Raw genomic sequence first — 55,763 nt, 5'->3', positions numbered from 1 at the left:
CTGGCCGATGTCCTCGCCCATCAGCAGGACCTTGTCGTCCGCCTGCATCGCCGCGGCGAGCCCGGCGTTCAGGGCCTTCGCCATCGGCAGGGTCGGGGTGGGGTCGCTCGGGACCTCGCCGGCGCCCGGGTGGGAGCGCAGCGTGTAGTCGAAGAGCTGCTCGGTGGTGCTCATGCGTGGGCGCCCCCTTCGAAGCCGGCCTCGTACTGTTCGAGCCAGGCCTTCTGCTCGGCGACGAGCGGGTGCGGCTCGCGGTAGACGTTGTCGAACATGACGTCGACGGACGGCGGGGTGAGTGCCACAGTGCGGCGGCGGACGCCGGCGGCGATGTCCTCCCCCTCTTCGTCGAACGCGGCGAACTGTGCGTCGGTCACGCCCTTCGAGCGCAGGTACGCCTCGGAGCGGACGATCGGGTCGCGGCGGACCCAGTCCTCGAGCTCGCCGTCGGCGCGGTACCGGCTCGGGTCGTCCGAGCTGGTGTGCGCGCCGATGCGGTAGGTGTCCGCCTCGATGAACGCGGGGCCCTGACCGCTGCGGGCGTGGTCCGTCGCGACGACGGACGCCGTGTACGAGGCGAGGATGTCGTTGCCGTCGATGAGCACGCTCGGGATCCCGAAGCCGCGCGGGCGGTCGACGAGCGGCGTCGGCGACTGCACCGACACCGGCACCGAGATCGCCCAGTGGTTGTTCTGCAGGAAGAAGACGACGGGCGCCTTGGTCGACGCCGAGAACACGTACGCCTCGTTCACGTCACCCTGGCTCGTCGCGCCGTCGCCGAAGTAGACCACGGAGCAGGCGTCGCGCTCGGGGTCGCCCGTGCCGACGTCGCCGTCGAGCTTCTGACCGAGCGCGTAGCCCGTGGCGTGCAGGGTCTGCGAGCCGATCACCAGGGTGGAGATGTGCGTGTTGCCGCGCTGGTCCGGGTCCCACCCGCCGTGGGTCTGCCCGCGGTACATCGCGATGATCTCCATCGGCTCGACGCCGCGCTGCATCGTGACGGCGTGCTCGCGGTACGAGGGGAAGACGTGGTCCTGGGCGCGCAGGGCGAAGGCGGAGCCGGTCTGCGCGGCTTCCTGCCCGTGGCTCGGCACCCAGAGGCCGAGCTGGCCGGTGCGCTGCAGGTTGTGGCCGGCGTGGTCGAACCGTCGGGTGAGGACCATGCGGCGGTGCATCGCCAGCAGGGTCTCGTCGGGGATCGCCCGCGCGGCGGCGGCGAACTCGGCGTTCTCGTCGGTCTCCACGAACCGACCCTCGGGGTCGAGGAGCCGGACGGTGGTCGTCGCGGGAGCCGCGGCGCGGAATGACATGCGGGCCAGCGTAGCGGCAGCCATCAGTCGGCCACCTGGAGGTCCCCCACAAGCGAGCGGGCCGTTTCGAGGAGCGTTTCCACAGCCTCGTGCTCGCCGATCGAGATGCGGAGGCCCTCCGGCGGGAAGGGCCGCACGATGATGCCGGCGTCCTCGAAGGCGGCAGCCGCGGCGACGGTGCCGTCCCCCGTGGGCAGCCAGACGAAGTTGCCCTGGGCGTCCGGCACCTCCCAGCCCTGCTCGCGCAGCTCGGTGACGATGTGGTCGCGGAGCGAGGCGATCTCGGACACCCGCTCGAGCAGTTCGTCCTCGCGTTCCAGGCTGGCCAGTGCAGCCGCCTGGCCCTGGGCCGTGACGGAGAGGGGGATCGCGCACGCACGGACCGCGTCGAGCACGTACACCGGGCCGAGGGCGTAGCCGACGCGCAGGCCCGCGAGACCGTACGCCTTCGAGAAGGTCCGGAGGACGACCAGGTTCGGGTACTGCGCGAGGAGCGGGTGCCCGTGCACGGCGGTCTCGTCGGTGGCGAACTCGGCGTATGCCTCGTCGAGCACGACCAGGACGGACTGCGGCACCGCGGCCATGAAGGAAGCGAACTCGGACGCGGTCACGATCGGGCCGGTCGGGTTGTTCGGGGTGCAGACGATCACCATGCGGGTGCGCTCGGTGACGGCGGCGGCCATCGCGTCGAGGTCGTGGCCGCCGTCCGGCCGGTTCGGCACCTGCACGCTCGTGGCACCCGCGACGGTGACGACACCCGGGTAGGCCTCGAAGGACCGCCAGGCGTAGACGATCTCGTCACCCGGGCCGGAGGTCGCGCGGGCGAGCTCGTGCAGGATCGCGACGCTGCCGGGGGCGACGTGCACCTCGTCGGCGGTCAGCCCGAAGCGGTTCGCGAGCGCGGCGCGGACGGCGAGGGCGGTGGCGTCGGGGTAGCGGTTGAAGGCGGTCTGCGCCTGCACGGCCTGGACGACACCGGGGAGGGGCGGGAACGGGTTCTCGTTGCTCGACAGCTTGAAGGCGTCGTCGGCGGCCTGGCGCCCCTGCTTGTAGGCGGGGAGGACCGCGATCTCCGGCCGGATGTGCACACGCTCGTCAGTCACCGGTTCAGGTTACCGGCACGTGCGCGGGGTCCGGAGGGCATCATGGGTGCATGCGATTCCTCGTCCGCCTCGTCGTCAACGCCGTGGCCCTCTGGCTCACCACGCTCATCGTCAGCGGCGTCTCCGTCACCGCGTTCGGCGACGGTGGGACCACGGCCACCGTGCTCACCTACCTGCTCGTGGCCTTCGTGTTCGGGCTCGTCAACGCCGTGATCGGCACGCTGATCCGGATCGTGGCGTTCCCGATCTACATCCTGACCCTCGGGCTCATCTCCTTCATCGTGAACGCGATCCTGCTGCTCATCGTCGCGGGCATCTCGGATGCGTTCGGCTTCGGACTCGAGGTCGAGTCCTTCGGCTGGGGCATCGTGGGTGCCTTCGTGCTCGCCGTCTTCGCCTGGCTGATCGGGCTGTTCGTCCGTCCGGTGCTGAACCGCCAGCGGGCGTGACGCGGACGGACCTCGCGGAGGACACCTCCCTGCGTCATGATGTGACCATGGCCCCGGACGTCGACGCCCCGTTCCGCGTCTCGTTCGTCTGCAGTGGCAACATCTGCCGGTCCCCGATGGCCGGCGTCGTCTTCGCGCAGATCGCCGCGGACGCCGGGCTCGCCGACCGCTTCCAGGTCGAGTCCGCCGGCACCGGCGACTGGCACGTCGGCGAACCGGCCGACGAGCGCACGATCGCCGCCCTCGCGGCGCGCGGATACGATGGCAGCAGGCATCGCGCCCGTCAGTTCGACCCGGACCGGTTCCCGGACCTCGATCTGGTGGTCGCACTCGACCGCTCCCACGAACGCGTCCTGCGATCGTGGGCCCCGACCATGGACGACTCCGCCAAGGTGACGCTCCTGCTGCGGTACGACGACGCCTGGCCCCAGCAGACCGACGTGCCGGACCCGTACTACGCGGACCGGCACGAGTTCGACCGAGTGCTCTCGACCGTCGAACGGGCCTGCCGGGCGCTCTTCCACCAGCTCGAGCCGGCCGTCCGTCAGGGAGCCCCATGACCCCCCTTCCCCCGCAGCCGATCAGCCCGCTCGACGGGCGCTACTACCCGATCGTGCACACGGTGGGCGAGCACCTCTCCGAGGCCGGGCTCAACCGCGCACGCATCGTGGTCGAGGTCGAGTGGCTGGTCTTCCTGACCGACCACGCGATGTTCACCACCTCGCCGCTCAGCGTCGACGACAAGGCCGCGCTCCGGCGCATCGCGGAGACCTTCGGGCACGACCAGATCGCCGAACTCGCCGAGATCGAGGCCACCACGCGCCACGACGTCAAGGCCGTCGAGTACTTCGTCCGCCGACGGCTGTCGGAGCTCGGGCTCGACTCGATCGCGGAGCTCACGCACTTCGCCGCCACGAGCGAGGACGTCAACAACCTGTCCTACGCCCTGACCGTGCGGGACACCATCGACCAGGTCTGGCTGCCGGCGTTCCGCGCCGTGCTCGAGAAGCTGCGGACGCTCGCCGTCGAGCTGCGTGCCGTCCCGATGCTCTCCCACACGCACGGGCAGCCGGCGACCCCCTCGACGCTCGGCAAGGAGCTCGCGGTCGTCGTCTACCGGCTCGAGCGCGTCCTGGCCCAGATCGAGGGCGGCGAGTACCTCGGCAAGTTCTCCGGTGCGACCGGCACCTTCTCGGCCCACCTCGCCGCCGACCCCGAGGCCGACTGGCCGACGCTGTCCCGCGAGTTCGTCGAGGGCCTCGGGCTGACCTGGAACCCGCTCACCACGCAGATCGAGTCGCACGACTGGCAGGCCGAGCTGTACGACCGGGTCCGGCACGCCAACCGCATCCTGCACAACCTGGCGACCGACGTGTGGACGTACATCTCGATGGGGTACTTCACGCAGATCCCGGTCGCCGGCGCCACGGGGTCGTCGACGATGCCGCACAAGATCAACCCGATCAAGTTCGAGAACGCCGAGGCGAACCTCGAGATCTCGTCGGCGCTGTTCTCCACGCTGTCCGAGACCCTGGTGACGAGCCGTCTGCAGCGTGACCTGACCGACTCGACCACGCAGCGCAACATCGGCGTCGCCTTCGGGCACTCGCTGCTCGCGCTCGACAACCTGCGCCGGGGCCTGGGCGAGATCGCGGTGAACGAGGCCAAGCTCGCCGACGACCTCGACCACAACTGGGAGGTCCTCGCCGAGGCCATCCAGACGGTCATCCGCGCCGAGGTCACCGCCGGGCAGTCGAACATCGAGGACCCCTACGCGATGCTCAAGGACCTCACCCGCGGCAAGCGCGTGACACAGCAGGACCTCATCGTCTTCGTGAACGGCCTGGACATCTCGGACGGCGCGAAGGCCCGCCTGACGAACCTGACGCCGGCGACGTACACGGGTCTGGCGGACGAACTGGTCGACCACCTCGACGTCTGAGCGTCGGACGTCGCGAACACGTTCCGCGAACACCAGTGGTCGGGTCCCGGTACGGGCCCGACCACTGTTGTTCACCGGCCAGATGCGATGAGAACGACGTAAATGGGTGCGGAATCCTCATGAAGTCGGTAGGTTCGTGGTGCTGAGCATCGTCTCAGCACCGGGGGCGTCACAGAGGACGATCCCTGCCCTCTGACCGGATGGATCTCCACACCGTGCTTCGTTCCCGCATCACCGCGGCCGCCGTCGGCGCCACCGTGCTCGGCGTCACCGCTGCGCTCGTCCCCACCGTCTCCACCGCCAACGTGTCCGACGATGCCGCTTCGGCCGTCGTCACCTGGACCGACTCGTCCGCCGACTTCACGGCGGCTCCCGAGGGCGAGTTCCCGCTGACCGACCAGTGGTACTGGGCGGCACTGTCCGACCCGACCGCCGGCGGGAAGATCACCGACTTCGCCACGCTGGACGAGGACGGCATCTCCGTCTCCGAGGGCGAGGCCGTCGGCCTGGTCCGCGGGCTCAACGCGCCGGTCGCCCCGAGCAGCCTCGGCGCGCTCGTCGCCGGTGCCGGCGCCGAGACCACCGGCGCGACCACGTTCGGCCTCGCCATCCAGGAGGGCGGCGACACCAGTGCGCAGACCGTCGTCTTCGCGGCGGGCGACGGTGACGCCGGCCTCAGCGGTACCTCGACCAAGTGGATCGACCCGAGCACCGGCACCACCGAGTCGACCGCCGACCTCACTGCGGACCTGAAGGCAGCGGACGCCGAGGTCGTCGGCTACGTCGTCTACGTCGGTATCGACATCACCGCCGAGGTCCCTGCACCGCCCGCGACCGACGAGCCGACCGAGACGCCGGCCCCGACCGAGACACCGGCACCGACCGAGACGCCCGCCCCGACGGACGAGCCCACGGTCGAGCCGACCGCGGAGCCGACGGACGAGCCGACCACGGCCCCGACCACCCCGGTCGAGGAAGCCCCCGGCGCCGAGCTGAAGAGCCTCGCCTCGCCCCTCGAGTCCGACGCCCAGGCCCTCGCCGCCGACGCCAGCGGTTCGATCTCAGCCCTGCGCATCGACGACACCACGACGTACTTCACGCCGCAGCCCACCGCGGCAGCACGTCTGCTCACCACCTCCGCCACCCTGATCGAGGCCACCACCACCGGTGTCCGCGTGCAGGGCTCGGGCTTCGCCCCGAACGAGGTCGTCACCGCTGCGGTCGGCGACGCAGCCGACGCCGTCGCGATCCCCGGCGTCCAGTTCCGTGCCGACGCCGACGGCAACGTCTCCGGGACCATCGTCCTGCCCGCCGATCTCGTCGACTCGGCCGGTACCTACGTGCTCGGTCTCGTCGGCCTGTCGTCGGGGCAGACGGCCACGACGACGCTCACCGTGACGGCCGACGCGGCCACGGCGCCGGTCGCCGTGCCGGTGCCCGGAACGGCGACCTTCACGGGCTGATCTTGCCGATCCTCCCGACCGAGCCACGGCGGCGCGCGACACTGATCGCCGCCGCCGTGGCCGTCGTCTGCGCCGGGGCGGTGGCGTTCATCGCCCTCGGCCCGATGTCGGCGGCGCCCACGCCGACCCCGACGCGGTCCGTCGCCGCGAGCGCGACCCCGACCCCCACGGCGACACCGGGCCCGACGCGCTCCGCGGGCCCCACCGATGCGGTCGACGCGCCCGCGAGCACCACCGTCGCGGCCGTCCGCGGTGACAGCGTGCCGGTCAGCAGTACGCCGGGTGGTACGGCCACGACCACCCTGTCGAACCCGCAGCCGTCCGGCGCACCGCTCGTCTTCCGTGTGGTCGACCAGCGGGACGGCTGGGCGCAGGTGCAGCTCGCACAGCGCCCGAACGGCAGCACCGGGTGGGTCCCGACGAGCGCGGTCACCCTTTCCGAGGACCCGTACGCCATCGTGGTCACCCGCGCGGACAACACGCTCGACCTGTACAAGGACGGCAAGGTCGTCGACAGCTACCCGGTGGCCACCGGCACCGGTGGCACCCCGTCGCCGACCGGCCGGTTCGCCCTGACCGAGCTGCTCGCCCCGACGAACAGCGGCTACGGCCCGTACGCGTACGGCACGACGGCGTTCTCGGACGTCCTCAACTCGTTCGGCGGCGGCCCGGGCCAGATCGGCCTGCACGGCACCGACGACAGCTCGAGCATCGGTACCGCCGCCTCGCACGGGTGCATCCGCATGCACAACGCCGACATCACGGCGCTGGCGGAACTCCTGCCGCTCGGCACCCCGTTCCAGGTGCGCTGAGCGCGTTTCCACGCACGGATCGGGTCTGCCGCGGCCCACGTCCGGACGGGAGGCGCGGCGTGCGCCCGGCAGTGGGCGCGACCGTCTCAGGTGGTGACGTCCAGGGCCTCGGCGACCAGTGCCTCCAGGACGGTGCGCACCACGGGGCGGACCGCACGGTCGGGGCGGACCAGCGCCTCGATCCGACGCCCTGCGCGCACGTCGGCCAGCTCGGCCAGGTGGAACCGGCCGGACGCCCGGGTGCCCGAGGTGTACCGCGGCACGAGTGCGACGCCGTGCCCCGCGGCGACCAGGTTCTCGATGACGGGCAGGTGGATAGTCCGGAAGGCGACGCTCGGCGGGGCGTCCGACGCCGCCGCCATCGCCTGCAGGACCCGGTCGATCGGGTAGCCCTCCGGCACGCCGATCCACGTCTCGCCGACGACCTCGTCGATCCCGACCCGCTCGCGACCGGCGAGCCGGTGCCCCGGCGGCACCGCGACGTCGAGCGGTTCGCGCAGGAGCGGCACGGTCTCGACCGCCCCCTGGTCCGCCGGCCGCACGCCGTCGGACCGGTGCCCGACGGCGATGTCGTGGTCGGCGGCGAGGGGTGCGAACTCCCCCTCGCTGACGTCCACGTCGACCAGCGTCAGCTCGATGCCGGGGTGCGCGCGCATCCGGGTGAGGACCCCGGGCAGCAGCAGTTCGGCCGCGGACGGGAAGATCGCGAGGTCGACGCGTCCCGTCGCCCCACCCAGGTGCTCCTGCCAGGCGGCGTCGACCCGGGCGATCGCCGTGGCGACGCCGGTGGACAGGCCGGCGAGCACCTCGCCGTGGGCGGTGAGCCGGACGCCGCGACCCACCCGCTCGACGAGCGGGACGCCCACCTGCCGCTGCAGCGTCTGCAGCTGCTGCGACACCGCGCTGGGTGTCCGGTGGGTGGCCTCGGCGACCGCCGTGACGCTGCCGCGCTCGGCGAGTTCGCGGAGGACGGCGAGCAGCTGCACGTCGAAGTCGACCATGCAGGGAGGCTACAACGTCGGTTGCGAACAATTCGCTGGTCCTACACGTTGGGAGCCGTCACGATCGGAGCATGACCACTCGTGACCGCCTCCTCGCCCTGGTCGTCGCCGTCGTCTGGGGCCTCAACTTCCCTGCGACCGCGCTCGCCCTCGAGCACTTCCCGCCGTTCCTGCTCGCGGCCCTGCGGTTCACGATCCTGGCGGTCCCGACGCTGCTGTTCGTGCCACGGCCGAAGATCCCGTTCGGGCGGCTGCTGCTCGTCGGGTTCGGGCTCGGGGTGCTGCAGTTCTCGTTCCTGTACCTGAGCATGGCGTCGGGGATGCCCTCCGGGCTCGCGTCGCTCGTGCTGCAGGCCTCGGCGCCGTTCACGGTGGTGCTCGCCGGCGTGTTCCTGCGCGAACGACTCACCGGGCGCCAGGTCATCGGCGTGACGATCGCGGTCGCCGCCCTCGGCCTGATCGCCCTGCACCGCTCGCAGACGGCGGCCCTGCTGCCGGTGGTGCTGGCGCTCTGCGGCGCGCTCGGGTGGGCGATCGGCAACGTCGCGACCCGACGAGCAGGCGCCGCGAACCCGCTGCACCTGACGCTCTGGTGGTCGGTCGTGCCGCCGATCCCGATGGCCGTGCTGTCGTTCGTGGTCGAGGGGCCGGACCGCATCGGCGCCGCCCTCGGCACCGCCTTCACCGCCGAGGCACTGCCAGCCGACCTCGGCCTGCTCTACATCGTGCTGGTCGCGACCCTGGTCGGCTACGGGATCTGGTCACGGCTGATGGCGACCTACCCGTCGAGCACCGTCGCGCCGTTCTCGATGCTCGTGCCGGTCGTCGGCGTGCTCGCGTCGTGGGCGGCCTTCGGCGAGGTGCCCGACCTGGTCGAGGTGCTCGCCGGTGCCGTCGTGGTCGGGGCGGTGCTGTGGTCGTCGCGACCGGCACGCGCGTCGGGTCCGTCGCACCCGTCGCCGTCCGAGGTCCCGGTGCCGACGCCGGTCGACGGGGTCCCGGTGCCGGTGCTCAGCCCCGGTGCTGGCGACGCTCCGCGATGATCCCGGCGAGCGCCCCGCGCAGGTGCGGGTACCGGAACTCGTAGCCGGCCTGGGTCAGCCGCGTCGGCACCACCCACCGGCTCTTGAGCACCAGTTCGGTCTCGGTGCGGATCGCGAAGGACCCGACCTCGAGCATCCACCGTGGCGTCGGCAGTCCGAACCGGCGGCCCACGGCGTCGCGGATCGTCGCCATCACGGTCCGGTTGTCGGACGGGTTCGGGCTCGACACGTTCACCGGCCCCTCGATCTCCGGGTGGTCGCGGACGAACCGGATCGAGCCGAGGACGTCGGCGATGTGCACCCAGCTGAACCGCTGTCGGCCGCGGGTCGGCCGGTGGTGGTGGTACGTCCCCGCCCGCAGCCGGGACCGCGTCGGCACCCAGGCGCCGTCGTACTGCGGCCCGCCGAGGCCCGTCTGCGCCAGACGGATGAGCGGCACGAGGGCGCTGCCGTCACCGAAGACGATCGCCATCCGGAGTGCCACCCGACGGGTCGACGGCAGGTCGGCGCCGTAGAAGGCGTCCTCCCACGCGCGTGCCACCGAGACCGAGAAGCCCTCGCCGAGCTCGCCGGTCAGCTCGTCCTGCGGTCGGTCGTCGGCGTGCCGGTAGATCGTCGCGGTCGAGGCGTTCAGCCACAGCGGTGGCGGCTGCTCGGCGGTGCGGATCGCCTCGGCGAGCTCGAGCGTGGTGTCCACCCGGGAGCGCATGATCTCGGCGCGGTTGCGGCGTCCGTAGCGGCAGTTGACGCTCTTGCCCGCCATGTTCACGACGAGGGCTGCACCGTCGACGAGCTCGCGGATGCGCAGGGTGTTGCCCCACACCGCATCGCCGGTCCGACCGACCGTGACGACCTGGTAGCCCTCCTCGGTGAAGGCCTCCCGCAGGTACTGCCCCACGAACCCGCTCGCTCCCGCGATCACGACGCGGCCCTTCTGGTCGCTCATCTCATCCCCGTCCTGTGTCCGGCGCGATCTCGTACCGGAACGCCCCCTCGTACCGGTACAGCGTGCCGAGCACCGGCGCCGTGAGCACCAGGGACACGCGCTGCAGGTCGGCTTCGTCATCGAATCGTTCTGTGAGCAGCACCCGCGGTGCGATCCGGGCCGGGAGGCGCACCTCGCGTCCCAGCGCACGGAACGTCACGCGCGTGGAGACCAGGCGCAGGGCGCCCGCGTCCGGCCCGTGCGCGTCGACCTCCGCTCGGAGCCGGGCGCTGACGCGCCCGTGGCGACCGAGGTGGTCGACCAGGCCGTCCGGTTCGGCGGTGATGGCGTCCACCATCGTGCGGCTGCCGGAGCGGAACCGGAAGGTGCGGTGCGCGCGGACCGCGGCGCGGGCCTCCAGACCGTTCCCGGGTCCACGACGGACGCGAGCCGGCCGGTTCTCGACCGTGAACGGGACGTCCCGTTCCCAGACCGGGAACATGACGGAGTCGCGGGCGAACCAGGCGAGCAGCGGCCAGAGCCACCGGCGGGGCGTGCCGACGACGTCGAAGACACCCTCGCCCCGGCCGACGTGACCGGGCGGGATCGCACCGAAGTACGTCGACAGCCGCGGGTGCAACCGGGCCAGTACCTCGGACGGTGTGGACAGCTCGTAGGGCGACCGGGTCACGTGCCGATCCTGGCATGTCGTCGGTGCGGATCCCTACGATGTGGCACATGGGTCACGACCACGGAGCAGGGCACTCGCACGGGCACGCGTCCGAGCGCGCACTGCTCATCGCGTTCTGCATCTCGGCGACGATCCTGCTGGCCGAGGTCGTCGGTGCCGTCGTCACGGGCTCCCTCGCGCTGCTGGTCGACGCCGGGCACATGGTCGTCGACACCGGTGGGCTCGGCATCGGACTCGTCGCGACCCGGCTCGCCCGCCGCAGCCCGACGACGCAGCGCACGTGGGGCTTCCAACGTGCCGAGGTGCTCGGTGCCACGGCCCAGGCGGCGATCCTGCTCGCGGTCGGCGTCTTCGTGATCATCTCCGCGATCCAGCGGCTGTTCGTCCCCGCCGAGATCCACTCCGGGCCGCTGCTCGTGTTCGGGATCATCGGACTCGTCGGCAACCTGGTGGCCTACGGCGTGCTGCTGCGGGCCTCGGGCGAGGGCTTCACCTCGCGCGCCGCCCGGCTCGAGGTCCTCAACGACACCCTCGGCTCGGTCGCCGTCATCGCCGCCGCGGTCGTGCTCATGCTGACCGGGTGGGAGCGTGCCGACTCGGTCGCCGCCATCCTCATCGGCCTGCTCATCCTGCCGCGGGCGATCCGGCTGTTGCGCGAGACCGCGAACGTGCTGCTCGAGTCCACGCCGCCGGGGCTCGACCTCGACGACGTGCGGGGCCACATCCTCGAGCTCGACCACGTCATCGCGGTGCACGACCTGCACGCGACCCTGGTGGCGACGGGCGTCCCGAACCTGACCGCCCACGTGGTGGTGGACGACGAGTGCTTCTCGACGGCGCACGCTCCGCGGATCCTCGACGAGCTGCAGCAGTGCGTGGCGGAGCACTTCGACGTCCCCGTGGAGCACTCGACCTTCCAGCTGGAGCCCGCGTCGCACCGGCGGCACGAGCACGAGGTGCACGCGTAGGCGGTGCGGTGCGGGCGTCGTGATCGTCGACGCGGAACGACTTCGTCGACGTCGTACGACATCGAGAGTCTCGTTCGGGGTCGGCGTTCGCCGCGCCCGCGTCAGCAGTCGTCGGTGCGCGTCGGGTACGCCGTGATGACGCGGTCGGTGGTGGCGGAGACGATGACCTTCACGAACGGGTCGTCGTCAGGGCGCGAGCCGTCGTCGAACCGTACCGGCGCCGCGTAGCAGACCTTCCCGTCGCCGGAGTCGACCGGGAACCCGTCGCGCGACGAGACCAGCGCCGTCTGCACCGCCGTGAGCATCGCGTCGTCCCAGTCGCGCGAGCCGTGGCCCGCGACGACCCCCTGCCAGTCGGCGGTGTGCCGCTGCCGGATGTGCTCGTAGCCCTGCGCCGACGTGCCGCACTGCAGGGTGACCCGGCCGAGCGCCGCGGTGTCGTACTGGGCGACGGCCGCCTGGGTCGTGGAGTCGCACCGTGCGAGGGCGGCGTCACCAGGGAGGTCCGGCCCGGTGCGGGTGATCGTGACGGTGCCATCGCCGGAGGCGGTTGCAGCGTCGGTCGGCGTCCCCGTCGTCGTACCGGCGCCGATGGTCGGGTCGTCCGCGCCCTGCCGCGCCGTCAGGAACAGCCCGCCGGCGAGGAGACCGGCAGCCACCACGGCCGCGATCCCGGTGATGACGGGACGGTCGTGGTTCTGGGGCACGCGCCCAGTATGCCGGGAGTGCGTCGCGGACGACGGAAACAGGTTCCGGGGACAGGACGGTCGGACGGGAGGCCCGCCCCGCGTCAGGCGCGCGCGGCCAGTCGGGTGCCGGCGATGACGGCCAGGACTGCGACGAGCACCACGTACCCGATCAGGACGGGCAGGGTCGGGATCACCAGGAGCGCCGCCCCGACGGCCACGACCGGCACCGTCAGCCCGGCGTAGGCGATGAGGAACGTGGCCGCGAGCACCCCGCCCCGACGCTCGGGACCGACCAGGGCTCCGGCACTCGCGATGCTGGCCCGGAAGAGCAGCCCGACCCCGGCGCCCGCCACCACGCCACCGCCGATGAACCCGGCGACCTGCAGCAGGACCGCGGCGACCGCCAGCACCGCCAGGCCGCCGACGAGGAGCACCATGCCGAGCCGGATCTGCGCGCGCTGCGACAGACGGGCGAAGACGATCTGCGACACGGCACTCGCCGCGAACACCCCGAAGGTCGTCGCACCGGCCGCCAGTCGGTCGGTGACGTGGAAGGTGGTGCCGAGGAACGTCGGGGCGACCGAGGTGAAGAGCCCCTGGACCGCGAGGGCTGCGAACGCCGCGGCGCCGGCTGCCCAGAACGCGGCGGCCTTGCCCTCCGGCGCCTGCATGCGCTGCGGGCGGTAGGCCACGCGGGTCTCGGGCCGGGCGACGGTCTCCGGGACGACGAGGACGAGCACGAAGGCCACGGCCAGGGCGACGACGAACACGACGTACGGCACCATGAGCGGCGCTCCGACGAACTCGGCCAGTGCACCACCGACGAGGGCGCCGAGCGACAGCCCGCCGAGGTTGACGGCGCCCGCTGCCACGCTCGCGCCCTTCGCCGAGTCGGACGAACCGGTCGCACGGACCCGGAGCTCCCCGAGGTGGGCGGTCGCCGTGGCGGTGAGCGTGCCGACGCCGAGACCGGTCACGAGACGCGCGACGATCAGGCCGGTGACGTCGTTCCAGACCAGGAACAACACGGCGGCGACGAGTTCGAGCGCGATCGACACCAGGATGAGCGGCTTCCGCCCGTGCACGTCGCTGAGGTGTCCTGCCAGGTAGAGGGACCCGACGACCCCGACGCCGTACGCGGCGAAGATGATCGTGGTGGTGAACGTCGGGAAGCCGTCGCGTGCCTGGTAGATGACGTACAGCGGTGCGGGGACGGTCGCGAAGGCCATCACCGACAGGAACGCGAAGGCGACGGCCCAGAAGCCGAAGCCGTGGCGCCGACGGGTGTGCGCGCGACGGCCGCGCGGGGCCGGGACACGCTCGCTCACGGGAGCGGTGGCGGTGGCGGCGAGAGCGCCCGTCGGGGTGTCGGTCACGGTTGACATGCTCCGATGATCGCGCGGCTCGACCATCGAGTCCAACGGATGCTCTTGATGTCAGCAATCGATCCGATCGATGATGGGAGCATGGAGACCCGCCTGCTCGAACAGTTCGTGACCGTCGCCGCCGAGGGCAGTGTGACCCGCGCGGCCGAGCGGCTCTGGGCGGCGCAATCCACGGTGTCGGCGGGGATCGCGTCGCTCGAGCGGACGTTCGGCGTCCGGCTGTTCGACCGCACCGGGCGGCACCTCGTGCTGACGACCGCCGGCGAGGACCTGCTCCCCCACGCCCGCGCCGTGCTGGAGTCGCTCGACCGGATGCGTGACCTGGCGACCGTGGACGACGCCGACCTGCGCGGACGGGTGCGACTGGGCATCTTCACGAGCATGGACATCGTCGACCTGACCGGCGTCCTGCAGCGGTTCCGGCGGCGGCACCCGCTCGTCACCGTGGAGCTCATGACCTCGCCGTCCGGGACGACCGGGCTCGTGCAGGACCTCGTCGCCGGGCGGCTCGACCTCGCGTACACGGGGCTGCCGACGGTGCCCGCCGGGGTGGTGGTCGAACCGCTGCGCGAGATGCCGTTCCGGGTCTTCACGGCGTCGGACCACCCGCTGGCCGGGCGGCACTCGGTGTCACTCGCCGAACTCGCGGACGAACCCTTCGTCGACACCGCACACGGGTTCGGCAACCGGATCATCCTGGACGGCGCACTCGAACGGCTCGGGATCCGTCGGCGGATCGTCGCCGAGATGAACGACATGCCCGCGGTGATCCGGTTCGCCTCGGCAGGGCTCGGCGTCGGGGTCGTGCCGGACTCCGGGGTGCGGCACGACGGAGCGGTCCTGGAACTCGAGGACACGGTCGAACCGCTCCGCATCGGCCTGGCGATCCGCACGAGTCCGGAGCCGAACCGCGCGGTGCGCACGCTGGCGCGCGACCTCGTCGCTGCGCGCGTCGTGTGACGCTTCGTGAGCAGGAATGGTCGGGTCGCGGCGCGTGAGGTGACCGTTTCTGCTCACGATCTGCGGTGGTCGCCCCACCGGCGGACAGGAGGCCCGTGGCGGGTCCGCCACGGGCCTCCCGGCCGTCAGTCCCCCCAGATCTCCCCGACGACAGCGGGCAGCAGCCCGTTGGTCGGGAAGTTCGACTGGTCGATCTGCACCCACGTGTCGCCGCGGGTGTACATCGTCCTCGCCCAGTCCGTGCCGTACATCGGAACCTGCTTCGTCTGACTGCAGGTCCTGATGCCGTCGACGACCTCGCACGTCGGGTTCCAGCCGTCGAACAGTCCACGCTCGCTCGCCGCGATCTGCTCCGGCGTTCCGGTACCGACGGTGATCGCCAAGCCGCTGATGTCGGTCCGTGGGTCCTTCCAGAGGCAGTACAACTTCGTCGGCGCCGTGTCCGGATCGACGTCCGGCTGGACTCCCGGCGCCGCCGTGTACTCCGGCGGGAGCCCCTCCTCGGGGGGTTCCACCCGCATGACCGGCGTGTCGCCGAAGAGGCGGTCGTAGTCGGACGCGGGCACCAACGCACGGCACTCCGTCGGGATCGTGGCGGTCGTGCTCGGCGCTGTCGGGGTGGCGGTGGCCGTGGGGCGGGGCGTGCCGGTGATCGGCGCGGAACTCGGGGTGGTGGCCGTCGGCGAGGGCTCGGGCGCCTGCGTCTGGGTGGGCGCAGCGGCGGGAGTGTCCTGCTGCGAGAGCGTCAGGGCGACGGCTCCGGTCGCGGTGCCCACGGCCAGGAGCGCGACGACACCGATGACGATGCCGGATCGGCCACGACCCCGCCTCGCCCGCGGGGTGGCGCGCTCGAGGACGTTCTGCTTCATCGAGACGAGCATGCGCTGCAGGTCGTCTCCCTCGGGAGGTTCAGTGTTCATCGTGCGTCACCACCTTCTTGAGTCGGCGCCGGCTGCGGGAGACCCGCTGCGTGACCGCCCCGACGCTCAGGCCGAGCATCTCGGCGGCCTCGGCGTAGGAGTAGCCCTCGAGCAGGCAGAGCTCGCAGATACGGCGGTCGGTCTCGGGGAGCGCGGCGATCTCGTCACGCACCCACCGCAGGAGCTCCCGCGCTTCGTCCTGGTCGGTCGGTGCGGCGAGGTGCTCGGGCAGCTCGTCCGCCCGCCGCCGGGCCTGCTTGCGGCCGGTGTTGAACGCGTGGTTGCGGCAGACGACGAGCAGCCACGGCAGCACGGTGTCCGCGGGGAGTTCGAGCGTCACCGCGCGCTGCCAGAGGGTCAGGAACGAGTCCTGCACGATCTCCTCGACGTCCGATCGGTCGTCGACGAGGGCCCAGGCGTACCGGGTGAGCGTGGCCGCGTAGCGGTCGAACACCCGTGCAAGCGCACCGGTGTCCCCCTGCGCGATCGCACGGACGAGTCCTTCGTCCGTGTCGGTGCCGGTCGTCACGTCCACATCCCACCTCCTTCACCCAGAGGTGTCGGCAGGACCCGCGATCCTGACAGGACCGTGGCGGAAACGTGATCCCGGGCGTGTCCGCACAGCGATGCGCGCGACGGCGCACGCGGTGGATCAGTGGAAGTCGTCGCCCTCGCCGTCGCCGGGCGTCTTGTGCCCGCCGAGCATGTCGTTGTCGTCCTGGTCGCTCGTCGACGCGAGCTGGAGCATCGCGAGCACGACGACCACCACGATGAACGCGATGCCGAGGAAGATCACGGCCAGCTGCAGTTCCCGCGTCGAGAACAGCACGACGAGCCCGGTGAACACCGCGATGATCGCGGAGATCCCGAGGAGCTCGATCGGGCGCAGACGGTCACGACGGCTGGGGGTGGTCATGCGTGTGGTGCTCCGTCCGGGGCGACGGCCGGCGTGGCCGTACCCCACTTGTGCGAGAGGCCGGCGATCACGTGGAAGACCGCCGTGATGGCGAGGTAGGCGCCGAGCAGGCCGACCAGCACGATCGAGGCGTCGAGGGTGCCGGTGACCTGTTCCACGCCACCGAGCTGCTGCGAGTAGTCCGGCGGGGTGACGAGGAACGCGACGGCGAGCAGCAGGGTGAGCGCACCGATCGTGGTCCAGTCGCGCGCGAAGGGGGAACGTCGACGGGCACGCAGCCCCTGTGCCAGCTCGAGCGCCCCGGTCAGCACGGCGAAGGCCACGATGATCGAGATGAACGCCGGCAGCCCGAGGCCGTTGCCGGCGAAGCCCGCCACCGCGGCGAGCAGGGTGATGACCGCCTGCAGCAGCGTCGTGCGGCGTGACCGTCCGTCGAGCGGGAGACGCGCGACGCCGGCCCACAGGAGCACGAGACCATCGACCAGTGCGAAGCCGGCGAACAGCAGGAGGCCGTAGCCGGCGGCGTGGTTCGTCGAGAAGGTGATGACGAGCGCGACGACCGCGGCGGGGACGGCCCGGAGGATCGGGATCGGCCAGTACCGCGCGCGTTGGGTCGCCTCGTTCACGGTGGTGGTGGCGTCCACGGTGTCGGACACGGGACCTCTTTCAGGCATGCGGTTCGTGAGATCGATCCTACCGCCGCCGTGAGAGCCGCCCGACCGCCATGGGTCCGGCAGCACTGAGGATGCTCGAATGCCCGGTCGGGGCGGCGTCGGCCGAGCGACGCCGCCCCACCGCCGGATCAGGCGCGACGCTGGTCGTCCGGCGCCGCCGTCCGCCGTGCGCGCCGACGAGCGAGCCACCAGCAGGTCGACCCGGCCGCGACGACCACCCCGGCGAGCGCGGCGAGCAGCCCGAGGTCCTCGACACCGGTGTAGGCGAGGGCACCCCGCATGGCCTGCGGCCCGGCGTCGGGAGCGGGTCCACGGGTGTTCCGGTCACCGTCGTCACCGCGGGGAGCATCCGGCACCGACGCCTCGACGTCGTCGTCGGGACCGGGTGCCGGAGAGGCGGACGGGCTCGGCACCGGGCCGCCGTCGCCCGCGTCGTCCTGTTCCACGACGATCGCGACCTCCGTCGACGGGTCGCCGCCGTCCGGGTCCGTCGGGGAGGTCGCCGTGGCCACGTTCACCACGTCGGACCCGTCCCCCTGGTAGTCCGGATCGAGCACGGCGCGGAGCCGGAAGTCGTGGGTCTCCCCCATCGCGAGTGCGATCTCGGACCGGCAGGTCACCCGCTGTCCCTCGGCCGTGCAGCCGTCGTCGGACCCGATGAACCGCATCGCCGCGGGCAGGTCGTCCACCGCTCCGACCTGCTGGGCGACCGAGGGCCCACGGTTCCGTGCGGTCACGGTGTACTCGACCTCGTCACCGGGCGCGACGGTGGACGGCGACACCGTCTTGTCCGTCTCGACGTGTGCAACGACCGGCGGCAGGGCGACGGTCGTGCTCGCTCGCGAGGTGTTGTCCGACTCGTCCGTGTCGGACAGCGACGTCGGGGGCGCGATGGTCGCGACGCTCTCGAGCGGCCCCTCGACCCCGTCGGCGATCCGTCCCTCGATCGTCACCACCGCGGACCCGCCGCGGGGCAGGCCCAGGTCGGTCGCCACGTCGCCCTGCCCGGATGCGGTGGCGCAGCCGGAGCCCGACGCCGGTTCGCAGGTCCACGTGGCGTCCTGGATGCCGTCGGGGACGTCCACCTGCAGTGGGCTGGGGTCGGCGGCGTTCGGACCGGGGTTCCGCGCCGTGACGGTGTAGCGGACGGGTGCCCCGGCGACCGCGGTGGCGGGCAGGTCGTGCTCGACGGACAGGTCGGCGGGCTTCCACACCCGGAGGGCGTCGACCTCGTGGTTGTCCACGTGACTGCCCGTCGCGCCGGCGAACCCGAGGCGGAGGGTGGCCGGCAACGGCGTCTGGTCGTCCCCGTGCAGGGGGACCGCGTCGAGCACGGTGCGCATCGTCGAGCCCACCTGCAGCCGGACGGTCATCGAGAGTTCGCCGGCGTCGCCCGGCAGCAGCGTGATGCGGACCTTCCGCGGCGTCGATCCGTTCGTCACCGTGCCGCCGGGAGCGGGAGCCCCGGCGACGTACCGGTAGCCCTCGATCCCGTTGCCGGAACCGCGCACGACGACGTGGTCCGGCTGGGCTCCCGGCCCGGACGCGTTGATGCGCGACGAGAAGTTGCCGTAGTGGTCGATCGCGATCCCGGCGAACCCACCGGGGACACCGGGCAGGTCGCACAGTCGCCCACCGCCCTCGGTGGACTCCTTGCGGCAGGCGTACCCGAGCCCGGCGCCGAACGACCCCACGCCCTGCGCAGCCGCGCCGTCGGCGAGGTACAGGAGCAGGCCGTCGGCCCCGGGGTCGTCCTTCGCGGTGTGCATCGCGTAGGTGAACTCGATCTCGAGTCCGGTGTCGGAGGGGAAGGTGTCGTTCGTCGACCAGGCGCCGGCCTGGTTGCGGACGTCCTCGGTCAGGCGCAGCCGTCCGCCGGCGACGGTGGCGTCACCGTGCAGGGCTCCGCCGGAAGCGCTCGAGAACTGGTTGACGTACGGGAAGTCGAGAGTCGCCGCGCTCGACCCCGCTGGCAGGATCGTCGGGGCCGCGAGGACGGCGAGCGCGGTCAGTGCGGTGCACGCCGCTGCGAGGCGGCGGGCCACCCGCGGCCGGGACGGACGTGGGACGGGTGCTGGAGCAGTGGGTTCTGTCATGCCCCGATCGTCGCGAGCCGGACGTCACCGGACGGCGGGCAGGAGCCGATCTGTGGAACGCCGCCACGGGCCTCCTGGCTGTGGAGGAAGGACCACCGGAGCTGGACTGCTCAGGCCAGCCACACCGTCGTCTCGCCCGGCAGGACACCGGCCGCGTCACCGAGCGGACCGGACGCGACCACGACCTCCCCCGACGGCATCGGCACCGGTGTCGACCCGAGGTTCGTGACCGACCGCCACCCGTCGTGCCGGGCGAAGGCCACGACGCCGTCGCCGGACTCCAGCCAGGTGAGCTCCTCGCCCCGCTGCAACCGTCGCCGGGCCGCGAGCGCTGCGCGGTACAGGGTCAGGGTCGACGATGGGTCGCCGTCCTCCGCCTCGACCGACGACGCGCCGGAGTCGGCGGGCTGCGGCAGCAGCGGCGCGACGTCGCCGAAGCCGAACGACGGCCCGGAGGTCGTCCACGGGATCGGTACACGGCACCCGTCCCGACCCTTCACGGTGTGTCCGGAGCGCAGCCACTTCGGGTCCTGCAGCCGGTCACGCGGGATGGCGGCGGCTTCGTGCAGGCCGAGCTCCTCACCCTGGTAGACGTACGACGACCCGGGGAGGGCGAGCATCAGCAGGGTCGCGGCGCGGGCTCGGCGCAGTCCCCGCTCCCGGTCGAGCTCCGGCGTGGTCCCGTCCGTCAGCAGCCACGCATCGGTGTCGGTGCCGTCCGGCAGGCCGTAGCGGCTGGCGTGCCGCACGACGTCGTGGTTCGACAGCACCCAGGTGCTCGAGGCGCCGGACTGCTCGGACGCTGCCAGGTTCCGCTCGATGATGCTCCGGAAGGCGGGTGCCTCGAACGGCGCTTCGAGCAGGTCGAAGTTGAACGCCTGTCCGAGTTCGGTGGGCCGGGCGTACAGGACGCGTCGCGGTGCGGGCGCCCAGGCCTCGGCGACCGCGGCCCGGGGCGGGTCGTACTCGTCGAGCACGGTGCGCCAGGATGCGAAGATCTCATGCACCTCGTCGCGGTCGTACAGCGGGTCGGAACCGTCGAGCGGCAGTGCGTGCTCGTTCGATGCGCGGTACGGCGTCGACAGGTCCTTCGCCAGGCCGTGTGCGACGTCGACCCGGAACCCGTCGACCCCGCGGTCCGACCAGAAGCGCAGCGTGTCCTCGAAGTCGGCGCGGACCTCGGGGTTCGACCAGTCCAGGTCGGGCTGCTCGGGCGCGAAGAGGTGCAGGTACCACTGGCCGTCGGGGACCCTCGTCCAGGCGCTCCCGCCGAAGTTCGACACCCAGTCGCTCGGCGGCAGCGCTCCGGAGGGACCGCTCCCGTCGCGGAACACGTACCGCGCCCGTTCCGCCGACCCCGGCGCGGAGGCGAGTGCCGCCCGGAACCACTCGTGCTCGTCCGAGGTGTGGTTCGGCACGATGTCCACGATCACCCGGAGGTCGTGCTCGTGCGCTGACCGGAGCAGGGCGTCCAGGTCGTCGAGCGAACCGAGTCGCGGGTCGACCGCCCGGTAGTCGGCCACGTCGTACCCGCCGTCGGCGAGGGGCGACGGGAAGAACGGGGAGAGCCAGAGGGCATCGACACCGAGGGACGCCAGGTACGGCACACGGCTCGTGATGCCCGCGACGTCACCCAGGCCGTCGGCGTTCGAGTCCGCGAAGCTGCGTGGGTAGACCTGGTAGACGACGGCGTCGCGCCACCAGTCCGGGTTCGTCGTGCGGGGCGTGCTGGCCGGCGTCCGAAGCGTGCTCACGTCGCCACCGTACCCAGCCGAGCACACACCGGGCACGGATCGGGAATGCCTGACGACGTGACAGCATTGGTTGTCGCTGACACCTTTCCGCCCCAGTACAACGTCCAGAACGAGAAGGATCACCATGACGAACGTCCTCGCACTCGTCGGCAGCCTGCGCGCCGACTCCATCAACCGCAAGCTCGCCGAGGCCGCGGCCCACCACGCGCCGGAGGGCATCGAGGTCACCACGTTCGACGGCATCGTCGACCTGCCGTTCTACAACGAGGACATCGACGGCGACACCCCGCCCGCCGCGGCCGTCGCCTTCCGTGACGCGATCGCCGCCGCGGACGCCGTCCTGCTCGTCACCCCCGAGTACAACGGCACGATCCCGGCCGTGCTGAAGAACGCCCTCGACTGGGCATCGCGTCCGTTCGGCGCCTCGCCGCTGTCCGGCAAGCCGCTCGCCGCCATCGGTTCGGCGTTCGGCCAGTACGGCGGCGTCTGGGCCCACGACGACGCCCGCAAGGTCGCCGGCATCGCCGGTGCGAAGGTCCTGGAGGACGTCAAGGTCGCGATCCCGCAGTCGGTCGTCCGCTTCGCGGAGACCCACCCGCGCGAGGACGCCGAGGTCACCACGCTCGTCCAGGGCGCACTGACCGCGCTCGCCGACGCGTCGACGGAGCAGGCCGCCGCGTAGTCGACCAGGGTGCGGTCGGCCGTGCGGTCGACCGCACCCACAGGAAGTCGCTAGACAGCCTCCATACGAGACGGACTAGCCTGTGCCAATGGCAACGCAGGAGATCACCGAGGCGTCCGGGTACTGGTTCCCCGACGACGACGCGACCCAGCGCGGGGTCGCCGTGCTCAACGCCCTGCGACGCTACCGTGCCGCAGAGACCGCGATGCGCCGTCGCACCCGCGACTCGATGGGCATGGGCGAGACCGACCTGCTCGCCGTGCGCTTCCTGCTGCAGGCGCAGCGCTCGGGCCGCAGCGTGAGCCCGAAGGACCTCGCCGCCTACCTCAAGATCTCGTCCGCCTCGACCACGATCCTCATCGACCGGCTGGTGAAGTCGAACCACGTGCGCCGCGATCCGCACCCCACCGACCGCCGTGCACTCGTGATCACCCCGACGACCGAGACCGACGACGAGGTCCGCGCGACCCTGGGCATCATGCACCGCCGGATGATGTCCATCGCCGAGGGGCTCCCTGCGTCCGACGCCCGCATCGTCGCGTCGTTCCTCGAGCAGATGCGCGGCGCCGTCGACCAGGTCGACCCGGCCCCCGCGCACTGAGCCGCCACCCCCGGGGGACAGCGCGGTTCCGTGCGCACTGAGAGTGGACTCGGCCGCGGCGCGTAGACCGGAGTGGTCACCGACGCGAAAGGAGCCACCACCATGCACGCTTCGGACAAGATGGCCAAGAACCTCCAGGCGGTCCTCGTGGACCTCATCGACCTGCACCTCCAGGGCAAGCAGGCCCACTGGAACATCCTCGGCACGAACTTCCGCGACCTGCACCTGCAGCTCGACGAGATCGTCGACGCCGCACGCGAGTTCGCCGACGACACCGCTGAGCGCATGCGCGCCCTGTACGCCGTGCCGGACGGACGCTCGAGCACGGTCGCGGCGTCGAGCCACCTCGACCAGTTCCCCGACGGCGAGATCACGACCCACGACGCCATCGACCAGGTGACGCTCCGCCTCTACCAGGCGACCGGCACCATGCGCGATGTGCACGACGAGGTCGACGAGGAAGACCCGACGACCGCGGACCTGCTCCACGGCTTCATCGAGCGCCTCGAGCAGCTCGCGTGGATGGTCTCGGCCGAGAACCGCGCGCCGAGCACGCCGCTGGCCTCCGCCACGACGCCTGCCGTCGCCGACGCCTCGGCGCACGCCTAGGGGACCGAGTGGACCTCGGCATCCAGGGCAAGACCGCTCTCGTCTTCGGTGCCGACTCCGGCATCGGCTGGAACACGGCTCGCATCCTCCTCGCAGAGGGTGCGACCGTGGTCGTGAGCGACCTCGACCAGGCACAGCTCGACAACAGCGCCGACCAGCTCGAGGCGCCGCTCGGCAAGCTGCACGCGTTCGCCGCGGACGTCACGAGCGCCGCGAGCCTGGCTGACCTGCACGGCAAGGTGCGGGACGCCGTCGGTGCGATCGACATCCTGGTGCAGTCCTCGGGCATCACCGGCGCGCAGGGCCTGTTCCACGAGATCGACGAACAGGGCTGGGCCGACACCATCGACGTCGACCTGATGGGTCCTGTCCGCATCACGCGCGAGTTCATCGGCGACCTGCGGCAGGGCGGTTGGGGCCGCATCGTGTACCTCGTGTCCGAGGACGCGTCGCAGCCCTACGACGACGAACTGCCCTACTGCGCCGCGAAGGCCGGGGTCCTGTCGTTCGCGAAGGGCCTGTCGCGCACCTACGCGCGGGAGGGCGTGCTCGTGAACACCGTCAGTCCGGCGTTCATCCACACGCCAATGACGGACGCGATGATGAAGAAGCGCGCCGAGGAGACGAACCAGAGCTTCGACGACGCGATCACGAGCTTCCTCGACGAGGAGCGCCCCTACATGGAGCTGAAGCGCCGTGGTGAGCCGGAAGAGGTCGCGAACGTCGTCGCGTTCCTCTGCTCCGACCTCGCGAGCTTCGTCAACGGCTCCAACTACCGGGTCGACTCCGGCTCGGTCGCCACGATCTGACGCCGGGAGGCACCGTGACCGACTACCGATACCTCATCATCGGCGGCGGGATGGTCGCCGACGCCGCCGCCCGCGGCGTCCGCGAACTCGACGCCGACGGCACGATCGGCATCCTCAGCGAGGACGTCGACCGGCCCTACGCCCGCCCGGCCCTGTCGAAGAAGCTGTGGACCGACCCGGACTTCAGCTGGGACGAGAAGGTCGACCTGCACACCGAGGAGACCGGGGCGTCCTTCGTCCTGGGCACCGCGGTGACGGGGATCGACCGTGCCGCGAAGACCGTGACCACGGCCGACGGTCAGACCCACGGGTACGAGCGTCTGCTCATCGCCACGGGCGGCAAGCCCCGTGGGCTGCCCGGTCTTGCACCGTCGGACCGTGTGCTCGACTACCGCAGCGCCGACGACTACCGGAAGCTCCGCGAGCTCGCCGACGCCGGGGCGCACGTGGTCGTGGTGGGCGGCGGCTACATCGGCCAGGAGATCACCGCCGGGGTCGTGCAGAACGGTGCACGCGTCACCCTGGTCGACCCGGACGAGGTCGTGGGCGGACGGATGTTCCCGGACGACCTCGCGCGCGCCTTCCAGCAGCGCTTCGTCGACGCCGGCGCCGACCTGCGACTCGGCCGCCGGGTCGAGTCCGGCACCCAGACGCCGGACGGGGTCACGCTCACCCTCGACGACGGCTCCGTGCTCGAAGCGGACGCCGTGGTCGCCGGACTCGGCATCGAGCCCGCCACGCAGCTCGCCGCCGACGCCGGCTTGACCGTGCGCGACGGCATCGTGGTCTCGTCGACGCTGCTGACCGACGACGACTCGGTCTTCGCGGCCGGTGACGTCGCCGAGTACCCGGACCGGATCCTCGGGACCCGACGGGTCGAGCACGTCGACAACGCGCAGCAGCAGGGTCGGCAGGCCGGCCGGAACCTCGCGGACGCCGACGAGACCTACGACCACACGCCGATGTTCTACTCCGACGTCTTCGACATGGGGTACGAGGCGGTGGGGCAGGTCTCCACCAAGCTCCGCACCGTCGAGGACTGGCAGGACCCCACGGTCACCGGCGTCGTCTACTACCTGGACGACGACGACCTGGTGCGCGGCGTGCTGCTGTGGAACGTGTGGGACAAGACCGACGAGGCCCGCAAGGTCCTCGCCGAGGCCCACGCGCTGACGCCCGACATGCTGACGGGCCGCATCACGGCCTGACCGGCAGGCTGGTCGCCGTGGACGCGACCGACGGGAGGCCCGGTGCCGGTTCCGCGAACCGGCACCGGGCCTCCCGTGCGCCGCGTGCAGTGCCCGGCGTCAGCGGGTCGGGTCGGCTTCGGGCGCGACCGCGTCGACGACCGCCTTGCGGTCGGCGGGGTCGACCGGCAGGTCGTCACCGTCGGCCATGGCGACTGCGTGGGCGGACTTGGCCGCCTCGAGCGTCTCGTCGTCGTTCTTCGCCATGCCGACCAGCTCGACGAAGCGCGACTTGACGAGCATCCACGCCTCGCTCGGGCTCAACCGTGACAGGTCGGACGCCGTCGAGTCGTCGCGCACGCGCTGCAGCGAACCGACCCCGCGGTCCGGCAGGCGGTGGTCGACGTGCGCGACCGCCAGCCGGGCGACCGCGTCGGCCTGGGCGTGCATGACCGAGTGGGCGCCGTCGACGACCTCGCGCAGCACGGCGTAGGGGAACACCCGCGCGAGCCGACGGATCCAGTCCCGCGGGACCATCGCGTCGTGCTCGCCGCGGACGATGAGGGTGCGCGCCTGCACGTGGGCCGCGCGTTCCTCGATCGGGAAGGCGATCATCCGGGGCAGCACCTTCGAGAACCAGTGCCAGCCGCACAGCGCGTACGCGGTGATGCCGTGCCAGCGGACCGCCGAGGGCTCGTGCAGTGTCGACCGCAGGAACCGGAACGCGGACTGCCGGACCGTGCGCGCGTGCGAGTCCACGACGGGGCTGATGAGCACGAGGTCCGAGATCTCCGGGTGACGCGCCGCGACCTCGGTCACGACCTGGGTGCCCATCGAGTGGCCGACCAGGACCGGGTCGACGAGGCCGAGGTCCTCGATGACCTTCTCGACGGCGTCGGCGTACCGCTCGATCGACCCCTTCCCCCGGAACCGCGGAACGCCCGCGAATCCGGGCAGGTCGAGCGCGTGCACCGGGCCGTTCTCGTTGAGGTGCGGGGCGAGCCGCTCGTAGTACGTGGCCGCGATGCCGAGGCCGGCGACGAGCAGGAACGCCCGCTCCCCCGGCTCCCCGACCGAACTCACGCGGACGTAGGTGCCGTCCACCGCGACCCGGTCCACCTCGACGGTGACGTCGGCGTCCTCCGCCTTCGCGAGTTCACCGCCGGGGTCCGGGGTCGCTGCCGTGCGCTCGTCGTTCACGTGGGTCTCCTCGGGTCGGGCGAGCGCCCACGATACCTGCGGACCCCGCCGCAGCGTGCACTCCCGCCCGGTCAGCCGCTGAAGGTGTTCGCGGGGAACCCGTGCACCCGGGTCGGCACCGCGAGGATCGCCCCCGAGGACGGGTGCTGCTCGAGCTGCTCCTCGGTGAGGTTCTCCCGCGCCGAGGCGACGAACAGGGTCGACATGTCCGGGCCGCCGAAGGCCACCGACGTCACGTTCGGGGTCGGCAGCTCCACGGTCTCGAGGTGCGACCCGTCCGGGCCGTACCGCTCCACCCGGCCGCCGCCGTAGATCGCGCTCCAGGAGCAGCCCTCGTCGTCGCGGACCAGACCGTCGTGCGCGTGGCCGACGACGAACGGTTCGAGCTCGCCGAGTACGCCGTCAGGACCGTAGGAACCGCGGTAGATCGTCGACGCGCTCGTGTCGGTGACGTACATCACGGTGCCGTCGTCCGACCACTCGAAGCCGTTCGTCACGCCGAAGCCGCCACGGAGCAGCCGCGTCGTGCCGTCGGCCTCGACCGAGTAGAGCGCGCCGTCGGGTTCCCCGGTCGTCAGGTTCATGCTGCCGACCAGGAACCGGCCGAACGGGTCGCACTTGCCCTCGTTGAACCGGAGGCCGGCGGTGGCGTGCTCGACGCGGGTGAGTTCACGTTCGATCGCCCCGTGCTCGTCGGTCACGACGACGGTGTCGCCGAGGGCCGCGACGAACCCACCGGACGCCCGCGGCTGGAAGCTCGCGAGCGGCGGCGGGAGCGGGACGGTCGACACGACGGTGCCGTCGGCCCGCGCGGTGACGAGCGTGCCGAGGGTGATGTCGGTCCACCGGAGCAGCTGCGCCGACGGGTCCCACACGATGCTCTCGGCGAGGACCGCCCGGGTGTCGGAGAAGACGGTCGCGGGTCCGGTCGTCACGCTGGTGCTCATCGGACCGGTCTACCGGCGCCGGCTCCGTGCTCCCTCAGCCGGACCGAGCTCGCCCGGCACGTCAGAGGCGGGCGTACCGCGCGCGGAAGAAGCTGTAGACGCCGAAGGCGAGGAACCCGATGCCGATCGCGACCAGGACGAACACGCCGCCGGGCATCGAGCGCACCGCGTCGAACGCTGCGTCGAGGCCCGTCGCCTGATCGGGGTCGCTCTGCAGTCCGGCCACGCCGATGAGCACACCGACGATGACCACGGCGATGCCCTTGCCGACGTACCCGACCACCCCGAGCACGGTGACGACACGGTCGAGCTGGCCCGACGGTCGCGTGATCTGCTTGCGGAACGACCGGCGGCAGCCGATCACGACGAGCCCGATGCCGACCGCGACCGCGATCGCGCCGGCGAGGAGCAGCACGAACACCCCACCGGGCGTCGCGAGGGTCTTCGCCGCGGCGCTCTGCGACGAGCTGCTGGAACTCGACCCGGCGCCGAGGGCGTACGAGGCCGACGAGTACGCGATGATCCCGTAGACCACGGCCTTCGCGACGTCCTTGAGCCGGGCGAGCCAGCCCCGGGTGGAGTCCGAACGGCCGCCGACGATCGCCTCGACGACGAGACGCACGGTGAGTGCGGCCGTACCGATCGCGATCAGCCAGAGCAGGAACACCCCACCGGGCACGGCGGCGATCTGCTGCAGTGCTCCGGACTGGTCGGTCTCACCGCCGGAGGACGCGTTGCCGACGCCGAGCAGGATCGCGAGGTACCCGATCAGCAGGTGGACGATGCCGCTGCCGACGAAGCCAGCGCGAGCGGTCAGCTCGAACCAGCGGCTGTCCGCCGCTCGTCGGACCTGTCGTCCGGTCTGCCGTGCTGCCTGCTCTGCCGTGTCGCTCATCCGGTCAAGCGTGCCCGACGCGGGCCGGTCTGTCCGGGCCGCGCCGGGCTGTGGCGCTGCCCGGCACCGAACGGGAGGCGCGGGGCGGGTCCGGTCCGCGCCTCCCGTCTGCACCGTCGTCAGCGCACCCACCAGGCCGCGCCGACCAGGGTGCGCCGCCCCCGACGGCGCTCGCCGCGTCGCGCTGCGGCGACCGCCGCAGCGACGTCCCCGGGGTTGCCCGTGGCACTCCAGCCGTTCGCCGTCGCGACGATCTGCGAGTGCTTCGAGTCGATGAGGACGAAGCCACCACCGAGGATGCCGACGAACATCTCGTCGACCGCCTCGAGCAGGGTCTCGGAGCCGTCGTCGCACGCATCGCACCCGCAGTTCGGCTGCGATCCGACCACGGCAGCCGGGTCACCGACGGACAGGTCGACGGCGGTGCCCGGGAGCCCGTCCATCGACCGCACGTCGACGTCGAGCACCAGCGCGCCGTCGGCGACCGGGACGAGCTGGAGGACGCCGTCGGGCCGCGTGGTCCGCTCGGCCAGGCCGAGGTCGACGAGGACTTCGACCCACACCTCCACGCGCGCACCGACCACGAGGTACCGCTCGGGGTCGGTGACGCGCGAGTACTCCTCGTCGAGCGGAGCACGGTCCGGATGCGGGGCCGGCCACGAGACGTCGTGCTCGGGCCGCGCCACCCACGCGGACTCGACGGCGCGCAGGACGTCGGGCAGGGTCGCGACCGTCACGTCAGTCCCCCTTCACGTTGACGACCTGGCGCAGCGTGTGCCGGATCGACACGAGCTCCGACGCGTCCGCCATGACCTGGTCGATCGGCTTGTACGCCCCGGGGATCTCGTCGAGGAACGCGTCGGTGTCGCGGTACTCGATGCCGACCATCGCCTCGCGCAGCTGCTCGTGGGTGAAGGTCCGCCGGGCCGCGCTCCGCGAGAACAGTCGGCCGGCACCGTGCGGGGACGACTCGAGCGAGGGCTTGTTGCCGAGCCCCTCGACCACGTACGACGCGGTGCCCATCGACCCGGGGATCAGCCCGGCCTGGCCGGCCGTCGCCTGGATCGCGCCCTTGCGCGAGACCCACACGGACTTGCCCCAGTGCGTCTCACGCTGCGTGAAGTTGTGGTGGCAGTTGATCCGCTCCTGCTCGTCGACGGGGGTGCCGACGACCTCGGACAGCTGCCGCACGACACGGTCCATCATCTCCTCACGGTTGAGCAGCGCGAAGTGCTGGGCCCACCGCAGCTCGGCGATGTACCGGTCGAACTCCGGCGTGCCCTCGACCAGGTAGGCCAGGTCGGGGTCCGCCAGCTGGATCCACCAGCGCTCCATCAGCCGCTTGGCGACCGTGATGTGCCGCTGCGCGATCTTGTTCCCGACGCCCCGCGATCCGGAGTGCAGGAAGAGCCAGACCCGGTCCTCCTCGTCGAGGGAGACCTCGATGAAGTGGTTCCCGGAGCCGAGCGTGCCGAGCTGGTTCCGCCAGCCACCGTGCACCTGCGTGGGGTCGAACCCGGCGGTCTCGGCCATGGCCTCGAGCTCGGCGATCCGCGGCGCGGCGGTCGCGACGATCTTCCGGTTCGACGCACCCGCCGACAGCGGGATCGCGCGCTCGATCTGCTCGCGCAGGCCCTGCAGGTCGGCGGGCAGGTCGGCGGCGGTGAACTGGGTCCGGACCGCGATCATGCCGCAGCCGATGTCCACGCCGACGGCAGCCGGCATGACCGCGCCGAGCGTCGGGATGACGGACCCGACGGTGGCCCCGAGGCCGAGGTGGGCGTCCGGCATCAGGGCCAGGTGCGGGAACACGAACGGCATGCGTGCGGTCGTGCGGGCCTGCTGCTCGGTGTTGTCCTCGAGCATCGAGGCCCAGCTGAGCAACCGGTCGTTGATCTTCTCCATGGTGTCGTCTCGCTTTCGTGACGGTCGAGGTGACGGTCCGAGACGGTCGCACGCTTGGCCTCCTGGTCGTCGCCGGACGTGGCGGACGGACGGGAGGAAGCGGTGATGACGAACGCCCCGGGCCGGGTGGGCACGCAGGCGTCGTGGGACGTCGCGTGCCTACGCGGGATAGCGGAGGGACCGCTGCTGCTCGAGCAGCACGGCGGCCGCGGCGAGCTGGAGCTCGACGCGTTCCTCGTTGTGCTGCACGGCGCGCATGCGCGGTCCTTCCGGTGTGCCCGGGGCGGGCGGTCGTGCCCGTCAGCGATCGCGCTGGCGGGCAGGGGTCGACAGTAGTTCGACACGCCCGGGCTGCACAAGCGCGACACGCCCGGGATGCAGATTCCGTGAGGCAACGGTCACAGGAGACCGCGGGGCGGACCGGTCAGTCGGTGGCGCGCGCGTCGAGTCGGGCACGCAGTCGTCCGAGTGCGGGCATCGCGTCGGCGAGCACCCGCTGGTCACCATCGGAGAGCGCCGTCAACGCATCGACGAGCACCCGCTCGGCGGATGCGTCGTAGTCGGCGAGTCGCCGTGCAGCGAGGTCGGTCAGCCCGACCTCGGTGCTCCGGCCGTCACCGCGTGCGAGCCGACGTTCGACCAGCCCGTCTCCCTCCATCGCGGCGACGAGGTTGCTCACCGTCGACCGGGCCAGGCCGAGCGTGCGGCCGAGCGCGGTGGGACTCGACCACCCGTCCTCGTCGAGCCGCCGGAGCACCTCGATCTGCGCGTCCGGGATGTCGGGCAGGGCGACGGAGTGTCGCGCGGTGGTGAGCAGCGTCCGACGGAACGGGCCGATCTCCGCGCTCAGTCGTCGGGCCACCCGGCGGAGGTCGGGTTCGTCCGGTCGCTCGTCCACGTTCCCAGGGTAGTCATGGAATGTGCGCTTGCAACAAACGTAGTTCGGTAGCAAACTCAACAGCATGCACATCACCACCAACGTCGAGCACCCCGTCCCCGAGCAGGACCTCTCCGGCATCGTCGGCCACCGCTTCGTCTACACGTACGCGAACGGCTGGCAGTACGAGATGTACGTCAAGAACGCGACGACCATCGACTACCGGATCCACTCCGGCATGGTCGGCGGTCGCTGGGTGAAGGACCAGCAGGTGGACCTCGTCGCGCTCACTGCGGGCGTCTACAAGGTGTCCTGGAACGAGCCGACCGGCACCAGCGTCGTCGTCACGGTCGTCCCCGGCGAGCGTGTCCTGCACGGCACGATCTTCTTCCCTCGCTGGGTCGAAGAGGACGGCAGCAAGACGGTGCTGTTCCAGAACGACCACCTCGACCGCATGCGCGAGTACCGGGACCAGGGGCCCACCTACCCGATCTACGTGGTGCCCGAGTTCGCCCACATCACCCTCTTCGAGCACGTCGGCGAGGACGACGAATCCGTCGTCGACACCGCCCCCGGCGACCTCCCCGCCGGCTTCGCAGACCGGACGAACTGATGACCGCGTTCCTCCCGGTCACGCTCGACCACCGCGGACGGACACTCCGCGGTTGGCAGCTCGGGAGCGCCGTGCCGGCTGCTCGTGGCATCGACGCGCCCAGGGCGACGGGCCCCGCCGCGCTGCTCGTCCACGGCTTCGGGAGCACGGACACCGGCGGCCAGCAGCTCTTCGTGCAGACCGCCCGCGCGCTGGCGGAGCGTGGCATCCCCGCCCGGTCCTACAGTCGCCTCGGTCACGGCACCAGCGACGGTGACTTCACCGACATCACCATCGGCGACGAGGTCGACCAGGTCGTCGCGATGATCCGCGCGCTCGCGACGGACGCGGACCGGCCGGTGCACGTCGTGGCGCACAGTCTGGGCGCCGTCGAGTCGGCCCTCGCCGCCGCACGGGTGCCCGAACTCGTCGCGACCCTGACCCTGTGGTCCCCGGCCGGGGTCGTCGTGGACGACATCGCCGAGCACGACGCGATCCAGGGACAGCCGCTGGCACCCGCCCGGCAGCAGGGCTGGTTCGACTTCGGCGGCATGCCGCTGGGTACCGCGTTCATCGACGAGGTGACGGCCGGACTCGACGTGTACGCCTCGATCGAGCGCTACACGGGACCCGCCCAGGTCCTGCACGGGACCGCGGACCAGATCGTGCCGATCGACTACGGCCGGCGGTACGGCGACCAGCTCCCCGGTGCGACCTTCACCGCCGTCGACGGCGCGGACCACGGGTGGTCGTCCGTGCCGCTCCGGCGGATGCTGCTGGACCGCCTCGTCGAGTTCGTCGGGGCGACGACCGGGCGCTGACGGTCGGCCTGCCGACGTGCCCCGCCGGTTCCGTCGCCACGGCGTCCCCGGCGGGGTACGTCCGCCTGATGGTCGCGCCTCGGGCACGGGCAGGCTGGGTGCATGACGGAGCGCACCGAAGACACTCTCGACGCGGTCGACACCCACGCACGCACCGACGGGTACGCCCCGCTGCGCACCTACGGAGCGATCGGGGACGGCCGGACCGTCGCGCTCATCGCCCGCGACGGGCAGATCGACTGGCTGCCCATCCCCTCGATGGACTCACCGCCCGTGTTCGCGAGCATCCTCGACGCCGAGCACGGCGGCCACGTGGCGCTCCGCCCGGTGGACCGGTCGGCCGAGGTCTCCCGCGAGTACCTGCCGGGGACCAACGTCCTCGTCACCACGTGGACGACCTCGTCCGGGCAGGCCACCGTGACGGACGCGATGGTCACCGGCGTCGCCGGCCGCCTGCCGTGGGCCGAGGTCGCGCGCTGTGTCCAGGGAGTCAGCGGCTCCGTGGAGTTCGAGTGGGCGGTGGTGCCGGGCACCCTGCTGGGCACCACCGAGCCGAAGCGCCTCGACACCGCGAACGGCGCCGTCATCGGCATCGACGGCATCACGATCGCCATCGTCGAGCAGGGGTTCCACCCGGCGCACGACGACGGCCCGCGCTTCTCCGGCCGGTTCACCGCTGACGAGGGCTCGAAGCACATCCTGACCATCGTCGGGACGCACGACGAGCCGATCTTCATGCCGCGGCCGGAGAGCGCGCTCGCCGCGATGGACCGGACGATCGCCAACTGGGCGACCTGGTCCGAGGAGTTCTCCTACGACGGCCCCTGGGCCGAAGCGGTGCAGCGGAGCGCCCTCGCCCTGAAGCTGCTCATCTTCTCGCCGACCGGAGCGATCGCGGCGGCACCGACCACGAGCCTGCCCGAAGACCAGACGGGCGGCAAGAACTGGGACTACCGCTTCGCCTGGGTGCGCGACCTGTCGTACACCGTGCACGCCCTGACCCGGTTCGGTCTGCGCGAGGAGACCCACGCGGCGGTGTCGTGGGTGATGCGCACGATCGCCGAGCACGACGAGGACATGCCGATCTTCTACGAGCTCGACGGCACGAAGAGCGACGACGTCGAGGAGCGCGACGTCCCCGGGTGGAACGGCATCGGTCCGGTCACGGTGGGCAACCGGGCCGGCGACCAGCTGCAGCTCGGGGTCTGGGGCGACGTGTTCGAGATCCTGCGCCAGTACGTGGCCGCCGGCAACGTCCTCGACCGGAAGACCGCCGCGGTCCTGCAGCAGCTCGCCGACGACGCCTGTCACCGGTGGGAGGAACCGGACTCCGGCATGTGGGAGCTCGAGGACACCCAGCACTACGTCACGAGCAAGATCGGCTGCTGGCAGGCACTCGACGCCGCCGTGGAACTCCACGACGCCGGCATGATCGACGGCCCCCGCGAGAAGTGGATCGAGAACCGCGAACTCATCGAGCAGTGGGTCGCCGAGAACGGGTGGGACGAGGAACGCGGCCACTACGTGATGTACCCGGGCTCGGACGCGCTCGACACGTCGATCCTGCTGCACGCGATGAGCGCTTTCGACCGCGGCCCGCGCATGGCCTCGACCATCCGGGCGATCGAGGAGCGCCTGCAGCGTGGTCCGCTGGTGTACCGCTACTCCGGCATCGAGGACGAGGAATCGCCGTTCGTCGCGTGCTCGTTCTGGCTCGCGGCCGCGATGGCCTGCACCGGCCGGATCGACGACGCGCGGACGCTGATGGACGACATGGTCGGCCAGGCGAACGACGTCGGGCTGTTCAGCGAGATGATCAGCGAGGACGGGGCGTTCATGGGCAACATCCCGCAGGGGCTGTCCCACCTGGCGCTCATCCAGGCAGCGCTGACGATCGAGGAGCTGACTGGCGAGGACGACCACTCGGCGTGATCATGGAGGGGTCATGAACGACGTCGATGCGCGGATGGACCGGCTCAGGAGGGCCGCTCGGTACCGCTACCAGCAGCTGGTCGACAGCGAGATCGAGCGGGGTTCGCTCGATCCGGACGAGGTGCGCGAGGAACGCCGGCTGCTGAAGGCCGCCGACGTCGCAGCGCACGCGCGGGCACAGATCGAGGAGGCCGAGCGCCGAGGTGTCTTCGAGGGCAATCCGTACCACGGCAAGCCGCTGCCCGGGAACGACGGGCAGCACGACCCGGACTGGTGGATCCGCTCCAAGATCGAACGCGAGGACATCCGCGGCATCGCTCCGCCCGCACTCGCCCTCCGCACCGAGGACGCGGAACTCGACGATGCCCTCGACGCGCTGTCCACGGAGGTCGACGTGCGCGATGTCCTCGTGGACTTCAACGCCCGGGTGAAGGAAGCCCGGCGCCAGCTGCTCGGTGGGCCGCCGGTCGTGACGCCGCTGCGGGACGTCGACGACGAGGTGACCGCGTGGCGGGAGCGACGGGAGGCCCGTCTCGCCGCAGCCGCAGCGGCTGCGGCGGCACTGGCGGCCGGGTCCGACGACCGACCTCGCCGGTGGTGGCGCCGCCGTCGTTGAACGTCACGAAGGGCCGTCTCGGGTGTCCGGGGCGGCCCTTCGCGTGGTGGTGCGGGGTGTTACTTGATCTGTGCGGTGATGGTGGCGGTGCCGACGAGGAGGCCGCGCTTGACGGCGTCGGTGCCGAAGGTCTTGTTCAGCAGGCCGGCTGCGTCTTCGGAGACGTGGACGGTGGTGCCGGTGAGGATGGCGTTGTCGCCCTCGAGCTGGAGGGGCTTGAGGGAACCGCCCCAGAGCTCGAACAGGTACGCGTTGGACGCGGCGACCTTGCCGTTGACCAGGACGTCACCGTAGAGCTTGGAGGAGCCCGGGTTCACGACGAAGTTCTCGAGCGTGACGGTGGTGTCGCCGGCCTTCAGCGTGAGGCCGGAGTCGTCGTGGTTGAGCATGCCCTGCACGTAGGGGCGGTAGTTGCCGTCCGGCGACCAGTACGTGACCGATCCGGCGGTGATCGGGAACGACACCGACCCGTCAGCCAGGGTCGCATCTCCCGAGACGCCGGGGGTGAGCTTCAGGGCAGTGAGGGCGTCGGTGAAGCCGGAGTCGAGCTTCACGGCGGTGGAGCCGCCCAGGACCTCGGGGACCGATGCGACCGGTGCGACCGGTGCGGGGATCTTCGACTCGGACGACGACACGGTGTGGATCGAGGGGGTGGCGGCCTGGGCGGAGGAGATGCCGAACGCGGCACCGCCGAGGACGAGGGCGCCGGTCGTGGCGAGGGTGATGGAGGTCTTCAGGCTCTTGCGCATGGTGATCGATTCCTTTGCTGTGTGGAAGCTGCGTGCCGGCCATGTCTGACCGGAGAGCGCCCTGGGCTTTTGCCCTGTGCAACTCATTCGGCGCACCCTCGCGATCGGTTTGGGACGTCTTTCCTGAGGTTTCCGGGGCCGGGGTTTCGTAGCGTGGGGACATGGCCCCTGCGCACATCTCCACGACCGACCGACTCCGGGCGGTCGACGCCTGGTGGCGAGCCGCCAACTACCTGACGGTCGGGCAGATCTACCTGCTGGACAACCCGCTGCTCGCACGGCCGATCGAGCCCGGCGACATCAAGCCCCGGCTCCTCGGACACTGGGGCACCTCCCCCGCCCTCAACCTCGTGTACGCGCACTGCAACGCCCTGATCGCGGAGACCGGGCGCGAGTTCCTGTACATCTGCGGCCCGGGACACGGCGGGCCGGCGATGAACGCGAACGCCTGGCTCGACGGCACCTGGGGCGAGCTGTACGCCGACGACGACCTGCAGCGCTTCTTCCGGCAGTTCTCGTTCCCCGGCGGGATCCCGTCGCACGCGGCACCGGAGACGCCCGGGTCGATCAACGAGGGCGGCGAGCTCGGCTACTCCCTCGCGCACGCGTACGGGGCCGCCCTCGACAACCCCGACCTGGTGGTCGCGTGCGTCGTCGGTGACGGTGAGGCGGAGACCGGTCCGCTCGCGGGGTCGTGGCAGGCGCACACCTTCCTCGATCCGGTGTCGGACGGTGCCGTGCTGCCGATCCTCAACCTCAACGGGTGGAAGATCGCGAACCCGACCGTCCTGGCTCGCATCCCCGGCGAGGACCTGACCGCCTACTTCCGCGGCCTCGGCTACGACCCGATCGTGGTCGACTCGCGGCGGGTCGACGACGACCCCTACGCCGTGCACGCCCTGTTCGACGGTGCGCTCCACCGCGCACTCGCCGCCATCGACGACATCCAGGCAGCAGCTCGAGCCCAGGCAGCACGCGCGGCGGCGGGGCAGCCCGCGGGTGCCGCCGACCTGCGCGCGCGCTGGCCGATGATCATCCTCCGCACCCCGAAGGGGTGGACCGGGCCGAAGGAAGTCGACGGTCAGCAGGTGGAGGGGACGTTCCGCGCACACCAGGTGCCGTTGTCGAACGTCCGCGAGGACGACGGCCACCGGGCCCAGCTCGAGGAGTGGATGCGGTCCTACCGACCCGAGGAGCTCTTCGACGAGGACGGGAACCCCCTTGGGATCATGACGACGATCCGTCCCACCGGCGACGAGCGGATGAGCGCGACGCCCCATGCCAACGGCGGGCGCATCCGGACGGCCCTCGACCGTCCGGCGCTCGACGGGTACGGGGTACCGGCCGGTTCGACCGCCTCGGCCACCGGCACGCTCGGACCGTGGCTCGCCGCGCTGATCACGCAGAACGCGTCGACGTTCCGGCTCTTCGGCCCCGACGAGACGATCTCGAACAAGCTCGACGCGGTCTTCGACGTCACCTCCCGGGTGTGGCGGGCGCAGCGCGCGGTCGGCGACGAACACCTCGGGGCTCGCGGACGCGTGACCGAGGTCCTGTCCGAGCACCTGTTGGAGGGCATGCTCGAGGGCTACGTCCTCTCCGGCCGGCACGGGCTCCTGAACACCTACGAGGCGTTCGCCCACATCATCGACTCGATGGTCGGGCAGTACGCCAAGTGGCTCGAGTCCGCGACCGACATCGACTGGCGTGCACCCGTGTCGAACCTGTCGATCCTGCTGTCGTCGCACGTCTGGCGGCAGGACCACAACGGGTTCTCCCACCAGGACCCCGGGTTCCTCGACGTCGTCGCGTCGAAGCAGCAGGACCTGGTCCGGATCAAGCTGCCGGCGGACGCCAACACCCTGCTCGCCGTCGCGGCGCACGCCTTCGAGACGACCGACCGCATCGAGGTGATCGTCGCCGGGAAGCACCCCGAGCCCGTGTTCCTGTCGCTCGAGGACGCCGTCGCCCACGTGGACGCGGGCCTCGGGGTCTGGGACTGGGCCGGCACCGAGCAGGCAGTCGGCCGCGTCGACGTGGTCCTCGCCTGCGCCGGCGACGTCCCCACCGTCGAGGCCGTCGCCGCCGCGGACATCATCCGGAAGCACGCGCCCGAGGTCGGCGTCCGGGTCGTCAACGTCGTCGACCTGCTCGCCCTCGGCGACCCGCGGAAGCACGAGCACCCGATCCCCGACGAGCAGTACGACGAGCTCTTCCTGCCCGGGACCCCGACGGTGTTCGCGTTCCACGGGTACCCGTCGCTCGTGCACCAGCTGACCTACCGCCGCAACGGCCACGACGACCTGCACGTGCACGGGTTCCTGGAGCGGGGCACGACGACGTCGCCGTTCGACATGCTCATGCGGAACGAGATGGACCGCTTCGCGCTGGCGCACGACGCCCTGACCCGGGTGGACGCCGACGCGCACGCCGATCTGCTCGCGACGCTGTCCGCAGCGCGGGACGCAGCGCGCACCTACGCGTACGACAAGGGCGAGGACCACGAGTCCGTCGACGGGTGGGAGTTCTCGGGGTGGCCGCAGGGCCCGTCCGCCTGATCCTTCCTGCACAGGCCGGGAGGCCCGGATCACCGTCCACAGGACCGGTCGCGCCCGCCGCGTGGCCGGTCCTGTGGCGTCAGGCTCAGCTGAACCGATGCCCTGCGAACCTGCCACGCTGAGACCGTGACCGACCTCGTGATCCCGGCCCCGAGCCTCCCGACCGTCCCCACGACCACGGGCGCACGCTTCCCCGTCCGACGCGTCTTCTGCGTCGGACGGAACTACGCGGCGCACGCACGCGAGATGGGACACGACCCGGACCGCGAGCCGCCGTTCTTCTTCACCAAACCGGCGGACGCCGTCGTCGTCGACGACGCGGACACCCCGTACCCGCCGCAGACGGCGCAGCTCGAGCACGAGGTCGAACTGGTCGTCGCGATCGGCACCGGCGGCGCGGACATCGCCGCGGCCGATGCCCTCGCCCACGTCTGGGGGTACGCGGTCGGCATCGACCTCACCCGACGCGACCTCCAGGCCGAGGCGAAGCGCCTCGGTCGTCCGTGGGACACGGCGAAGGGGTTCGACGCCTCGGCACCGATCGGCGCGATCGCCCCGGCGCAGGGCATCGACCCCGGCGCGGGCAGCATCGAGCTCGTCGTCGACGGCGAACGACGACAGGTCGGTGACCTGGCCGACCAGATCTGGTCCGTCGCGGAGACCATCGCGGCGCTGTCCCGGTCCGTGGCGCTCGCTCCCGGAGACCTGCTCATGACGGGGACGCCCGAGGGGGTCGGGGTCCTGGAGCCCGGGCAGCAGGTCGTCGGCACCATCGCCGGCGTCGGCACGGTCCGCACCCGCATCGTCTGACCGGCGTTTCCGTGGTGTGACGGGCCGCTGGGAGGGCTCGCAGCCGCGACGGGTATCCCTGGTGCGACGCCAGGTGGGGATCGCGGCGTCGCACACACGGGGCAGGACCATCGCGACGGGCGTCTGCAGCTGCTCCGGGATGACGGAGGTACGGCCGTGATGGAACACGATCTGCTGGCGACGTCGTGGACGTGGGCGGGCGACGAGACCATCCGTGAGCGCGTCCACGCGGTCGGTGCCGCAGGGTTCGCGGGACTCTCGTTGTCCCTCGACGACCTGCACGAGGTGCGCGCGACGACGGGCTTCGCCGAACTCCGCCGCGTGCTCGACGGCGCGGGCATCGTGTGGGTCCAGCTGGGGCCGCTCGACCGCTGGTGGACGTGCACGAGCCGGACGGACGACGACGACGCCGACCGCGGGGTGGTCCTCGAGGCGGCGGCGGCGCTCCGTGCCTGGCAGGTGATCGCTCGGGCCGACACGTCGTTGCCCGGAGCCTCACCCATCACGATGGCCGACGACTGGACGGTGCTCGCCGACCAGGCCGCCACCGTCGGTGCGCAACTCGTCCTCGAACCCGAGCCGTGGTCGAACCTGCCGACGATCGAACGGGCTGCACGTTTCGTCGCAGCGGCCGGCCACCCGAACGGTGGGCTGCTGCTCGACGCGATGCACGCCCTGCGCGGTGGATCCACGTTGGCGTCGATCCGGCAGGGTGTCGCGCCCACGACGCTCGCGGCGGTCGAACTGAGCGACGGGCTCCTGCACACGCCGTCCGGCATGACCCTGTCCGAGGAGGCCCGCGAGGCACGGTACCTGCCTGGAGCGGGCGCGTGGGACCTGCCGGGGCTCGTGCGGACGGTGCGGGAGCTCGGCTTCGACGAGCCGTGGGGCGTCGAGGTCCGGACGCCCGGCCACCGGGCGATGCCCATCGGGGACGCACTCCGGACTGCCGCAGCGGCGACCCGCGCCGTGCTCGACGCGGCCGACGCGTACGGCGCACCGGCCGCGCCCGCGATGCCCTCGTCGCCGGCGCCGACCTCGGCGGTCGACTTCGAGCCGCCGCACCCCGGCCCGCACGGCGCGACCCAGCCGGGATCCCGCCGCCCGGCCGGACGCCGTGACGCCGACACAGGCACGCCCGCGTAGCCTGCTGGAGCATGAGCGACCAGACAGCACACGACGACGATCTCCTCCGCCGCTCGCAGGAGTCCATCGACGAGGCCAAGGCCGCTGCGGCCGAGGTGTCCGAACCCGGCGAGGACGAGCTCGTCGACGAGGACCTGCCCGTCGCCGACGATGCCGAGCCGACGGACGGACCGGCACCGGCTCCCTGACGTTCAGTCGATCTCGACGACGCGGACCGTGACGTCGGAGGGCGCTGCACCGAGCGAGTGCTGCGCGGCCGCCACGACGGCGTCCCGCACCGACCGGAGGACCGCGATCGTCGGCACGGCCCGGTCGGTCGTGACGACCACACGGACACGTGCTCCGTCCGGCCGGTCCTGGACGAGCACGGCCCCTCCGTCCCGCGGGATCTCGAGCACGGAGCGGACGTCGCGGACGAGCGTGGTGAGTCCGGGTCCGGGCGGCAGCACCGATCGGACTCCGGGCACCGCGAGGACGACCGCGGTGAGTTCACGGGAGACGGCGCGGACGTCGGCGGTCACGGTGTCCCTCCCACCACGACGTCGGCGACGCGGACGACCACGCTGCGGACCCTGAACGGTGCGTGCGCACCGAGCACCGAGGTGACGTGCGCGCGGAGCGCCTCGGCACGGTCCGACACGGATGCCTCGAGCGTGGCCACGACGGTGATGTCGACGTCCACGGCACCGCCGGGGACCCCGACGTCGCCGCTGAAGCGGGTCCGACGGACGACGACGCCGGGGACGTCGTCGCCGAGGGTGCGGACGAGCCCGCGCAGTGCGCCCTCGGTGACGACCAGGTGCGCGGCGGGATCGTCGTCGGGGACCGGGATGTCCCGTCCGGCGTGGGCGGTCGTCCGGATGGACGCGAGCACCGAGCTGATCCAGCGCTCGTCGCCGTCGGCCGACGCCTCGGTGTCGAGCAGGTCCCGTGATGCCCGTCGCAGCACCTGCAGCCGCTCGAGGGCGGCGACGGCATCGGGATCACCCTCGATGTCGGCCCGGGCCGGGGTCCGGTCGGCGTCGAGGTAGTCGGAGAGTTCGTCCAGCGTGAAGGCTCCGTGACGGTCGTCGACATCGTCGCTCATCGCCACCCCTCCATCTGTTCGATCACGCGTCGCCGCGCACGGGCGAGCAACCCGCGGACGGTCGGTGCGGACAGCCCGGTCGCCTCGGCGATCTCGGCGTAGGGCGCCCCGCCCACCTCGCGCATCACCCAGACGGCGCGCTGTGCATCCGGGAGTGCCTGCAAGATACGCGCGAGTTCCCGCACCTGCATCCGGGCGGCGACCACCTCGTCGACGGGCCGCTCGTCCGGCGCGTCGACCATCGCTTCGAGGTCCGCGTGCGGGTGCCGGCGGCGGAGCCGGTCGAGCGCCTTGTTCGCTGCGATGCGGAACAGCCAGTTGCGCACCCGCTCCGGGTCCTCGACCCGGTCGATGCGCTGCCAGGCCTGCAGAGCGGCTTCCTGGACGGCGTCGTCGGCCTCCCCGTCGCCGTACCCGAGGATCCGCGCCGCGTAGGCCCGCATGTGGGGTCCGTACCGGCGGATCAACACCCCGAACGCGGCCGTGTCGCCGTCGGCGCTGCGCTCGACGAGCGACGCGTCGGACAACGCCGCGAGGGCTTCGTCGCTGGACAGGAGCAGCTCCTCTGCGCGATCTCGGGTTCTCGTGTGACGAATCGGGCGTTCGTCACGTCCTTAGTACGTGCCTACCAGGTGCGCCTCCGCGCGTCTGGTGCCAGCGCGCCGTGGCCGGCCATCCCTGAAGGGTCGGTCACGGTGCCTCGACGGCGGCCCGTGCGCTTCCTGATCCGGTGCACGGGTCGCCTTCCCCCGCCCCGGTGTCCACTCGCCGACGCGCCGACTCGTCTACTCGCCTACTCGTCGGTCTCGTCGGCGAGGAAGTCCGCGTAGGTCACCTCGGTGTCGGTCACCACGGTTCCCGGATCGACCTGGCTCCGTGCGGCACGATCCCCGTTGATCGCGACGCGCTCCTCGGCCGTGAACGGCGGCAGGTACTTGCTCGAGCTCATCCCCAGGCCCTTTCGTCCCGGCGAACGTAACAGTCGGCGGCGGATCAGCGGTCGACCGGGTCGAAACGTCCCCCGCCGGGGCGACGGACGGGGGACGGAATTTCGCCACGGGCGGACCCGATGCGCACGCATCAGCGCGTTCGCAAACAGGCACACGGCGGGCGGCTCAGCGCTCGCGCACCACGTCCTCGGGGTCCTTGTCCGGCCGCCAGCCCCGCCAGGACGGCTGCCGCAGGCGCCCGTCACCGGTCCACTCGGCGAACTCGACCTCGCCCACCCGCTTCGGGGTGACCCACTGCGCGTCCCGTGCGTCGACCCGTGGGACGTCGACGAACGGCGAGGTCTTCCGATCGAGCGGGCGCAACGCTGCGGCGATCTCGTCGAGGTCGCGGTCGCGGAACCCCGTGCCGACCTTGCCGATGTACTCGAGTCCGTCCGGCCCGGGTACGCCCAGCAGCAGCGAGCCGACCCCGCCCGCACGGCGACCGCTGCCCGGCTTCCACCCGCCGACCACCACTTCCTGCGTGGCGTGGTGCTTCAGCTTCAGCCAGGCCTCGGACCGCCTGCCCTCGGCGTACTTCGAGCTGCGCTTCTTCGCGACGACGCCCTCGAGGCCCTGCTCCCGTGACGACGCCATCACGCCGTCCAGGTCGCCCTGTGCGGCCGGCGGCACGTCGATGGCCCCGCCGGGCTCCACGACGGTCTCGAGCGCCTGCCGACGAGCGTCGTACGCCAGGCGGGTGAGTTCGTGTCCGTCGGCCTCGAGCACGTCGAAGAGCAGGAACCGCACGGGGGTCGCCTGCTGCGCTGCCCGCACCTCGCGCGCCTTCGTCAGGCCCATCCGGTTCTGCAGGAGCTGGAAGCTCGGGCGCCCCCGGTCGTCGAACGCGACGATCTCACCGTCGAAGACCCCGTCGACCCCGGCACGGTCGCCGAGTTCCTGGAGTTCCGGGTACTGCTCCGTCAGGTTGTTGTCGTTCCGGCTGCGCAGCGTGACCGAGCCGTCCCGGACGGTGGCGAGTGCACGGACGCCGTCCCACTTCATCTCGAACGCCCAGTCGGCTGGGTCCAGCCGGGGCACGTCCTTCGCCAGGGTGGCCTGCATGGTCCGCCGGTCCGCCGGCGCGGTGTCCGCGCGGCTGGCTCCGGTGATGCGCCGCTGCCCGTCGCGGTGTGCGGCGGTCGACCGGGAGGCGCGCCCCGCGTCTGCCGCGCCACCGCCGTCCGCCAGACGGTCGGGTTGCTCCTTCGTGCGGTGGATGAGCCAGTTCTTCTCGTCCCCGGCACCACCCCGCCCGCGGGTGTGCAGGAGCGCCAGCCGGCGAGCGCCGCCGGTCCGGCCGTGCAGGGTGACGATGACCTCTTGCCCCTCGCGCCACTTCTCGAGCTCGTAGGTGCCGTCGTCCCAGAGCGTGACCGTGCCGCCGCCGTACTCGTCCTTCGGGATCGTGCCCTCGAACGCGCCGTACTCGAGCGGGTGGTCCTCGGTCTGCACCGCCAGGTGGTTCTTGCCCGGGTCGGTCGGTTCGCCCTTCGGCAGGGCCCAGCTCACGAGCACGCCGTCGTGCTCGAGCCGGAAGTCGTAGTGGTCGCGGGTGGCGTGGTGCTCCTGGATCACGAAGGTCGGGGTGCCGTCCTTCCGGACCGTGGGCGCCCCCTCGGGCACCGGCTCCGGCGTCTTCGAGGCATCACGCTTCGCGCGGTACGCGGCGAGCCGGTCGCGGGCCGGCTGCTCGGCCTCGTTCGCACGTTCGGTCCGGTCGCCGTCCCAGTGCCCGTGGTCGTCGCGTCCGACGGCCAACGAGGCGGACGCGACCGGGTGCAGGTGGTCCCCACGGGCCTCCAGGCGTTCGAGGACCTCGTCCAACGTGAGCTGCGCGAGCCCGCGTTCCTCGAGTTCCTTCCAGGTGCGGGGCGCTGCGACCGTCGGCCGCTCGCGGCCGCGCAGCGAGTACGGCGCGATCGTCGTCTTGTTGCCGTTGTTCTGCGACCAGTCGACGAACACCTTGCCCGTCCGCTCAGCCCGGCTCATCGACGACAGCACCAGGTCGGGCAGGTCGTGCTCGAGCGCCTTCGCGAGTTCGTGCGCGACGTCGGAGACGTTCGCCGTGGTCGACCGACCGTCGAGGGCGGCGTACAGGTGGATGCCCTTCGAGCCTGAGGTCACCGGGTACGGGTCGAGGCCCATGCCGTGCAGGATCTCGCGTGCTGCGACCGCCACCTCGACGCACTCGGGCAGGCCGACGCCCTCGCCGGGGTCCAGGTCGAGCACGAGCCGGTCCGGGTTCTGCTGCCCGCCACGGGGACCGAACCGCCACTGCGGCACGTGCAGCTCGAGTGCGGCCTGCTGCGCCATCCACACGAGGGTCGGCAGGTCGTCGACGATCGGGTACTCGTTGTCGTGCTCGGAGTGGTGGATGGTGTGGTGACGGACCCAGTCCGGGGCGGAGTCCGGCAGGTTCTTCTCGAAGAAGACCTTGCCGTCGACGCCGTTCGCCCACCGCTTCCGGGTCACCGGGCGGTCCTTGACGTGCGGGATCATCCACGGTGCCACACGCTCGTAGTACTCGATCACCCGTCCCTTGGTCGTGCCGGTCTCGGGGTAGAGGACCTTGTCGGTGTTGGTGAGCGCCAGTCGTCGGTCGCCGACCAGGACGACGGTCTTGCGGGACGCCGGACTCACAGCGCCACCCCGGTCGCTCCCGCCACCGTCAGGGTCGTGCCCGAGGTGTACGACGACTCCGGCCCCGCCAGGTACACGTACGCGCTGCCGAGCTCGACGGGCTGCGCCGGCCGGCCGAAGGGGGTGTCCTGGCCGTACCGTGCGATCTCGTCGCCCGGGTAGCTGATCGGCTGCAGCGGCGTCCACACCGGCCCGGGCACCACCGTGTTCGCCCGGATGCCCTTGGCCGCGAGCTGCCGCGCGAGGCCGTTCGTGTACGTGATGATGGCGGCCTTCGTCGCCGCGTAGTCGATCATGCGGTCCTGCGGCTGGTACGCGGACACGGAGCTCGTCGTCACGATCGAGCTGCCCGGTGCCATGTGCGGGACCGCGGCGCGGACGAGCCAGAACAGGGAGTACAGGTTGACCTTCACCGTGCGGTCGAAGTCCTCGGTCGACTGCTCGGTGACGTCCTCGTGGACCAGCTGGTGCCCGGCGACCAGCACCAGGGCGTCCAGCCCGCCGAGGTCGCGCACCGCGGTCCGGACGAGTTCGTCGCAGAAGCCCTCGTCCGTCAGGTCACCGGGCAGCATCACGGCGTTGCGGCCGAGGTCGGCGATGACGTCACGGACCTCGGTCAGGTCGTCGATCTCCTCGGGCAGGGCGTTCAGTGCGACGTCGGCCCCTTCCTTCGCCATCGCGATCGCCGCCGCCCGACCGATGCCGGAGTCGGCACCCGTGACGAGGACGCGGTACCCCCGCATCCGCCCCGTGCCGAGGTACGAGACCTCGCCGTGGTCGGGCGGCGGGTCCATGGCACTCGCCAGCCCTGACCCCTGCTGTGTCTGCGCGGGGAAGGGCGGGCGCGGGAACTGCTCACGCGGGTCCTGCTTGTCGAGCTGGCTCATGCGCCCATCGTGCTCGCGTCGGCCGGTCGACGGTCCAGCGAACCAGGATCTGTGGAGAACCCGTCGGCTGCGGGCGCTCCCGTGCGGACACGGGCATCATGTGCGCATGAGGTCGATCTGGAAGGGCTCCATCGCGTTCGGGCTCGTCAACGTGCCCATCAAGGTGTACGCAGCCACCGAGACGCACGACGTGTCCCTGCACCAGGTCCACGACGAGGACAAGGGCCGCATCCGCTACAAGCGCGTCTGCGAGTTCGGGCACGAGGTCGAGTACGCCGACATCCAGCGTGCTTACGACGACGGCGACAAGACCGTGGTGCTCACGGCGGACGACTTCAAGCAGCTCCCCGAGGAGCAGTCGCACGAGGTCGAGGTGCTCGAGTTCGTGCCCGTCGACCAGGTCGACCCGATGATGTTCGAGAAGACGTACTACCTGGAGCCCGACTCGCGCTCGCCGAAGGCCTACGTGCTGCTGCGCGAGACCCTGGCGAAGACCGACCGGTTGGCGATCGTGCAGTTCACGCTGCGTCAGAAGACCCGGCTCGGTGTACTCCGTGTGCACGACGACGTCATCCTGCTGCAGGGACTGCTGTGGGGTGACGAGGTACGGGCGGCCGACTTCTCGGCGCTGGACTCGTCGGTGAAGGTCAGCGCGAACGAGTTGAAGATGTCGTCGTCGCTGGTCGAGAGCATGTCGACGGACTTCGACCCCGACCGCTACACCGACTCCTACCAAGAGGAACTGCAGCAGCTCATCGACGCCAAGCTCGACGCCGGTGACGACATCGACACCGAGGAGACGTTCGGCGCGAAGGACGACGAGGACGACGAGGGCGAGGGCGGCGACGTCCTGGACCTGATGGCCGCCCTGCGTGCATCCGTGGACAAGAAGCGGACGGGAGGCTCGGGGTCGCGTTCGGCGTCGAGCTCGCGTTCGTCGTCGGGTTCGGACTCGAGCACGTCGGGCTCGACGAAGAAGGCACCGGCCGCGAAGGCGCCGGCGAAGAAGACTGCGCCCGCGAAGGCCACCGAGAAGAAGGCGCCGGCGAAGAAAGCACCCGCGAAGAAGCCCGCGGCGAAGAAGGCACCCGCCGAGAAGAAGCAGGCAAGCTAGCGGCACGCGACACGAGCCGGTAACACGCGTCCGCGAGACTGGACGCATGACTCCACAAGAGCCAGGGAGCCTGTCCCCATCGGCACGACCCGCCCGCCGCTGGCGCGTCGGTCAGGAACCGGCGACGGGGGCCCCGTCGTCACCCGAGACCGCCGGCCCGCCCGTCACCGTGTCCATCACCCGCCTGGTCGAACCCGACCGCATCCCCGAGGTCACCCACTGGGTGCAGTCCGGGGTGAACCTCGCCAACCGCTACCCGGGCTTCCTCGGCTCCGGGTGGGTGCGGTCCAGGGCACAGTCCCGCGAGTGGCACATGCTCTACCGCTTCGCCGACCACGACTCGCTCGCCACGTGGGAGAACTCCGACGACCGGCTCCGCTGGCTCGACCTCGGGCGCGACCTGGTCGTGGAGTCCCGCGTCGAGAAGCGCACCGGCATCGAGGGCTGGTTCGACGTCCCGCAGGATGCCCCAGCCTCGAGCGCTCCGCCGCGGTGGAAGCAGGCGGTGAGCATCTGGCTCGGCTTCTTCCCGGTGAACCTGGCGTTCACGTACCTGATGGCGTGGGCCGTTCCCGCGTTCGCGCACGTCGCGATCCTGCCCCGAGTCCTGATCACCACGGTCGTGCTCACACCGATCATGACCTTCTGGGTGCTGCCGTTCGTGACGAAGCTGATCCGTCCGTGGCTGCTCGCGCCCCCGCGGTCCGAGCGGGCGACACGGACCTAGCCGACCACCCCGGGCACGTCGCCGCCGTACCCGAGTGCATCCCACGCCACCCGCAGCACGTACGGCCGGGCCTCGGTCGCCGAGGCGTCGTCCTCGTAGGTCAGCGCGAGCATCATGATCGCGCCGAAGGCACCGGACACCCGTGCTCGTCGGTCGAGCGACGCGGCCGCGGGGTCGCCGAGGTCCAGGCCGAAGAGTTCGAGCAGGATCGCTGCGACCGGGACCAGCCGCGCACCGACGTCGTCACCGCGTCGCAGCGTGAACGCGGCGAGGGCGAGCTCCGCCCACCCCGGCCGGGCCAGTGCGAGGTCGGTGATCCCGGCCAGCGCCGCGGCGTCGCGGTCCGGACCGAACTGCATCAGCCGAACCGCCTCGCGCACCGTGTCGGTCTGTGCGGTGCACTGCGCGAGTGCGGCCTCGACGAGCTGCTCCTTGCTCGTGAACCGGGCGAGGATGCCCGCCTTCGAGTACCCGGCCTGGTCGGCGACGGCCTGCACGGCGGTGTCCTTGACGCCGCGGCGGGCGATGAGTCCGGCGGTGATGTCCAGGACGTCGGCGGTGATCTCCTCGGCGGAGGGCCGAGTACGGCGCGCGGGGCGGGTCACGCGCGCACCGCCGAGGCCCGTGCCGCCTGCCTGCGCCGTGCCGCCGCGATCAGCAGGGTGATCCCTGTGACGAGCTCCCACGCGACGATCGTGTACACGGCAGCACGCTCCCACACGCCGTCGGGGAACACGTCGACCACCGTCGAGGACGAGTCCACCACCAGCATCACCAGGGAGACGAGACCGACGATCCCGAGCGCGACGCTCACGATCCGGTAGGCCGCCGGGGCCCGCAGCGCACGCGACCCGATGCCGACGGTGATCGCGACGAGGTTGCCGGTCGTGATCGCTGCCGCGGCACCGAGGACGTGGAACACGATCGTGCCGCCGTCGGTGCTCGTCTGGCTACCGTGGAACGACCCGACCAGGACCATCCCGATCAGGTGGACGACGGCGAGGACCGCTGTCGTCACGCGCGCTCGGCGTGACGCGGCACGGAACACCCCGACCGCGAGCACCGCGGCGACGCCGAACAGGATGCCCTGCCCGATGAAGGTCGTGTTCATGAGCACGTGCAGCGGCGAGTCGATCGTCCGGCCCTGGAACGCGCCGACGTCGGGGACGCCGAGGTCGGAGATGTAGTTCGTCGCGTAGCTGTAGCCGGGGAACGCCGATGCGGAGACGGCTTCGCCGACGAGCCAGCCGACGCCCGCGACCGTCCAGAGGGCACCGGGGACGAGCGCGCGGGGAGTGTCCGAATTGGTCATGCACTGACCATAACGGTCACTACTGGGAGTTGCCCAACACCGACAGCTGGTCGAGCCGCTCGAGGATCACGCCCTCGCGGAGCGCCCACGGGCAGATCTCCAGTGCCGCCAGGTCGAAGATGTCGAGGCAGGCCTCGGCGACGAGCGCCCCGGGCACCACCTGGTGCGCCCGGCTCGCCGAGACCCCTGGGAGCTCCGCCAACTCGGCGACCGACATGGTCAGCAACGCCGGCAGCTTGGACCGGAGCACGTCTCCGTCGAGCACCCGCGGCACGAGCGGACCGGCAGCCGACGGCGCCGCTCCGCAGATCCGGGCGATCGACCGGAAGGTCTTCGAGGTCGCCACGGCACGGTCCGGACGCCCGGCGCGGAGCAGCTTGCCGGCGTCGCGGGCGATCTCCACCCGGATCTCGTGCCGGATGCGGCGGACGTCGTCCTCGGTCGGGGTGCCCGCCGCGAAGTAGGAGCGGGCGAGCCGGGCGGCACCGATCGGCATCGACCACGCGACGTCCGGCGCTTCGTCGGCTCCCCCGGCGATCTCGAGCGAGCCGCCGCCGATGTCGAACACCGCGAGCCGTCCGGCGGACCACCCGAACCACCGCCGGACGGCGAGGAACGTCAGCCGCGCTTCGTCCCCACCGGACAGGACGGCGAGCTCCACACCGGTCGAGGACTCGACGTGGGCGAGGACCGCGTCGGAGTTCACCGCGTCGCGGACGGCCGAGGTCGCGAAGGCGAGCATGTCCTCGCAGCCGCGTTCCTCGGCGACCCGGACGGCGTCCGCCACGAACCGCGTCAGGGCGTCGACGCCCTGCGGCGTCACCGCGCCGGCCTCGTCCAGGTGCTCGGCCAGCCGCAGCGGTTGCTTGAACGAGGACGCCGGCAGCGGCGCGGCGCCGCCGTGGGCGTCCACGACGAGCAGGTGGCCGGTGTTGGACCCGATGTCGAGGACTCCCACGCGCATGGCACAACGCTAGCGGCCGGGCAAGCGATCAACGGCCGGGAGGCCCGTCCTCCGCCCGCAGGAACGCCTCGAGTTCCGCCGTGGTCGGGTACGAGGCCTGCGCGCCCGCCTTGGTCGCGGCGTACGCCCCGACCCCCACCGCGAACCGTGCGGCGTCGACGAGGGAGTCCCCCGCCGCGAGCCGCAGGGCCACCGACCCCATGAAGGCGTCACCGCAGCCTGTGGTGTCCACCGGCTCGACCCGGACGGCGTCGATCGACACCGGTTCGGCGTCGCCGTCGTGCACGACGCAGCCCGAGCCGCCGCGGGTGACGATGGAGCGCGCGACGCCGTGCTCACCGAGTTCGGCGGCCTCGTGCTCGTTGACGAGCAGGACGTCGGTCAGCTCGAGCAGTTCGGCGGGGACGGCGCCGAAGGGCGACAGGTTCGTGAGCACCGTGACGCCGGCGTCGTGCGCGGCCCGGGCTGCCGCGAGGACGACGTCGATCGAGACCTCGAGGCAGAGGCCGAGCACGCCGGCGTCGTCGAAGGCGTCGGCGGGCACGTCGTCCGGCGACAGCGTGCCGTTCGCGCCGGCGGAGATCACGATGGTGTTCTCGCCGGCGCCGTCGACCGTGATGACGGCGGTGCCGGTGGCCACGCCCTCCCGGACGGCGACGTGCGTCGTGTCCGCACCCGCAGCCGCGACGGAGTCGCGGAGCAGTGCACCGTTCCCGTCGTCGCCGACCGCACCGATCATGCGGACCGTGCCCCCGAGCCTCCCGGCAGCCACCGCCTGGTTGGCGGACTTGCCACCGGGCAGGATCGCCAGGTCGGACCCGTGCAGGGTCTCACCGGGCTTCGGGAACCGCTCGGTCCGGACCACCAGGTCCGCGTTGAGCGATCCGACGATCACGATGGTCTGGGTCACCGGACGGTCTCCTTCTGCGGTGCGACGGACGTGGTCTCGGCGCTCTCCGGGCGGGGGATGAGGAACGAGATCGCGAGCGCGGCGGTCGTGATCACGGCACCGAGCAGCATGCCACCGGAGTACCCGGCGGTGCCCGCGGACCCGCCGACCCCGAGCGCGATCTGCAGCGCCGGCAGCACGGCGAAGCTGACCCCGGCGCCGAGGTTGAACGCACCGGCGTTCAGGCCGGGCAGGAAGCCGGGGTTCGACTCCGGCGAGAGCACGATGCCGAGGCCGTTGAGGATGATGTTCGCGATGCCGGCGTACGTGATGCCGATCAGGACGGTCGCGGTCACCAGGACCGGCAGCGAGTGCACGCCCACGAGCGCCATCAGGACCGTCGAGACGATGCTGCCGACCAGACCGACGCGGAGCACGGCCCGGTAGCCGATGGTCGGTGCGAGGCGTCCCGCGAACGGACCGACGATCCAGCCGACCAGCGCGTACGGGGTGAGGAACACGAGCGAGGCGAGGTCCGCCTCCATGCCGAAGCCGGCGTCGCCGTTCTGCGCGAGGGACGTGACGAGCCCGTTGACGACCGCGAAGACGCCGGTCATGGTCAGGAACGTCGTCGCCAGCAGCGCCCACGTGGCACGACGCTTCAGGAAGCGGGTCTCGACGAGCGGCTCCCGCACCCGGGACTCGACCGCCCAGAAGACCGCGAAGGCGGCGAGTGCGACGACGACGCCACCGATCACCAGTGCCGGGTTCGCGGCACCGAGCTTGCCGGCCTCGTTGAACGCGGTGAGGAGTGCGCCGACGCTCACCACCAGGGGGACGACACCGATCCAGTCCATCCGGGTGCCGGCGGACGGCTTCGACTCGACGCCCCACACGGCGACGAGTGCCAGCGCGATGACGGTGACGACGGCGATGACCCAGAAGATCCCTCGGAACCCGAAGTTCGTGGCGATCCAGCCGCCGGCGAGCGCGTCGACACCGGCGATGCCGCCGTTCACGGCGGTGAGCAGGCCGAGGGCGGCGCCGTAGCGCTTCGGGTCGGCGATCTCGTTGCGCAGGACGAGCAGGCAGATCGGGACGACCGGGCCGGTGACGCCCTGGATGATCCGGCCGGCGAACAGCATCGGCACGTTCACCGCGAGCGCGGCGACGATGCTGCCGACGAGCATCACGGCGAGCATGCCGATCAGGACGCGCTTGCGCCCGACGATGTCGGACAGGCGCGGCAGGAACAGCGAGAACAGCGCCGCGAGCGTGAAGTACAGGGTCTGCGACAGCCCGATGGTGGCGTCGTCGGTCTTGAGCTCGCGCGCCATGGTGACCAGCGCGGGGCTGAGCATGCTCGCGTTGAGCTGGAACGCGATGCACGCGGCGAGGAGCGCTGCGGTCAGGGCGCCGATCGACTTCTTCGTCGATGTGGTGGTCATGGTCGTCAGATCTCTGTGGTCGTGGCGGTGGTCGTGGCGGGGCGAGGGGTCCAACCGGTGTCGGGGGTCTCGCCGATGCGTTCGAGGGCGTCGACGACCAGGTCCCAGAAGCGGCCGTGGTCGAGCTCCATCGCGGCGCTCGTGCGGCAGTCCTCCGGCGCGGGCGCACGGAAGTCGGCGACGGTCATGCCGAGCGTCAGGGTGCCCTGGGTCTCGATGTGGATCGGGACCTTCACGGCGCGGACGATGGTCGGGTCGATGACGTACGCGACGGCGCAGGGGTCGTGGACCGGCGGGGCGTCGAAGCCCTGCGCGTCCTTGTAGGTCTGACCGAAGAAGTCGAGCAGCTCGCCGACGAACGCGGCGGGGGCGGTGCCGACGGCGGCGATGCGCGCGGCGACCTCCGGGGTGGCGAGGGCCTGGTGGGTCAGGTCGAGGCCGACCATGACGACGTCCCAGCCGGCGTCGAAGACGATCGAGGCGGCCTCGGGGTCGATGACGATGTTGAACTCGGCCACCGGGCTCCAGTTGCCGACGTGCACGCCGCCGCCCATGAGCACGACCTGCTTGACGCGCTCGACGATGCGGGGTTCCTTGCGGGCGGCGAGCGCGATGTTCGTCAGGCCGCCGGTCGGCACCAGCGTGACGGTGCCGGGCTCGTGCGCCATCACGGTGTCGATGATCAGGTCGACGGCGTGGCGCTCGTCGAGGTCGAACGACGGCTCGGGGAGCATCGGGCCGTCGAGCCCGCTCTCGCCGTGGATGTCCGGAGCGACCTCGATCTGGCGCAGGAGCGGACGGTCGGCGCCCGCGGCGAACGGCACCCCGGTGATGCCGGCGATGCGCGCGACGGCGAGGGCGTTGCGGGTGACCTTCGGCAGGGTCTGGTTGCCGACGACGGTGGTGACGGCCAGGAGCTCGATGTCCGGGTTGCCGTGGGCCAGCAGGATGGCGACGGCGTCGTCGTGGCCGGGGTCGCAGTCGAGGATGATCTTCGCTGGCTGGGTCGCACTGGGCACGCTGGGCGCTCCACTTCTTCGGGGAATCGAGGGGTCTGTGCTCGACGCGGTGGGGGTCCGCGGTCCGACAGAGCGTCGTCACGCAGCGCGTCAAGCGTTTGACATCGAAACACGTCAAGCGCTTGACGTCAAGTCGTCGAGGTGTCCTCGGTAGCATCGACCCGTGCCTTCATCCGTCGCTCCGGGCCGCCGTGTGACCGCTGCCATGGTGGCCGAGCGCGCCGGGACGAGCATCGCCACGGTCTCCCTCGTCGTCAACGGCAAGGACCGCGGCCGGGTGTCCGTCCCCATCGCCACGCGGGTGCGTGACGCCGTCGACGAACTCGGCTACGTGGTCGACCACGCCGCCAGTTCCCTGGCGCGCGGCAGCGGTGACCTGGTCGTCCTCATCGCCCCGGACCTGTCGAACCCGTTCTTCGCCGAGGTCATCCGCGGCGTGCGCGACACCATCGGCGACCGGTTCCAGCTCGTGCTGTCGGTCACCGAGCGCGGCGCCCAGCCCCTGGCAGCCGACGTCCGGCGCTTCGAACGCCTCCGGCCCGCGGGCATCCTCGTCGACGCCCCGGCTGCGGGTGAGTCGATGTCGGCGAGCGTGCCCGTGGTCCTCCTCGACGCCCCCGGTGGCACCGAGGCCGTCAACTACGACCTCTCCCCCGGCGTCCACGACCTCGTCGCGCACCTGCACGAACTGGGGCACCGGCGCGTCGGGTACCTCGACGGGACCTCCCGTGCGACGACGTTCGGCGTCCGCCGCGAGCTCTTCGAACAGGAGTGCGCCGCCGCCGGCATCACCGTGTCCGAGGTCACCGCCCGCGCCGACCTGACGGTGGAGGCCGCAGCCTCGGCCACCGAGCACGTCATCGAGGCCTGGCAGGACGACGACGTCACCGCGGTCGTCGCCGCCGCCGACACCCTGGCGTACGGGGTCCTGCGCGTCGCCGGAGCGCTCGGCATCGCGGTCCCCGGAGAGCTCGCGGTCGCCGGCTTCGACGACCTGCCGTCGTCGTCGGTCACGTCCCCCGCGCTCACGAGCGTCGCACTGCCCGGCGCCGACCTCGGGCGCTCCGCCGCGGAACGCCTGCTCGCGACCCTCGACGGCACTGCGGCGGAGCCGGCAGCACTCCCCACCCGCCTGGTCCGCCGCGCGAGCACCGGCGCGTGACACCCGACCGCCGCGAGACTCGGGGCCGGAACCGCGAGCCTCGGCTTGGGCGACAGTTCTCGCGTCGACGAGCACGAGATCTGTCGCTGAGCCCGAGTCTCGGGGCCGGCAGCGGGACGCCGCGGGATCCGGCGGCGTCTCACTCAGTCGGAGGCGTCCCGGCGGGACGCCGGCGTCTCACCACCCGACGACACGGACTCGGACGACACGGACTCTGCGCGGCCCGCTCGCTGCGCGCGCTCGAGCGCGTCGGCCTCGTCGCCGCCGACGGCCTCACCACGGGCGACCATGCCGGCCGTGTCGGAGAGCGTGATCTGCGGCAGGAACAGTGCGAGCAGGAACGCCACCGCGATGAAGGGCAGCAGGTACCAGAACACCGGCGCGAGCGAGTCGGCGTACGCGTTCACGATGCCGTCCTGCACCGCCGGAGGCAGCCCGGCCACGGTCGACGGGTCGATGCTGCCCGCCGACGACGCCGCATCGGTGGCCGAGCCGCCGGCACCGCGGAACACGTCGGTGAGCGACGTCGTGAGCCGGGCGGTGAACAGCGCACCGAAGACGGCGGTGCCGAGGGAGGCGCCGACCTCGCGGAAGTAGTTGTTCGTCGAGGTCGCGGTACCCACCTGCTCGGCGGGCACGGCGTTCTGCGCGACGAGGACGACCACCTGCATGATCAGTCCGAGCCCGGCGCCGAAGACGAACAGGTACGCGCAGATCAGCCAGATCGGGGTGTCCGCTGCGAGCTGGGTCATCGCGAGCATCGCGATGGCGACCAGGACCGTGCCGATGATCGGGAACATCCGGTAGCGCCCGGTCTTGGTGATCAGGTTGCCGGACGCGATCGAGGTCCCGATCAGACCGACCATCATCGGCAGCATGAGCAGCCCCGACACCGCGGCCGAGGTGCCCGAAGCCATCTGCAGGAACGTCGGGACGAACCCGATCGCGGCGAACATGCCGATGCCGAGCACCAGGCCGATGCCGGTCGCCAGCAGGAACGTGCGGTTCCTGAAGAACGACAGCGGGAGGACCGGGTCCTGCGCGCGCGACTCGACGAGCACGAGGAGCGCCGCCGAGACGACGAGCCCCGCGAACCAGGCCCACGTCTCTGGGGCGTCCCAGCCGTGGTCCTTGCTGCCGCCGAACTCCGAGAAGAACACCAGGCACGTGGTCGCGGCGGACATGAAGAGCACGCCGAGCACGTCGATGCGCTTCGTCGCCTTCTTGTTCGGCAGGGTCAGCGCGAACCACGCCACGAAGAACGCCGCGATGCCGACCGGGATGTTGATGTAGAACGCCCAGTTCCAGGTCAGGTGGTCGACGAAGAAGCCACCGAGCAGCGGGCCGCCGATCGCGGACAGGCCGAAGATCGCACCGAGGGGGCCGAGGTACTTGCCGCGCTGCGAGGCGGGCACGATGTCGGCGATGATCGCCTGCGACAGGATCATCAGACCGCCGCCGCCGAGCCCCTGCATCGCACGGAACACG

Annotated in this window: 58 protein-coding genes (2 of these 58 only partly in view); 24 read left to right on the top strand and 34 right to left on the bottom strand. The window is 71.7% G+C overall.

The features are described 5' to 3' along the window. The 3 genes from KZI27_RS03325 to KZI27_RS03315 form a co-directional block, all read right to left on the bottom strand. On the bottom strand, positions 1–84 hold the start of the coding sequence (locus tag KZI27_RS03325; protein ID WP_123312162.1) for an alpha-ketoacid dehydrogenase subunit beta. It extends 876 nt beyond the left edge of the window; only the first 84 of its 960 coding nucleotides appear in the window; it begins with the start codon at positions 82–84; its stop codon lies off the left edge, out of view. 86 nt (positions 85–170) lie between these two features. Beyond that, positions 171–1,307 (bottom strand): thiamine pyrophosphate-dependent dehydrogenase E1 component subunit alpha, encoded by a 1,137-nt coding sequence (locus KZI27_RS03320; RefSeq protein ID WP_222659311.1) that lies wholly within the window; start codon positions 1,305–1,307, stop codon positions 171–173. Between the two features lie 23 nt (positions 1,308–1,330). Continuing rightward, a complete protein-coding gene (locus tag KZI27_RS03315; RefSeq protein WP_222659310.1) occupies positions 1,331–2,410 on the bottom strand; it encodes a histidinol-phosphate transaminase in 1,080 nt (359 codons plus the stop codon). A 50-nt stretch (positions 2,411–2,460) separates the two neighbouring features. Here KZI27_RS03315 and KZI27_RS03310 point away from each other — a divergent pair, with 50 nt between their 5' ends. The 5 genes from KZI27_RS03310 (at position 2,461) to KZI27_RS03290 (ending at position 7,076) form a co-directional block, all read left to right on the top strand. Continuing rightward, positions 2,461–2,859, top strand: coding sequence for a phage holin family protein (locus KZI27_RS03310; protein ID WP_111087052.1), 399 nt, complete (start codon positions 2,461–2,463; stop codon positions 2,857–2,859). A 47-nt stretch (positions 2,860–2,906) separates the two neighbouring features. Further along, positions 2,907–3,419: a low molecular weight protein-tyrosine-phosphatase gene (locus tag KZI27_RS03305; protein WP_123312163.1), complete on the top strand. Its 513-nt coding sequence runs from the start codon at positions 2,907–2,909 to the stop codon at positions 3,417–3,419. Beyond that, the gene (gene purB, locus KZI27_RS03300; RefSeq protein ID WP_222659309.1) at positions 3,416–4,801 is read left to right on the top strand and encodes an adenylosuccinate lyase; all 1,386 of its coding nucleotides are present in this window, start codon (positions 3,416–3,418) and stop codon (positions 4,799–4,801) included. The genes KZI27_RS03305 and purB overlap by 4 nt, the downstream gene beginning before the upstream one ends. A gap of 215 nt (positions 4,802–5,016) precedes the next feature. Beyond that, positions 5,017–6,264 (top strand): hypothetical protein, encoded by a 1,248-nt coding sequence (locus KZI27_RS03295; RefSeq protein ID WP_222659308.1) that lies wholly within the window; start codon positions 5,017–5,019, stop codon positions 6,262–6,264. A gap of 2 nt (positions 6,265–6,266) precedes the next feature. Continuing rightward, entirely contained in the window at positions 6,267–7,076 is an 810-nt protein-coding gene (locus tag KZI27_RS03290; protein WP_261784054.1) for a L,D-transpeptidase family protein, read from the top strand. 86 nt (positions 7,077–7,162) lie between these two features. On the opposite strand, the gene KZI27_RS03285 is transcribed toward KZI27_RS03290, so the two are convergent. Continuing rightward, positions 7,163–8,077 carry a LysR family transcriptional regulator gene (locus KZI27_RS03285; protein ID WP_222659307.1) on the bottom strand — a complete coding sequence of 305 codons (915 nt, stop codon included), beginning with the start codon at positions 8,075–8,077 and terminating at the stop codon, positions 7,163–7,165. Between the two features lie 71 nt (positions 8,078–8,148). On the opposite strand from KZI27_RS03285, the gene KZI27_RS03280 reads away from it, so the two are divergent. Further along, complete coding sequence (locus tag KZI27_RS03280; protein ID WP_222659306.1) at positions 8,149–9,120, top strand: EamA family transporter; 972 nt, start codon at positions 8,149–8,151, stop codon at positions 9,118–9,120. Here the strand turns inward: KZI27_RS03280 and KZI27_RS03275 are convergent. Then, complete coding sequence (locus KZI27_RS03275) at positions 9,089–10,066, bottom strand: epimerase (RefSeq protein WP_222659305.1); 978 nt, start codon at positions 10,064–10,066, stop codon at positions 9,089–9,091. The two genes, KZI27_RS03280 and KZI27_RS03275, sit on opposite strands and share 32 nt — an antisense overlap. A 1-nt stretch (position 10,067) precedes the next feature. Beyond that, a complete protein-coding gene (locus KZI27_RS03270; protein ID WP_222659304.1) occupies positions 10,068–10,736 on the bottom strand; it encodes a DUF4166 domain-containing protein in 669 nt (222 codons plus the stop codon). 47 nt (positions 10,737–10,783) lie between these two features. Here KZI27_RS03270 and KZI27_RS03265 point away from each other — a divergent pair, with 47 nt between their 5' ends. Further along, on the top strand, positions 10,784–11,704 hold the full coding sequence (locus KZI27_RS03265) for a cation diffusion facilitator family transporter (protein WP_222659303.1): 921 nt from the start codon (positions 10,784–10,786) through the stop codon (positions 11,702–11,704). Between the two features lie 101 nt (positions 11,705–11,805). Here KZI27_RS03265 and KZI27_RS03260 read toward each other — a convergent pair whose 3' ends face one another. Together KZI27_RS03260 and KZI27_RS03255 are read right to left on the bottom strand one after the other, a co-directional pair. Then, complete coding sequence (locus KZI27_RS03260; protein WP_222659302.1) at positions 11,806–12,411, bottom strand: hypothetical protein; 606 nt, start codon at positions 12,409–12,411, stop codon at positions 11,806–11,808. A gap of 83 nt (positions 12,412–12,494) precedes the next feature. Further along, positions 12,495–13,778 carry an MFS transporter gene (locus KZI27_RS03255; protein ID WP_222659301.1) on the bottom strand — a complete coding sequence of 428 codons (1,284 nt, stop codon included), beginning with the start codon at positions 13,776–13,778 and terminating at the stop codon, positions 12,495–12,497. A gap of 81 nt (positions 13,779–13,859) precedes the next feature. On the opposite strand from KZI27_RS03255, the gene KZI27_RS03250 reads away from it, so the two are divergent. Further along, positions 13,860–14,738: a LysR family transcriptional regulator gene (locus KZI27_RS03250; protein WP_185021243.1), complete on the top strand. Its 879-nt coding sequence runs from the start codon at positions 13,860–13,862 to the stop codon at positions 14,736–14,738. Between the two features lie 125 nt (positions 14,739–14,863). Here the strand turns inward: KZI27_RS03250 and KZI27_RS03245 are convergent, their stop codons facing one another. From KZI27_RS03245 to KZI27_RS03220, 6 genes are all read right to left on the bottom strand, one after another. After that, a complete protein-coding gene (locus KZI27_RS03245; protein ID WP_222659300.1) occupies positions 14,864–15,658 on the bottom strand; it encodes a hypothetical protein in 795 nt (264 codons plus the stop codon). Next, the gene (locus KZI27_RS03240; protein WP_222659299.1) at positions 15,648–16,187 is read right to left on the bottom strand and encodes an RNA polymerase sigma factor; all 540 of its coding nucleotides are present in this window, start codon (positions 16,185–16,187) and stop codon (positions 15,648–15,650) included. Before KZI27_RS03240 ends, KZI27_RS03245 begins: the two co-directional genes overlap by 11 nt. A gap of 123 nt (positions 16,188–16,310) precedes the next feature. Then, a complete protein-coding gene (locus KZI27_RS03235; protein WP_222659298.1) occupies positions 16,311–16,574 on the bottom strand; it encodes a hypothetical protein in 264 nt (87 codons plus the stop codon). Next, complete coding sequence (locus KZI27_RS03230; protein ID WP_261784053.1) at positions 16,571–17,230, bottom strand: DUF308 domain-containing protein; 660 nt, start codon at positions 17,228–17,230, stop codon at positions 16,571–16,573. The genes KZI27_RS03235 and KZI27_RS03230 overlap by 4 nt, the downstream gene beginning before the upstream one ends. Before the next feature lie 146 nt (positions 17,231–17,376). Beyond that, on the bottom strand, positions 17,377–19,344 hold the full coding sequence (locus KZI27_RS03225) for a lectin-like domain-containing protein (protein WP_222659296.1): 1,968 nt from the start codon (positions 19,342–19,344) through the stop codon (positions 17,377–17,379). A 110-nt stretch (positions 19,345–19,454) separates the two neighbouring features. Then, positions 19,455–21,098, bottom strand: a complete 1,644-nt coding sequence (locus KZI27_RS03220; protein ID WP_261784051.1) for a glycoside hydrolase family 13 protein — start codon at positions 21,096–21,098, stop codon at positions 19,455–19,457. 124 nt (positions 21,099–21,222) lie between these two features. Between KZI27_RS03220 and KZI27_RS03215 the strand changes: the two genes are divergently transcribed. The 5 genes from KZI27_RS03215 to KZI27_RS03195 all read left to right on the top strand — a co-directional run bounded on the left by KZI27_RS03215 (position 21,223) and on the right by KZI27_RS03195 (position 25,007). Then, positions 21,223–21,780 carry an NADPH-dependent FMN reductase gene (locus tag KZI27_RS03215; RefSeq protein ID WP_123310704.1) on the top strand — a complete coding sequence of 186 codons (558 nt, stop codon included), beginning with the start codon at positions 21,223–21,225 and terminating at the stop codon, positions 21,778–21,780. 88 nt (positions 21,781–21,868) lie between these two features. Beyond that, positions 21,869–22,381 carry a MarR family winged helix-turn-helix transcriptional regulator gene (locus tag KZI27_RS03210; protein WP_222659294.1) on the top strand — a complete coding sequence of 171 codons (513 nt, stop codon included), beginning with the start codon at positions 21,869–21,871 and terminating at the stop codon, positions 22,379–22,381. Positions 22,382–22,483: 102 nt separating this feature from the next. Further along, positions 22,484–22,990 carry a Dps family protein gene (locus KZI27_RS03205; protein ID WP_111086918.1) on the top strand — a complete coding sequence of 169 codons (507 nt, stop codon included), beginning with the start codon at positions 22,484–22,486 and terminating at the stop codon, positions 22,988–22,990. 8 nt (positions 22,991–22,998) lie between these two features. Then, on the top strand, positions 22,999–23,799 hold the full coding sequence (locus KZI27_RS03200; RefSeq protein ID WP_222659293.1) for an SDR family NAD(P)-dependent oxidoreductase: 801 nt from the start codon (positions 22,999–23,001) through the stop codon (positions 23,797–23,799). 14 nt (positions 23,800–23,813) lie between these two features. Further along, complete coding sequence (locus KZI27_RS03195; protein WP_222659292.1) at positions 23,814–25,007, top strand: NAD(P)/FAD-dependent oxidoreductase; 1,194 nt, start codon at positions 23,814–23,816, stop codon at positions 25,005–25,007. A gap of 99 nt (positions 25,008–25,106) precedes the next feature. On the opposite strand, the gene KZI27_RS03190 is transcribed toward KZI27_RS03195, so the two are convergent. The 6 genes from KZI27_RS03190 to KZI27_RS03165 all read right to left on the bottom strand — a co-directional run bounded on the left by KZI27_RS03190 (position 25,107) and on the right by KZI27_RS03165 (position 30,831). Continuing rightward, positions 25,107–26,186 (bottom strand): alpha/beta fold hydrolase, encoded by a 1,080-nt coding sequence (locus tag KZI27_RS03190; RefSeq protein WP_222659291.1) that lies wholly within the window; start codon positions 26,184–26,186, stop codon positions 25,107–25,109. A gap of 71 nt (positions 26,187–26,257) precedes the next feature. After that, complete coding sequence (locus tag KZI27_RS03185; protein ID WP_222659290.1) at positions 26,258–27,133, bottom strand: SMP-30/gluconolactonase/LRE family protein; 876 nt, start codon at positions 27,131–27,133, stop codon at positions 26,258–26,260. A gap of 61 nt (positions 27,134–27,194) precedes the next feature. Next, the gene (locus KZI27_RS03180; RefSeq protein WP_222659289.1) at positions 27,195–28,028 is read right to left on the bottom strand and encodes a DUF1206 domain-containing protein; all 834 of its coding nucleotides are present in this window, start codon (positions 28,026–28,028) and stop codon (positions 27,195–27,197) included. A gap of 119 nt (positions 28,029–28,147) precedes the next feature. Beyond that, entirely contained in the window at positions 28,148–28,765 is a 618-nt protein-coding gene (locus KZI27_RS03175; protein ID WP_222659288.1) for a DUF6226 family protein, read from the bottom strand. A 1-nt stretch (position 28,766) separates the two neighbouring features. Then, a complete protein-coding gene (locus KZI27_RS03170; protein WP_222659287.1) occupies positions 28,767–29,933 on the bottom strand; it encodes an RtcB family protein in 1,167 nt (388 codons plus the stop codon). Between the two features lie 424 nt (positions 29,934–30,357). Then, a complete protein-coding gene (locus KZI27_RS03165; RefSeq protein WP_261784048.1) occupies positions 30,358–30,831 on the bottom strand; it encodes a MarR family winged helix-turn-helix transcriptional regulator in 474 nt (157 codons plus the stop codon). 64 nt (positions 30,832–30,895) lie between these two features. Here KZI27_RS03165 and KZI27_RS03160 point away from each other — a divergent pair, with 64 nt between their 5' ends. The 4 genes from KZI27_RS03160 to KZI27_RS03145 all read left to right on the top strand — a co-directional run bounded on the left by KZI27_RS03160 (position 30,896) and on the right by KZI27_RS03145 (position 34,771). After that, positions 30,896–31,423 (top strand): phenolic acid decarboxylase, encoded by a 528-nt coding sequence (locus tag KZI27_RS03160; RefSeq protein ID WP_261784047.1) that lies wholly within the window; start codon positions 30,896–30,898, stop codon positions 31,421–31,423. Next, a complete protein-coding gene (locus KZI27_RS03155; RefSeq protein WP_222659285.1) occupies positions 31,423–32,223 on the top strand; it encodes an alpha/beta hydrolase in 801 nt (266 codons plus the stop codon). Before KZI27_RS03160 ends, KZI27_RS03155 begins: the two co-directional genes overlap by 1 nt. Positions 32,224–32,325: 102 nt before the next feature. Next, entirely contained in the window at positions 32,326–34,155 is a 1,830-nt protein-coding gene (locus KZI27_RS03150; RefSeq protein WP_222659284.1) for a glycoside hydrolase family 15 protein, read from the top strand. A gap of 13 nt (positions 34,156–34,168) precedes the next feature. Beyond that, positions 34,169–34,771 (top strand): DUF1992 domain-containing protein, encoded by a 603-nt coding sequence (locus tag KZI27_RS03145; RefSeq protein ID WP_222659283.1) that lies wholly within the window; start codon positions 34,169–34,171, stop codon positions 34,769–34,771. Between the two features lie 59 nt (positions 34,772–34,830). Here KZI27_RS03145 and KZI27_RS03140 read toward each other — a convergent pair whose 3' ends face one another. After that, positions 34,831–35,520, bottom strand: a complete 690-nt coding sequence (locus KZI27_RS03140) for a hypothetical protein (RefSeq protein WP_222659282.1) — start codon at positions 35,518–35,520, stop codon at positions 34,831–34,833. A gap of 161 nt (positions 35,521–35,681) precedes the next feature. On the opposite strand from KZI27_RS03140, the gene KZI27_RS03135 reads away from it, so the two are divergent. The 4 genes from KZI27_RS03135 to KZI27_RS03120 all read left to right on the top strand — a co-directional run bounded on the left by KZI27_RS03135 (position 35,682) and on the right by KZI27_RS03120 (position 40,222). After that, the gene (locus KZI27_RS03135; RefSeq protein ID WP_222659281.1) at positions 35,682–38,078 is read left to right on the top strand and encodes a phosphoketolase; all 2,397 of its coding nucleotides are present in this window, start codon (positions 35,682–35,684) and stop codon (positions 38,076–38,078) included. 126 nt (positions 38,079–38,204) lie between these two features. After that, positions 38,205–38,888 carry a fumarylacetoacetate hydrolase family protein gene (locus KZI27_RS03130; protein ID WP_222659280.1) on the top strand — a complete coding sequence of 228 codons (684 nt, stop codon included), beginning with the start codon at positions 38,205–38,207 and terminating at the stop codon, positions 38,886–38,888. A gap of 159 nt (positions 38,889–39,047) precedes the next feature. After that, entirely contained in the window at positions 39,048–40,034 is a 987-nt protein-coding gene (locus KZI27_RS03125) for a sugar phosphate isomerase/epimerase family protein (RefSeq protein WP_222659279.1), read from the top strand. Positions 40,035–40,045: 11 nt separating this feature from the next. After that, positions 40,046–40,222: a hypothetical protein gene (locus KZI27_RS03120; protein ID WP_185021246.1), complete on the top strand. Its 177-nt coding sequence runs from the start codon at positions 40,046–40,048 to the stop codon at positions 40,220–40,222. 3 nt (positions 40,223–40,225) lie between these two features. Here the strand turns inward: KZI27_RS03120 and KZI27_RS03115 are convergent, their stop codons facing one another. From KZI27_RS03115 to KZI27_RS03090, 6 genes are all read right to left on the bottom strand, one after another. Further along, entirely contained in the window at positions 40,226–40,555 is a 330-nt protein-coding gene (locus KZI27_RS03115; RefSeq protein ID WP_222659278.1) for a hypothetical protein, read from the bottom strand. Beyond that, entirely contained in the window at positions 40,552–41,121 is a 570-nt protein-coding gene (locus KZI27_RS03110; protein ID WP_222659277.1) for a hypothetical protein, read from the bottom strand. The genes KZI27_RS03115 and KZI27_RS03110 overlap by 4 nt, the downstream gene beginning before the upstream one ends. Further along, complete coding sequence (locus KZI27_RS03105; protein ID WP_261784044.1) at positions 41,118–41,648, bottom strand: RNA polymerase sigma factor; 531 nt, start codon at positions 41,646–41,648, stop codon at positions 41,118–41,120. Before KZI27_RS03105 ends, KZI27_RS03110 begins: the two co-directional genes overlap by 4 nt. Positions 41,649–41,914: 266 nt before the next feature. Beyond that, positions 41,915–42,070, bottom strand: a complete 156-nt coding sequence (locus tag KZI27_RS03100) for a hypothetical protein (RefSeq protein WP_222659276.1) — start codon at positions 42,068–42,070, stop codon at positions 41,915–41,917. 166 nt (positions 42,071–42,236) lie between these two features. Then, entirely contained in the window at positions 42,237–44,753 is a 2,517-nt protein-coding gene (locus tag KZI27_RS03095; protein ID WP_222659275.1) for an ATP-dependent DNA ligase, read from the bottom strand. After that, positions 44,750–45,640 (bottom strand): SDR family oxidoreductase, encoded by an 891-nt coding sequence (locus tag KZI27_RS03090; protein ID WP_222659274.1) that lies wholly within the window; start codon positions 45,638–45,640, stop codon positions 44,750–44,752. The genes KZI27_RS03095 and KZI27_RS03090 overlap by 4 nt, the downstream gene beginning before the upstream one ends. Before the next feature lie 106 nt (positions 45,641–45,746). Between KZI27_RS03090 and KZI27_RS03085 the strand changes: the two genes are divergently transcribed. Both KZI27_RS03085 and KZI27_RS03080 read left to right on the top strand, forming a co-directional pair. Then, positions 45,747–46,754 (top strand): Ku protein, encoded by a 1,008-nt coding sequence (locus tag KZI27_RS03085; RefSeq protein ID WP_222659273.1) that lies wholly within the window; start codon positions 45,747–45,749, stop codon positions 46,752–46,754. Between the two features lie 46 nt (positions 46,755–46,800). Further along, on the top strand, positions 46,801–47,481 hold the full coding sequence (locus tag KZI27_RS03080; protein WP_261784043.1) for an antibiotic biosynthesis monooxygenase: 681 nt from the start codon (positions 46,801–46,803) through the stop codon (positions 47,479–47,481). On the opposite strand, the gene KZI27_RS03075 is transcribed toward KZI27_RS03080, so the two are convergent. From KZI27_RS03075 to KZI27_RS03050, 6 genes are read right to left on the bottom strand one after another with little or no spacing between them, the layout of a single operon-like run. Continuing rightward, positions 47,478–48,086: a TetR/AcrR family transcriptional regulator gene (locus KZI27_RS03075; protein WP_222659272.1), complete on the bottom strand. Its 609-nt coding sequence runs from the start codon at positions 48,084–48,086 to the stop codon at positions 47,478–47,480. The two genes, KZI27_RS03080 and KZI27_RS03075, sit on opposite strands and share 4 nt — an antisense overlap. Further along, entirely contained in the window at positions 48,083–48,793 is a 711-nt protein-coding gene (locus KZI27_RS03070) for a DUF998 domain-containing protein (protein ID WP_222659271.1), read from the bottom strand. Before KZI27_RS03070 ends, KZI27_RS03075 begins: the two co-directional genes overlap by 4 nt. A 19-nt stretch (positions 48,794–48,812) precedes the next feature. Next, positions 48,813–49,757, bottom strand: coding sequence for a Ppx/GppA phosphatase family protein (locus KZI27_RS03065; RefSeq protein ID WP_123310745.1), 945 nt, complete (start codon positions 49,755–49,757; stop codon positions 48,813–48,815). A 28-nt stretch (positions 49,758–49,785) separates the two neighbouring features. Then, complete coding sequence (locus KZI27_RS03060) at positions 49,786–50,667, bottom strand: ribokinase (RefSeq protein WP_222659270.1); 882 nt, start codon at positions 50,665–50,667, stop codon at positions 49,786–49,788. Next, entirely contained in the window at positions 50,664–52,094 is a 1,431-nt protein-coding gene (locus KZI27_RS03055; RefSeq protein WP_123310749.1) for an MFS transporter, read from the bottom strand. The genes KZI27_RS03060 and KZI27_RS03055 overlap by 4 nt, the downstream gene beginning before the upstream one ends. 5 nt (positions 52,095–52,099) lie before the next feature. Then, on the bottom strand, positions 52,100–53,113 hold the full coding sequence (locus tag KZI27_RS03050; RefSeq protein ID WP_222659269.1) for a nucleoside hydrolase: 1,014 nt from the start codon (positions 53,111–53,113) through the stop codon (positions 52,100–52,102). A gap of 163 nt (positions 53,114–53,276) precedes the next feature. Between KZI27_RS03050 and KZI27_RS03045 the strand changes: the two genes are divergently transcribed. Next, complete coding sequence (locus KZI27_RS03045) at positions 53,277–54,275, top strand: LacI family DNA-binding transcriptional regulator (protein WP_261784042.1); 999 nt, start codon at positions 53,277–53,279, stop codon at positions 54,273–54,275. Between the two features lie 143 nt (positions 54,276–54,418). On the opposite strand, the gene KZI27_RS03040 is transcribed toward KZI27_RS03045, so the two are convergent. Beyond that, positions 54,419–55,763, bottom strand: the 3' portion of a protein-coding gene (locus tag KZI27_RS03040) for an MDR family MFS transporter (RefSeq protein ID WP_222659268.1). 359 nt of this gene lie beyond the right edge of the window; the window shows 1,345 of its 1,704 coding nt (coding positions 360–1,704); its start codon lies beyond the right edge, outside the window; the stop codon is at positions 54,419–54,421.

Origin of the sequence: Curtobacterium sp. TC1, from assembly GCF_019844075.1 — a bacterium.
Classification (GTDB): Bacteria; Actinomycetota; Actinomycetes; order Actinomycetales; family Microbacteriaceae; genus Curtobacterium.
The sequence above is the reverse complement of the archived record's forward strand: the minus strand, read 5'-3'. Positions and strand labels throughout refer to the sequence as shown.

What these genes read in the sequence shown, in the direction of transcription:
- KZI27_RS03320 (WP_222659311.1), bottom strand. Translation starts at nt 1,307, where the DNA reads ATGTCATTCCGCGCCGCGGCTCCCGCGACGACCACCGTCCGGCTCCTC.
- KZI27_RS03310 (WP_111087052.1), top strand. Translation starts at nt 2,461, where the DNA reads ATGCGATTCCTCGTCCGCCTCGTCGTCAACGCCGTGGCCCTCTGGCTC.
- KZI27_RS03135 (WP_222659281.1), top strand. Translation starts at nt 35,682, where the DNA reads ATGGCCCCTGCGCACATCTCCACGACCGACCGACTCCGGGCGGTCGAC.
- KZI27_RS03090 (WP_222659274.1), bottom strand. Translation starts at nt 45,640, where the DNA reads ATGAGCCAGCTCGACAAGCAGGACCCGCGTGAGCAGTTCCCGCGCCCG.
- KZI27_RS03085 (WP_222659273.1), top strand. Translation starts at nt 45,747, where the DNA reads ATGAGGTCGATCTGGAAGGGCTCCATCGCGTTCGGGCTCGTCAACGTG.
- KZI27_RS03155 (WP_222659285.1), top strand. Translation starts at nt 31,423, where the DNA reads ATGACCGCGTTCCTCCCGGTCACGCTCGACCACCGCGGACGGACACTC.
- KZI27_RS03305 (WP_123312163.1), top strand. Translation starts at nt 2,907, where the DNA reads ATGGCCCCGGACGTCGACGCCCCGTTCCGCGTCTCGTTCGTCTGCAGT.
- KZI27_RS03280 (WP_222659306.1), top strand. Translation starts at nt 8,149, where the DNA reads ATGACCACTCGTGACCGCCTCCTCGCCCTGGTCGTCGCCGTCGTCTGG.
- KZI27_RS03210 (WP_222659294.1), top strand. Translation starts at nt 21,869, where the DNA reads ATGGCAACGCAGGAGATCACCGAGGCGTCCGGGTACTGGTTCCCCGAC.
- KZI27_RS03055 (WP_123310749.1), bottom strand. Translation starts at nt 52,094, where the DNA reads ATGACCACCACATCGACGAAGAAGTCGATCGGCGCCCTGACCGCAGCG.
- KZI27_RS03215 (WP_123310704.1), top strand. Translation starts at nt 21,223, where the DNA reads ATGACGAACGTCCTCGCACTCGTCGGCAGCCTGCGCGCCGACTCCATC.
- KZI27_RS03245 (WP_222659300.1), bottom strand. Translation starts at nt 15,658, where the DNA reads ATGAACACTGAACCTCCCGAGGGAGACGACCTGCAGCGCATGCTCGTC.
- KZI27_RS03235 (WP_222659298.1), bottom strand. Translation starts at nt 16,574, where the DNA reads ATGACCACCCCCAGCCGTCGTGACCGTCTGCGCCCGATCGAGCTCCTC.
- KZI27_RS03065 (WP_123310745.1), bottom strand. Translation starts at nt 49,757, where the DNA reads ATGCGCGTGGGAGTCCTCGACATCGGGTCCAACACCGGCCACCTGCTC.
- KZI27_RS03225 (WP_222659296.1), bottom strand. Translation starts at nt 19,344, where the DNA reads ATGACAGAACCCACTGCTCCAGCACCCGTCCCACGTCCGTCCCGGCCG.
- KZI27_RS03080 (WP_261784043.1), top strand. Translation starts at nt 46,801, where the DNA reads ATGACTCCACAAGAGCCAGGGAGCCTGTCCCCATCGGCACGACCCGCC.
- KZI27_RS03275 (WP_222659305.1), bottom strand. Translation starts at nt 10,066, where the DNA reads ATGAGCGACCAGAAGGGCCGCGTCGTGATCGCGGGAGCGAGCGGGTTC.
- KZI27_RS03145 (WP_222659283.1), top strand. Translation starts at nt 34,169, where the DNA reads ATGAACGACGTCGATGCGCGGATGGACCGGCTCAGGAGGGCCGCTCGG.
- KZI27_RS03285 (WP_222659307.1), bottom strand. Translation starts at nt 8,077, where the DNA reads ATGGTCGACTTCGACGTGCAGCTGCTCGCCGTCCTCCGCGAACTCGCC.
- KZI27_RS03150 (WP_222659284.1), top strand. Translation starts at nt 32,326, where the DNA reads ATGACGGAGCGCACCGAAGACACTCTCGACGCGGTCGACACCCACGCA.
- KZI27_RS03170 (WP_222659287.1), bottom strand. Translation starts at nt 29,933, where the DNA reads ATGGAGAAGATCAACGACCGGTTGCTCAGCTGGGCCTCGATGCTCGAG.
- KZI27_RS03100 (WP_222659276.1), bottom strand. Translation starts at nt 42,070, where the DNA reads ATGAGCTCGAGCAAGTACCTGCCGCCGTTCACGGCCGAGGAGCGCGTC.
- purB (WP_222659309.1), top strand. Translation starts at nt 3,416, where the DNA reads ATGACCCCCCTTCCCCCGCAGCCGATCAGCCCGCTCGACGGGCGCTAC.
- KZI27_RS03180 (WP_222659289.1), bottom strand. Translation starts at nt 28,028, where the DNA reads ATGAGCGACACGGCAGAGCAGGCAGCACGGCAGACCGGACGACAGGTC.
- KZI27_RS03120 (WP_185021246.1), top strand. Translation starts at nt 40,046, where the DNA reads ATGAGCGACCAGACAGCACACGACGACGATCTCCTCCGCCGCTCGCAG.
- KZI27_RS03265 (WP_222659303.1), top strand. Translation starts at nt 10,784, where the DNA reads ATGGGTCACGACCACGGAGCAGGGCACTCGCACGGGCACGCGTCCGAG.
- KZI27_RS03140 (WP_222659282.1), bottom strand. Translation starts at nt 35,520, where the DNA reads ATGCGCAAGAGCCTGAAGACCTCCATCACCCTCGCCACGACCGGCGCC.
- KZI27_RS03205 (WP_111086918.1), top strand. Translation starts at nt 22,484, where the DNA reads ATGCACGCTTCGGACAAGATGGCCAAGAACCTCCAGGCGGTCCTCGTG.
- KZI27_RS03070 (WP_222659271.1), bottom strand. Translation starts at nt 48,793, where the DNA reads ATGACCAATTCGGACACTCCCCGCGCGCTCGTCCCCGGTGCCCTCTGG.
- KZI27_RS03250 (WP_185021243.1), top strand. Translation starts at nt 13,860, where the DNA reads ATGGAGACCCGCCTGCTCGAACAGTTCGTGACCGTCGCCGCCGAGGGC.
- KZI27_RS03160 (WP_261784047.1), top strand. Translation starts at nt 30,896, where the DNA reads ATGCACATCACCACCAACGTCGAGCACCCCGTCCCCGAGCAGGACCTC.
- KZI27_RS03125 (WP_222659279.1), top strand. Translation starts at nt 39,048, where the DNA reads ATGGAACACGATCTGCTGGCGACGTCGTGGACGTGGGCGGGCGACGAG.
- KZI27_RS03110 (WP_222659277.1), bottom strand. Translation starts at nt 41,121, where the DNA reads ATGAGCGACGATGTCGACGACCGTCACGGAGCCTTCACGCTGGACGAA.
- KZI27_RS03255 (WP_222659301.1), bottom strand. Translation starts at nt 13,778, where the DNA reads ATGTCAACCGTGACCGACACCCCGACGGGCGCTCTCGCCGCCACCGCC.
- KZI27_RS03185 (WP_222659290.1), bottom strand. Translation starts at nt 27,133, where the DNA reads ATGAGCACCAGCGTGACGACCGGACCCGCGACCGTCTTCTCCGACACC.